Genomic DNA, 56363 nt, shown 5'->3' with positions numbered 1-56363 from the left:
ACGCCAAGGATCATCGGCCGCTACGGGCAGAAAGCCCTCGTCGTCACCGCCCTCATCTTCCAAGGCGCTGGCACTCTGCTCATCGCGGTCGCCGGCGCCCACGGCCTCTCGTGGGCGATCGCACTGGCGGGGATCGTGATCGGTGCCCTCGGGCACATCGGCACCATCGTGGGCTACACCGTCACCGCGACCTCGGGCCTGCCCGATAGCGAGCAGGGCCTCGCGACCGGGCTGACGACCACGAGCCAGCAGGTCGGCCTCGCTCTGGGCACCCCACTGATCGCGTCCGTCCTCGCGGCGGGTCTCGCCGGTTCCGGCCAGGCCGGGACATCGGGGCTGCTCGGGGGCCTGACCGTCGCGATCGTCGTGAACGGGCTCCTGGTCCTCGCTGCCGCCGTCGCGGTGGCGGTCTTCCTCCCCGGACAGCGTCGCACCGCTACCCCTGCGGAACCTGCCGAAACGGTCGAGGCCCACGCATAGCCATCAACGAAAGGAACGTGTGATCATGACTGATCTGGGAATCATCGGCGCCGGGAAGATCGGTGCCGCCATCGCCCGCCTCGCCACAGGCGTCGGATACACCGTCACCCTCGGGAGCCGACGCGGACCCGACGGTCTGCGCCGCCTGGCCTCCGAGCTCGGTGCGAACGCCACCCCCGGAACGGCGGCAGATGCAGCCGCGGCAGGAGACATGGTGGTCGTGGCGGTGCCATTCAGCGCGATCGGTGATCTGCCGCGCGAGGAACTGGCCGGCAAGATCCTCATCGACGCGATGAACTAGGTGCTGTTGCAAACTTCAGGCGGAGAGCCGTGACGACCCAGTCTTCATCCTCTGATGCTCGCTGCGGGTCGGCGTTCTCAGGCAGCCTCGAACACCCGGCTGACGATCACCGCATCCGGGTTCGGTTGCCCGTAGGCAAACATCGCGCCCTGGCCTTTCCGTAATGAGTGCATCGCTTCCATCCCTTTCAACGTCCGGTACGCCGAGGTCCGGTTTTTGAACGCCCCCTTCGGTCCGAGGATCCGTTTCAGCCGCCCATGATCTCCTTCAATGACGTTATTGAGGTATTTCACCTGCCGGTGTTCCACGGTCTGCGGGCAGATTCCCTCTGACTTCAACTCGGCGATTGCCCTGGCCAGGGAGGGTGCTTTATCGGTGTTGATCACCCGCGGGGACCCGGTTATCGTGTTCGACCTCAGGGTCTTGGCCAGGAAACGCTTCGCTGCGGCGACGTTACGCTTTGGGGACAGGTAAAAATCCAGGGTATGCCCGCCCGCGGTGATGGCCCGATAGAGGTAGCACCACTTTCCCCCGACCCGGATATAGGTCTCGTCCACCCGCCAGGACCGGGCCGGCCAATCCGGGACTTGTCGGTACCACCGGGTCTGCTTGTCCAGCTCAGGAGCATATTTCTGGACCCAGCGGTAGATGGTGCTGTGATCGACCGGTACGCCGCGTTCGGTCATCATTTCTTCCAGATCGCGGTAGCTGAGCCCGTAGCGGCAGTACCACCGGACCGCTCACAGGATGATGTCACGGGGGAAATGACGACCGGAGAAGATGCCCATGGCTGTGATTATTTCACGCAGGTCTTCCTGTCGCCCGAACTTTGCAACAGCACCTTTTGCAGCGTCCCACCCGCTAGAAGGAACTTTTCACCTACAGTTGTCCCGTAAGCCGGTCTTCCGGGAAACGTACGTAAGAGGAACCTCCTACGGGACATTCGCAGAGGTTCCCTGCATTGTGACCTGAAAGAATCTCCTGCATCGCGTGGAGGCGCGACGCCGACGAGCAGCTCGGACTTGGCTCCAATCGGCTAGCCGTCAATGCCCGCGGATGTGGCCCTGCCAACGCAATGATCTCCACAACATCGTTCACAAATGCCGTACGCGAGGGGGCGGTTAGGACGGTTGCGTGAACTGCGCTTCGAACTCTACGCTCGGCGCGATTGGGGTGATGACATCAACCAGTACGCCGTTGGGGTCTGCGGTAATGAAATGTCTCTGGCCAAAGTCCTCATCGCGTAGTGGCGTGATTATCGGTAGGCCTGCGGCAATGAATTTGGCGTATGTGGCGTCGACGTCATCAACTTCAAAGTTGAGCAGTAGGCCGGAAGCAGTTCCTCGGTGCGACTCGGGCACGGTCTCGTGCTGGCCATCCAAGACGGCCAAGGCATGTTCCTCACGTTGCAGGTGGATATACCAGTCGCTTGAAAACAGCTGTTCAAAGCCGAAATGTTGCTGGTAGAAGGCAGCGGTGCCAGCCACATTTTCGGTCATGATTACGGGATAGGAGCTCGAGATGATTTGCATGTAAGAAAACTAACATACAGACTGTATGTATGCAAAAAGTTCAAGTCCAGACAAACGCTCAGCGCAGCGCTCAGACCAGACGGGCGCTGCTTGTCGCAGCACGGTCGCTTTTCATTGAGAAAGGGTTCACCTCCACATCCACGCCAGAGCTGGTTGAGCGAGCGGGGCTGACCCGTGGCGCGCTATACCACCACTTCAGGGATAAGAGCGAAGTCCTGCAAGCAGTGCTCGAGGAGGAGGCCCGCCAGGTCGCAGAGGAGATAGAAAATGCTGCGCCGGCCAACGCCAGCCCTGTCGATGACTTACGAGAGGGCAGCGTCGCCTACCTCAAGGCAATGGCAGTTCCGGGGCGTACTCGCCTCCTACTTATCGAAGGCCCGGCGGCTCTCGGTACGGTCACGATGGAAACAATAGACGAGGGCCATGCCGCCGCATCACTACGGGAAGGCCTCGAAGACGCAATGCCCGGACACGATGTCTCTGCCCTAACGAACCTGCTGTCGGCATCATTTGATCGGGCAGCACTGGATATTGATGGCGGTGGCGACAAAGATACGATCCAGGCAGCGATGCTTTTCCTCATTGACCGGGTTGTGACTCCCAATGGGTCTCGGCACGAAGGGTCTCAGTGAATAGACATTCTGGAATGCCCTGCTAAAGGCTGTGTGCCAATTATCGACGGCGAATTCACCGTCCGAAGTCCTCAGCGCAGGGCTTGAGCGCCCGCAAGGTGAACGTCTACCGGACAATCGCGCAAATTGCTGCGTGGGGCCGGTTGCCGGGATCTTGGCGCTTTTCGACTTCGATCACTTCGAACCCGGCGTCATGCAGCAGGCCACTCATCTGATCAACGGACCAGCAGTAAGCCGTGGTAACCGCGTGGTCAAGCGGTTCTGCGGATTCACCCTCGAAAAAGCCGACGAGCAGGCGCCCTTGTGGCGAGAGAACTCGCGCGAGCTCGATGAGAACTGGCGGTAGTTCTGCCGGGGGCAGATGAATCAGTGAATACCAAGCGAGCACTCCATTCAGGCTTCCATCGGCTGCGTCGAGGCCGCGGAGCGTGGAGACCTGGAACGATACATCGGGAAAGCGAAGTCGGGCACTCTCAATGAATTCGGGCACGAGGTCAATGCCTGAGATGTCGGCACCCCGTCTGTGAAGAAAATCCGTCCAATGTCCCGGGCCGCATCCGGCATCGATGATACGGCCACTAATCTGTTCAGCCCATCGTTCCATGTGGCTCCGATCAAGCTCATGCATGTCATCGATTGCCCCAAGAATAGCCGTGTACTCGGCTGCTCGCGCGGCGTAGGCCTGTTGAACCTGAGAATCAGTCATGCAATAAGTCTAGGGACTTGCAACCACGACCTATCGCGCGGTTTCCCGCTTCGTCGGCCTGAAAGCGGCGTTCCCCATGGAGACTGTCGAGCTGTCCCGTAAGACGGTCCTCCACCGGACACGCCAACCGCTGACCTGCTGCTTTGCTGTGAATCGCGGCGATGAATGTCGTGTTTCCCGCGCCGCTTATCGTCCGATGAGGAGTGCTTCTTGGGCGGCGTCGACGGCCTCTGGGATGAGGCGCGTCTGCTTGTTGATGTCGAGTATGCGGTTGACCTGGGTGACGAGTCTATCGGCGAGACGGAAGTTCCCGTTGGTGGCGCGGACGATTGCGGCGAGAGCTGCGGTGTGTGCGAGTTCGGAGTCGTCTGGGTCAGGGTCCGGGAGGCGCTGCGCGACGACGGCGGTGAGTTCGTCGTTGCGTAGAGCCCGGTATTCGTGGGCGAAGCCGATGCGGCTGTAGAGCTGGGGGTAGCGGGCGAGGCGTTTTTCGATGCCGGGCATGCCGATGAGGATGACGCCCATCCGGTGGCGGTCGTAGAAGTCGCGGACTTGTTCGAGGCCGGCGGTTTTGAGTCGATCGGCTTCGTCGATGATGAGCAGTTCGGTGTTCCCGCTGTGTTGGGACTCGGCGTGAACGAAAGGATCAACGTGCCCGTGCTGCGCGTAGTCGATGGCCCAGGAGATTTGCTGGCACGCACGGGGCAGGCCTTGATCGATCTGCTTGATGGTCGCGGCGACGGTGGGTGTGAAATATGCCGTGCGGCTTCGTTGGACCGCTTCGGGCACGGGCGGCAGTGGGCCCTTGCCGCGGGAGAGCGGGTACCACTGTTCCCATTCGTCGGTGCCGGCGTAGTTGCGTGCGGAGCGTGTCTTGCCGACGCCGGGTGGTCCGTAGCAGAGGCCGATGTAGCGGTGGGATCGGACGGTATCTGCGAACTCGGTGAATCGTCGGTGCTCACGTGTGGTCACGAATGCGGGCAAGGTGTCCGCGTGGGGCGGAGGCGCATCGGTGAATTCGTCGAAATGGCCGTTGAGGAATCGACGTCCATCATCGTCGGGCGTGAAGAGAAGAGACTGGGGTTTGCTGTCTGGGTCAGTCACTGGCGTAGGTCCTCAATCCGTGTCGTGCGGGAGGTATCGCGGCCTGGTCAGGTGGGTTGTCGAAGACCGTTGCAATCTCAGGTTGGTGGCGAGTGTCTTCGGGAAGGGAGCCTGCGTGAGTCGTGAGCTCCCGGAGTTGCTGTTTCAGAGCGCGACGTCGCGTGTTCCTCGCGGCGTGTAGGTCCGCGAAGGAGACAGTCTCGGAGGAGCGTTCGGGGGCGATTGCGCGGCAGAGGAATGTGTTGTCGTGGAAGATTCGTATCTCCCCGAGGTCGCGGGGGTCGTACCGCACCGTGACGTCTTCCCCGACGTACGCGGCGAGGACTGGGGAGATGTATCGGGTCGATGCGAACCGGATCCCATCGCGTTGCACACGACGGGTCGTCGCTGCGGTGAGTAGAAGCAGATCGATGTCTTCAAGGCGGGCGGGTGTTCGAGGGATGAAACTGTCGCTGCGCCATCGCTCGTGCGGGGCAGCACCCGTCGACGAGTGAATGCGTTCGTTGTATTCGTCGACGATGAATCGCTCGAGAACGTCATCGAGCTGGTGCAAGGTCAACGCGGGTTCGGTGATGGGCGATCCACCGGTGCCGTGCGGGATGAAGCCGGGCAGGTGCGGCAGCAGCTCGGTCGTGATCGTTCGGTAGAACCGTTCGATCTTGCCGCGCCCCTGCGGGACGCCGATCCGTGAGTGAATCAAGCGGACGTGCACGTCGAGGCACACGTGCTCGATCCTGGTCGAGGTGAAGTCGGACCCGTGATCGCTGTAGAGGATGTCCGGGAGACCCGACACCACCCACTTCGGGTTTCGTTTCCGAGCAATGGCCTGGTGGAACGCCAGCGCGGAATGCTCGGCTGTGGGTGCTGGGACGCTGACCGCGTAGCCTGTGATCGCTCGCGAGTAGTCGTCGAGCACGATCGTGAGCCACGGACGGACGGGCTGCTGCCGGTCATCGAGGATCATCACATCCAGCAGAGTGTGATCCATCTGCCACTGCTCATTCGGCGCGGAGGCAGTGCGGCGGTAGACCAGCTCGAACTTGTCTCGATAGGCCGCGTCCCCGCCGTCCGCGAGAGCGGTCAGGCCCGGGTCGAGCCCGTGCACGATATCGCGGACCGTGGTGTATCCCGGGGCGGATAGTCCTCGGCCCCTGGCGATATCACCGACACGGCGGTGGATATACGCGATGGTCGGCGCGGGACGCCGCACAGCAAGCGCCTCGATCGCCTTCACCAGCTCGGCGTTGATGCGCGTCGAACCCTTATCGCTGCGAGGTGCCCGCGAGAGCTGTCCCATTTCCATCCGGGCTGCCCAGCGTTGCAGGGTCCGTACTGCAACGCCGGAGTGTTCCGCAATGCGCGTCCACGGCACCCCGTCCTGGTGTTGGCGCACAAGCTCGGCTTTCTGCCGGTCGCTGAGGCGCGCCATGATTCCTCGTCAGGCCCGCTCGACGTGCTCGGCCAGGTGCCGGTAGATCGTGGGCCGGGATACCCCGAACGTATCGGCAATCTCTTGGACGGTGTGGCCGCCCTCGTCATACATCGCCCGGGCCTGCCGGATCTTCGTCGGCGTCATCTTGAACTTCGGGCCGCCCTTCCGGCCCCGGGCGCGCGCGGCCGCGAGACCGTCGTGGGTGCGCTCCACAATGAGGTCGTGTTCGAACTCCGCGATCGCGGCGAGCATGTGGAAAAACAGACGGCCTCCCGGCGTCGTCGTGTCGATGCCCTGCGAGAGGGCCTTCAAACCGACCCCACGCTGTTGCAGTTCGTCCGCGACCTGTTTGAGGTTTCTCACCGACCGGCCGAGCCGGTCAAGTTTCGTCACGACGAGCGAGTCCCCCTCGCGCAGATACCCGAGGGCTTCCGTCAGCGCCGGCCGCTTCGCCAGGGTGCCGGATGCGTGCTCGACGAAAATCTTGTCGCAGCCCGCCGCATTGAGCGCATCCGTTTGGCCGTCGGGATTCTGGTCTCGGGTTGAAACTCGGGCGTAACCGATCGTGGCCATGCCTCAGTGTAACGCGAACGCCGCTTGTTTTACATAGATTGCTGACACGGGTCGTGAGACACGACTCGCCGACCTAATCGACGAGGCTGCCGGCTGACTCATGAACGGTCGATTACGGACAGGTCCACGACCGCAGTTGGCTCAGCCTGCCGGTACGGTCACGGTGTCCCATGCCGAGTATGCAGCTGATGGCGCGATGTCGTTCCATCGTGCGAGCCATGTTCGGCGGAGCGTGGTGGGTCGCCAGGGAGAGTGGCGCAGGTCGAGGGGGATGAGGGGGTCATTGCGGAGCGCGGCTTCGAGGGCGTCGGCGAGGAGGATACGTCGGACGTCAGCATGGGCGGTGGGGTCGTCTTGTTTGATGGCTGCGTCCATGACGTCGTATGCGGCGTCGATGGGTCCGGCGGGCCAGAGCTCTTCCGCGATCGCCAGCGGATCTGTGACGCCTCGAATGTTGAGATCCCTCGCGGTTGCCGAGATCACGTACCGCCCCATAGCCGGGTCCAAGAGTGGCCGGAGATCGTGTGGACTCAGAAAGGTGCCGGTGGCAAGCGCGGCGGCGCCGGAGGCGAGGAGGGTTCGGCGTAGTGAGTCACGGGCAGCGCGTTCGCGCTCTGGTGCACTGACCGTGTAGAGACTCCACGAGCTATCCCACTGCAGGCGCCCGGCATCTTGTGTGAAGGCTAGGGCGAGTGCGGATCGATCTCGGTCTATGCGCCCACGTCCGGTATCGGTGAGTTGAAGCGTGCCTGAGCGTCCGCGTCCGCTTTGTGTCAGCTCGCCGGCTGCCTGCATTCGACGGATCGCGAGACGGACGGGCTGATCGCCGGTGCCAAGAAGGTGCGCCGTGTCGTATACGGGCGCAAGAGGCGCCTTCCCGCTCATCGGGAGGAACGCTTCGACGATGGTGCGTCCTGCGATCCGACTGCTCACGCGTTGACTCTCCGCTCCATGGTCGTGTAGCGATCAAAACCGTACACGCTGGACAGTGGGCCCATCGACCCCGTCGCGACCTGCTCGAACCCGCGGCGTCGATACAACGCTTCGGCACGAGGGTTCGTGTCCACGACCGACAGGCGAACAGAGCGCAGGCCTTCACTGCGGGCGAGCTCGACGGCAGCCTCCAGGAGGGCGGTACCTGTTCCCCGGCCCCGGCTCGCGCCGTCCACACAGATCCCATCGAGCACCAACGTGTCATCCATGTCTCCACGGGATAAGGGGCTGAGTACGAGCGTGGCCCGTGCCGCGGCGAGCCAGGGCAGGCTGGCCCGCAGAGAGCGCCAGGTCACAGGTACGGCGCCTGCGCCGTCGCGGTGGAAGCCGCACATTCCTACGAGATTGTTGCCAGACCGGGCAATGAGGGTTCGGTCCGACCGGAGCGACGCCGTCACGACGCTCAGACCCCGTTCCGCTGAGGCGAAGGCGGGGCCGAGTTTGCGGCTGAAGGCCGCCCAGTAGAGAGCGGCGACTCGACCCCGCTCCGTCGCGGTGAAGCCGCGCCCGATGATGATCTCCATCCATCGATACTATCGAATCATGTACGATCGTGCACATGATGAGAGCTTTTCGATGGGTGGCCATCGTGACCGTGACCGTGCTGGTCGTTGCTGTAGGCGCCGTTGGGGTTGGGTTGGCCGGCAACTCGTACGCGTTCGACGAGCGTCAGGTTGAGATTCCGCTGGCCACTGGCAGCCTGTCGGGCGTCTTGACGATGCCCAAGAGCGGCGAGGCTCACGGAGTCGTCGTGATGGTGCATGGGGACGGTCCCGTCGATGCAACGCAGAACGGTCTCTACGACCCATGGTTCGACGGCGCGGCCGCCAGCGGGTACGCCACACTCTCATGGAGCAAGCCCGGCGTCGGCGGGTCGGATGGTGATTGGCTCACGCAGAGTCTTCCCGACCGCGCCGCGGAGGTAAGCACTGCGGTCGACTGGGCCAAGGCGCAGCCGGACGTTCCGACGTCGACGATCGTCCTGTGGGGTGCGAGCCAAGCGGGCTGGGTACTCCCCGTGGTGGTCGCCGACCGCGACGACATTGACGGCGTTGTAGCAGTCGGTACCGCCATCAACTGGCTGAGGCAGGGGCAGTTCAACCTTCAATCGGAACTCGATCACGATCGCGCAGACGCCGAACAGCGCGCCCGCGCAGAAGCCGCAAGCGCCACCACGGATGCGCTCCTAGAGCGTGGGGCAAGCTACGAGGAGTATCTCGGTGAGACGACCGAGGCCGACCCCATGACCCTCGAGCGGTGGGGGTTCGTCCAAGGCAACTTCCGCGCCGACGCCACCAGCGATCTCGCCCGAGCGGCCACACGTCACATACCCTGGCTACTGCTGGCCGGCGAGCATGACCGAAACGTCGACGTCCACGAAACTGCCGAGGTTTACCTTGAAATCTTCGGCGGAGACGTCAAGGTCACATGGGTTGACGCGGTGCACTCTATGGCGCGCCCCATCGTCGACGATTCCGAGTTCATCGGCTTGGTCACGGGGGTGTTCTGGCCGCGCCTTCTCTTGGCTGACGGCGTCATCGACTCATACCGCGGGCTCCTCGATCAGGTGGCAGACTCCCACTGAGGCATGCCACGAAATGCGAACCGATCGCTTGTGCCGTCGCGGGGTGTCGTGGCGCCGCGCGACGGCTATCACCGCCGAAGCCGCGCCATCTAATTCCGCGACTCACATGCTTTGCTAATGGTGACCTATGAAGTGTCCGTATAGGGTGTACGGTGAGCTGTCCGGTGAAGGATCCCTATGTGACACACTGATCTACATGTCTAAGATCATGGTCGGTTACGCACGCGTGTCCACGGAGGAGCAAGACCTCACCGCCCAGCGTGATGCCCTGGCATCCCTCGGCGTTGAACCCGAACGCGTCTATGTTGATCATGGCTTTACCGGCAGGAACAAGAATCGCGCAGGACTTCACGAAGCCCTCGCCGCCTGCCGGGCCGGAGATACCTTCGTCGTTACCAAACTCGACCGCCTGGCCCGGTCCGTCCGAGACGCCCACGAGATAGCCGACGACCTCGCCAGACGCGAAATCAGACTCAGCATCGGTGGTTCCGTCCACGACCCCACCGGGTGCTGTTGCAAAGTTCGAGGCTGCCTGAGAACGCCGACCCGCAGCGAGCATCAGAGGATGAAGACTGGGTCGTCACGGCTCTCCGCCTGAAGTTTGCAACAGCACCTTTTGTACTATCCCTCTAGCTTCCCAACCACCGGCATCTTCTGCAGGATGTCGACGCCGTGGCCGGACTTTAAGAAGTGGGAAGTGCCGTCGGTGCCGGCTTTAATGTTGTGGTGAATGCCGCGGGCCCAAGATGGGAAAACGGACATGTCGTAGACGACACCGTCGACAAGAATCCAGCATTTGTCACCGTCTTTACAGTTTGCGGCGGCGAGTTCGGCGGACGAAATCTGAACCGAGGTCAAAGTATCCTGCTCGGCCGCGTTGAACGTCCGCTCAAATTTGGCGGGATCGTCGATGTTGGCTGGCTTTGGTAGAAGGAAAAATACCGCACAGCCAGCAATAACTACTAATACTGTAATGATGATCCACATTCGGAGCCTCCTTGATACATTATGTCTCATATTTATGATGATACACTGTGTCTCATGGTTGGCAAGAGGATTTCCGAACAAGAGACAAAGCAGCGCATGCTGGACATTGCAAGCGAGCTGCTCGTCGTATCGGGTCCCACTGTTGGGCTCGATGTAATCCGAATGGAAAAAGTCATCACCGCGGCGGAAGTTTCCCGCGCCAGCGCCTATAGGGCCTGGCCTTCCAAGGCTGACTTCCGATCAGACGCGCTGGTCACCGCTCTTGGACAGGTGACGATGCTGCCGGAAGGGCTTGCCGAAATCAAGCAGCTTAAGACGTTGATCGAATCCCACTCGAACCACTGGGACACGGCTGAGGGCCGCCGGTCGTTCGTCGTTAATGCGCTGCGCATCTCCGTGGATGCCGACATACGTCGCATGTTAGCGTCACCCCATTGGCGGCTTTTCGTTGGGATTTCCGCCAACTTCCCCGGTCTCGAGGACGAGCATCTCAAGGCCGATGTGGCCGCCGAGCTCGCGCGAATCCAACAGAGCTTTGTCACTCGTCGCGCCCGGATCTACCAGCAGGTATGCACTCTCATCGGATATCGACAGCGTGCTCCGTGGGTCGGCCCCGCAGGCTTCCGAGCGCTGTCTGAACTGGCCGGGCTTACGATGAATGGCATCCTCAACCGCGGTCTCTCCGATCCCGGCTGGCTCGATCAGCGCATTGAGCTTGCGCTTTTCGACGCGCCGGCCGCACTCTGGTCCCAAGCAGAAATCGCCATGCTGACCGTGTTACTTGGCCACCTCGAACCGGATCCAGCGGTGGAGTGGAATGAGGCCCGATACGCGGAGTCGCTGGCGTGGTTTGAAGAGTTCTCGAAAGAACTAGTTCGGGATTCTGGCGAAGCGCAGTCACACCACGGCATGATGCGGTGATGACTAGCATCTAGCTACTGTCTATGATGTGAAAGGTTTCCGGGCGGTTGACGCCATCGCAGCTGCTGTATTGGTCGCCCTGTCTTTTTTGGGGACGAAGTTCTCCAGTCTGTGGGACTTGGATCTGTGGCTCACTATCACACTGGGCATTGCTCCAGTCACGCGTAAGCGTTGGCCAAAATCGACATTCCTGGTGCTCTTCGCAATTCTCTCAGTATCGGCGCTCAGGGTTGAGATAACTGTCGCATGTATCTTGGTGGCTGGATTAGCGGCCTATATCGTCCGTCGGGACTTCGTCGAACCTACGCGCGCTGTTGCTACTGCGGTGCTGTTTTTGGGTGACATCGTTGGCCTAGCGATTTTCACGCCGGGATTAACTGATACCGATCCGCTCAAACGAGCCTTTTACGTTTTTTGGAGCGTCACCCTCCTTGCTGCATGCGCAATGATGGGTGAATTGCGTCGTCGAACCTTGGAAGCGCAGAAAGAGCTCTTGCAGCGTTCTCTGGAGGCGCAGCGCCAGCATATTGCTCGTGAAATCCATGATCTGGTCACGCATTCTCTGACCGTTATTACTGCGCAGGCCGATGGTGGCCGTTATGCCAATACTGAAGCAGCGAAGGATGAGGCGTTGGTGTCGATCGCACTGGTGGGCCGTGAGTCGCTTCGCCAGATGCGCTCCGTCGTGAGCTACCTGCGTGAAGGTGAAGGACACGCGGTGTCGCCAAGTATCGGGGCAAACGACATTCCTGAACTCATACAACAGATCAAAGGCATGCGTGTGAATTACAACCAGATCGGTGAGGCGCCGGACCAATTAGATGGTGCGGTGTCGTTGACGATCTACCGAATTGTGCAGGAAGCGCTGACGAATGCCCAAAAACATGGTGCCGGTAGCGCTGATCTTGAGCTGGAATGGCAGCCTGATCAAGTGAAAGTCACCGTGCAAAATCCCTTTGAAGTGCGCCCTAGCGGAATCGGACATGGAATTACCGGGATGCGTGAACGAGCCGAGCTAAGCGGTGGTTCTTGCGAATCTCGCCCTATCGACGGCTTATGGCAGGTCCGCGCTACACTTCCGCTGGGAGGCCGAGCATGAAGATTGCGCTTGTCGACGACCAGCCGCTGTTTCTCCATGGCATCAGTCAGATCATTGGTTCCCAGTCGGACATGGAGCTGATGTGGCAGGCGACAAATGGTGCCGACGCTTTGGATAAGGCTCAGCTGCAGCCTGTAGATGTGGTCGTAATGGATGTGCAGATGCCAATTCTCGATGGAATTTCCGCAACAGCTCAGCTTGCCGAGATTGCACCTGAAACAAAGTCGATTATCCTCACTACTTTCGATGATGAAGAGTATGTTCTCGGCGGTTTGGCTGCCGGGGCGAGTGGATTCATTTTGAAGGATGCTGAGCCAGAGGTGTTGTTGGAATCAATCAGAACGGTCTTTCGTGGCGACGCAGTAATTTCTCCACGGGCTACCAATCGGATTATCCACAGGTTGCAAGAACCGCAAATAACCAAAGTTTCGGCCACTGATCAGCAACGATTGTCTGATCTAACAAGCCGTGAACATGAGATTCTGGTGGCTATCGCAAAAGGATGGACGAACGCGGAGATTTGCGAGCGCTTCTTCATCTCTATGCCCACGGTGAAAACGCATGTAGGCCGCGTGATGGCAAAAACCAATTCTCGAGATCGAGTACATATCGCGCTGCTGGCATATCGTGCCGGTTTGGTTTCTAGAGAAGACCTGCTTGAGTCCTAGCGACATCATGCCTGGGTATGACGAAAAGATCCTCCTGGGAGTCGATGTTTTAGCAGCTCAGAAATGACAAGATGGTCTTCATGACCACAATCATTGAGACAAGAAATCTCACCAAGAAGTATGGTTCGACTAGTGTCGTCGACAAGCTAAATTTGGCAGTATTCGAAGGCAGCGTTCATGGCTTGTTGGGGCCAAATGGATCTGGCAAATCCACCACCATGAAAATGATGCTCGGGCTGCTCAAGCCAACCGATGGCGAAATTTACATGTTGGGGCAGCCAATGAACCGCGAGACTCGTAGCCGTGTGCTAGCGCATGTTGGTTCTCTAATCGAGCAACCGTCGGCATATTTGCATCTTACCGGTGCTGAAAACTTAGGGATAGCAGCGCGTCTGCTGCGTGCTGAGCCGGCAAATGTGCAGCGTGCGATCCACCTTGTGCGCTTGGAAAAGCACATGGACAAGCTGGTCAAAGACTATTCGCTAGGCATGAAGCAGCGACTCGGTATCGCGTTGGCGTTGCTCCGCGACCCTAAGATTCTCATCTTGGATGAGCCAACGAATGGTCTGGATCCGGCGGGCATCGAGGAAATCCGAGAGCTCATCGTCAGCCTTGCTCGCGACGAAGGCCGCACGGTACTGGTGTCGAGTCATCTACTCTCCGAGATCGAAAAGATGGCGACAGAATTAAGCATCATCCACCAAGGTCAGCTCCTATTCCAAGGGACGCAGCGGGAGCTATTCGAAACCAAGCTGCCTTATGTCTTTGTGGAGACCCCTTCTCCGGCACGGGCAGCTGAAGCGTTGCGGGCTCTAGACCCCGCAACAGTTTCGGGTGGGCTGCTGCTCGGAAACCTGAGTGAGCAGGACGTTTCGGAAATGTGCGTGCGTCTCGTTGAGCAAGGAATTCCGATCACTCAGGTAGTCCGACAGCATCGTAGCTTGGAAGAAGTCTTCATCGGGCTCACTGGTCGAGGAGGCTTGCAATGATAGAAAACCTTGCCATCGAAGTCGCTAAACTTCGACGCTCTCACGTGGGGATTTTTGGAATCGGGTTGACGGTGGGCATTGTGTTGTTCACCAGCATGGGGCTTTTCAAAACAGGGAAAATCGATTCTTTTGTCGTGAACCCAGATGAACAATGGGCGACGTACTTGATCGGCTATTTGTTGGTGCTGTCGCTGCTTGCTCCTATTCAACTCGCGCTGCTTGCTAGCCGTGCTGTAGATCCCGAGCACTTGGCTGGCGGCTGGCGTCTCAATGCCGTTGCAGGTACCTGGCCCGGCATGTTGCTCCGTCGAAAGTTTGTGATCTTCTTGTTCATTTTGGTCTTACTGCGCGTCGTGGAATTGGGCGTGATTTTGGGTGCGCCATTCACATTGGGGGCTCCCGGGCCTTCAGCTGAAGTTTGGGGAGTTTGGGTAGGTACCGCGGCTGGTGCCTTGGGCACAAGTGCAGCGATGTTGGCAATTTTCATGTGGATTGCTGCCCGATTCGAATCTCAATTGGTAGTGCTTGGTGTGGGCGTTCTCGGTGGGCTGTTAGGTATCTGGGGAATGCTCTCGCCGAAGTGGTTAAGCATGATCAATCCGTTTGGCTATTTCGCAGTGATTACCCCGTACACCTTCACGGACGCTGGTGTCATCCCAGTTCAACAAGCATGGGTTCCATGGGGATTATTCGTGGTGATTGCTGCGGCCAGTTTTGTCTTTTTGACCCATCGACTTAATTCAAGGGAGTACTAGCAATGCTGCTTCGAAATGAACTCCTTAAGTTCCGACGCTCCCACATTTGGACGGTGTTAGTACTCATCCCGTTAATTTCAGTCGGTTATGGAGCTGGAAACTACTCGGCAAATAAGGAAATGCTCACTGCGGGCTGGTCTAGCTATCTTTCTCAGGTCGTGCTGTTTTATGGATTGTTTTTCATGACTATCGGTATCGCGATCCTTGGTTCTGCTGCGTGGCGTCTCGAACACCGCGGATTCAACTGGAATCAGTTGATGACAATGCCACGGGGAGTTGGGGGAACAATCGCCGCAAAGATCGGCGCTTTGGTGGTGTTGGTTTCGCTCATGCAACTCATGCTCCTGCTATTTGGCATCATTGCCGGCATGGTACTTCGCGTACCTGGGCCTTTGCCATGGGTAAATATTGCGGGAATCGTATTGGCGATACTACCGGGAGCTGCAGTGGCATCCTGGCAATCTTTCTTCTCGATGATTATCCGCAATTTCGCGGCACCAGTTGCCATAGCACTAGGCGGCACAATCCTTTCTTATGGAGTGGTGAGCGCCGGTTTTGAAAAGCTTATGTGGGTTCTTCCGTCTGCACTCATAACCAATACGATTTCCCTTGGTAGCACTGCAGTTTCTACGGCGGGAGATCTAAACCTTTCTACTTTGACTGCACTCGTGGTCTCGTCAGTGGTTCTTACTGTCTTGGGCTGGGGACTGTCGGTGATGTGGTTGCAGAGGGTTGATATTCGGTCGTAGTTATTCAACACCGGAACATCTACCCTGGAGTCCATGTCTAAGATTTGGTCTCCGACCGAGAAGTGGCGACACCGCCACAAGCAAAATCGCCTCTACCGTGAGCGGCTCATGAACCGCAAGGACCGGAGATCACAAACTCGAAAGAGGATGAAGACTGGGTCGTCACGGCTCTCCGCCTGAAGTTTGCAACAGCACCGGTGTGGGCCTCCTTTACCGCTGGGGAACACTGAGCAAGGCTTCGCGAAGCGGAGTCGCGGTAGCCCCTCACTACAGCCCGACCGCTCAGGTTGCCGGCTCTTCGCGTTTCGGAGTGCGTAGGTGAGCCCAGGGTGGAGTTCGGGGTGGCACAACATGTAGGGGTCCTGGCCGGTACAAGATGAGAGTTACGACGCTTCCATCCAACCGAACCAGGACCCTACTGTGCAGCCTACTACTGGCAACCTCGTGGCCGACACCATCTGCCGTACCGCCGAGATCGGCCTGACGATCACCGGTGCCGCCGACGCCGGCAGTATCACCATCATCGACGCCACCCCGGTGGCCGTGGCTGGCCTCTGCCCCGAGTGCGGAAATCCCGGAAAGCTACGGGACCACATCGTCCGGACCCTGGTCGACCTTCCCGTCGTGGGGTTCCCCACCCGTCTGCACGTGCGCGTCCCCCGTTTCACCTGCACGGACACCACCTGCGACAGGAAGATCTTCCAGACCTCCCTGACCTGCGCCGATGATGGTGCGAAGCTGACCCACCGGGTCACCCGCTGGGTCCTCCAGCGCCTGGCAGTCGACCGCATGAGTGTGTCCGCCACGGCGAAAGCACTCGGGGTGGGCTGGGAGCTGGTCAACCAGGTCGCTGTCCACGCCTGCCGCAAGCTTGTCTACGACAACCCCTCCCACCTGGACGGCGTACGCATCCTCGGGGTCGACGAGCATGTGTGGAAGCACACCCGCCGCCCCGGCCAGCCCTCCTCGTTCGTGACGGTCCTGGTGGACCTCACACCCCTGGTCACCGGGGCAGGTCCTGCCCGGTTGCTGGACATGCGCCCGGGACGCAGTGCCGAGGTCCTGCGAACCTGGTTGCAGGAACGCACCCCCGACTTCCGGGAGCACGTCCAGGTGGTGACGATGGATGGCTTTGCCGGCTACGCCACCGCGGTGGACCAGGCGCTCCCTCAGGCGAGAAAGGTCATGGATCCCTTCCATGTCGTGCACCCGGCCGCCGGCCTGGATCGCTCACAGGTCACCGGAGCGGACGAGTGCGTAGGGCTGGGAGCGGCCAATGGACATGATGGTCTGCACGCCCTCCAGCGTCATGAAGAGGGGCGTGGCGGTCACCGGCTCTCTGGAGGGCCTGATTACTCGGGGACCTCGCTGAGTTGGGCCTCAATCCGATCCAGCCGCTCGGTGATGTTGCGTAGGTGCTCCACGATGAGTTGGTTCGAACCATCGATCGCCGTCGCCGTTTCGCGTCGTGCGCTGGTGACGGTGCGTACCACCCAGACGATAAGAACAACTAAGATCGCGAGTGGTAGTGCGGCGGCGAGGATGATAACAAATACGGTAGCGGTAAGTGTCACGAAGATTCCCTTTCCTGTTCTTGATTAATCAGGTGCACAATGTGGTCTGGAGTTATTTCAAGCTGAAACGGAGCGACCCAGTAGTGCCTCCTCACTCGGCTCTCTCCGAGCTGTTCCAGGCCACTCTCGATGAGTCGAGCAGCTTCCAAGCGGTTGAGGTGCTGGTAGAGCAGTGGCCGAGACATCCCGAGTCGGCGGGCCAGCTCACTGACATGGGTCGGCTCCGTCTCTAGGGAGGCGATAATTCGCAACCGAGGCTCACTTCCGAGAGCACTGAGCATCTGAGCGAGCCGTGCTGCGTCCATCACCCCTCCGGATCGTAATCGAACGATGTCAGGTGTAAGTATATGCTTACAGTCAGCGGTGCGCAAGTTCTGCCGGGTCTGGCGGAGACGCTGGCTGCTCACCCGGGGTAGCCGGTCGGACTGCGGGCCGGCCTGCACCGCCGGCGAGTACGGGAGGGGTCGACCTCATGGGGTCGCCTCCTCCTTGCGCGCGACGAGCTGCGCAGTCTCCTCGCCGCAGCGCTGGATGGACGCCTCGAGCTCGGGGTGCTCGGCGCGCAACTGCCCACGGCCGCCGACTTGGATCGAGCGCAGCTCCCCGGAACGGACGAGTGCGTAGGTCTGGGAGCGATATCCCGAAACCTCGTCAAACGAGGGGTGCTGTTGCAAAGTTCGGGCGACAGGAAGACCTGCGTGAAATAATCACAGCCATGGGCATCTTCTCCGGTCGTCATTTCCCCCGTGAAATCATCCTGTGGGCGGTCCGGTGGTACTGCCGCTACGGGCTCAGCTACCGCGATCTGGAAGAAATGATGACCGAACGCGGCGTACCGGTCGATCACAGCACCATCTACCGCTGGGTCCAGAAATATGCTCCTGAGCTGGACAAGCAGACCCGGTGGTACCGACAAGTCCCGGATTGGCAGGCCCGGTCCTGGCGGGTGGACGAGACCTATATCCGGGTCGGGGGAAAGTGGTGCTACCTCTATCGGGCCATCACCGCGGGCGGGCATACCCTGGATTTTTACCTGTCCCCAAAGCGTAACGTCGCCGCAGCGAAGCGTTTCCTGGCCAAGACCCTGAGGTCGAACACGATAACCGGGTCCCCGCGGGTGATCAACACCGATAAAGCACCCTCCCTGGCCAGGGCAATCGCCGAGTTGAAGTCAGAGGGAATCTGCCCGCAGACCGTGGAACACCGGCAGGTGAAATACCTCAATAACGTCATTGAAGGAGATCATGGGCGGCTGAAACGGATCCTCGGACCGAAGGGGGCGTTCAAAAACCGGACCTCGGCGTACCGGACGTTGAAAGGGATGGAAGCGATGCACTCATTACGGAAAGGCCAGGGCGCGATGTTTGCCTACGGGCAACCGAATCCGGATGCGGTGATCGTCAGCCGGGGGTTCGAGGCTGCCTGAGAACGCCGACCCGCAGCGAGCATCAGAGGATGAAGACTGGGTCGTCACGGCTCTCCGCCTGAAGTTTGCAACAGCACCGGCCAGGGCGCGATGTTTGCCTACGGGCAACCGAATCCGGATGCGGTGATCGTCAGCCGGGTGTTCGAGGCTGCCTGAGAACGCCGACCCGCAGCGAGCATCAGAGGATGAAGACTGGGTCGTCACGGCTCTCCGCCTGAAGTTTGCAACAGCACCAGTGGGTGGTCATGGGAGCGCACCTTTCTTGCGATGTTCTGGAAATCAGGGTCAGAGTTCTGCATCATTGAGCGCAAGCCGCAAGTTATATGGATTCCTCGTCCCTTCGATGCCAGGCAAACCAGGCGACCACACAGAAGGCTGCGAGCATGACGAGGTCAGCGATGAACGCAACTGGGACAGATCGAGATATCCGCGCAACCGGGAACGCAGCCGCCGCAAATACCAACGACACAGCGCTCCAGCGGGGCGTGAGCCCGGTCCACCAATGCATTGCGCCCAAGGACAAAAGCGCGACCGGAAAGAGCGGTCCGGCCAGAATCAGCACAATAGCCACCGGGAGTGGGTAGATGTCGAAAGTAGCTAGCGAGCGAAACTCGGTGATACCGAACACACTCTCAAACACGCCTTGCAGCCCGAACGCGACGGTGCCGAACATGCCGATCAGCACCAGAAGCATCCATAGCCCCGACAGAAGGGGAAACCGGGGGCGGAGGGCGTTGTATTCCCCAATGAGTCCGTACACCCAGGGCACGGCGGCTATGGCAATGAGAAGCCCGCCGGTCACTCCATAGTGTCCGTCGATCCAGAAGAGCGGTGACAGGGCGAACAGCAAGGGTCCGATAATCAGACCAAGGCTTTCCAAACGGCGTACCACCATGCCCAAAGAGTAACACTGCCAAAGCTCTGGCGCTTAGCCCGGATCTTTCACGGGTCTTGTCGTCCAGTTCTCGGCGTGGGGATGCCCGACCGTAGGGTCGGCTGAGTCCCGGCGGGTGCTGGGCCGGGGAACCGAGGGGTCCAAGTTCATCTCGTGGGCGGGGCGTGAAGGACTGCAGTGACACAAGCGCGGGGCCGGACAGGTCCAGGATCAGACTGACTGTCTGATCCGGGACAAACCGTGCTCCAACAACTCACGGTGCGGTGCAGCGGCATCACACCGCAGGATGACCTGCCGGGCGTGACGGACCACAACAGCAGCGATCGACAACATCCGCGCCCGTAGAGTCTTCGGCTCCCATACCCACCACCGCGACCGCTGGCGGGCAGCATCACCATCGGCAGCGGTGATCAACCCGGCCCAGGTGATCAGGCTCAGACTCAGCACCGCCACGTGACACCACACCTGATTCATCCGGAAGCCTTCGTGCGGGAGTGTCCCCAACCCACAGTCCTTGAGATCCCGGATCCGTTGCTCACACCGACCTCGTGCCCGGTGGAGGACATCCAACCTGTTGGCATGCCCGGGCTGGTTGGTGACAAAGGCCTGCACACGGCGGCCGTCCACGTCGGTGATGCGCAGCTGCGCACCAGAGGCAGGATGCTCCACGCGGATGATGATCCGCATATCGTCGGGATATTTGTCCAGGTCGGTGCCAAGCGGTTCCCCGGCCCAGGACCGCATCCGGGAGGTGATATCGGCAACGTAGCCGTCACCCGGGTCGGTGACGGTGCCGTCGGGGCGGATGATGCCCTGCTTGACGGCCTCGCCAAGGCTGGAGGCTATGTCCCCGATCTGCCAGGTCACGGGAAATCCGATGGAATACGCCAGGCCCAGGGCGTCGAGGTGGCCCAGGAAGGCCTGGGACCCACCGGCAGCATCAGTCCGGATGAGCAGACGCGTGCCCCACTGGTGTCCGTCGGCGTGATCCGGAAGAGCGCGCAGTGCCTGGTCGAGGACTTCTGTGTGATCAGCTGCAGTGTTGGAGCCGGCGTTGCCGGGGCGTAGGAGCACGGCGAGTGGTTCCCCGGTCAGTCCCTCACCGTGGTCGACGATCGCGGCCAGGGGGTGAAATCCGAAGTGTTTCTTCCACGTCGGGGTCGCATGCTCCTTATCCGAGTGGGAGAGGACTTCCGTGGCGTCCAGGTCCACCACCAGAGGATTGGTGGTGGTCGCGCGGGCTGCGGGATTCGCCGCACCGCAGGAGGCCCATGCTGTGGTGCGTGCTGTGTTCATCCCGGCCAGGACCGCCATGGTGCCGACGCCATCGGCTTTCTCGTCATGGTGGGCGAGTTCTTTGTGCCGGCGGTGCACCGTGGAATCCGACGGGATCTGGTCGATCAGACCGGTGGCCACCTGCGGAGAAAGAAGTTCCACATCGCCTGCATCGTCGCCGCCGAGAGCGAGTGCCAGGGCGAGGGTGGTCATGGTGTGGCCGGTGGTGTGGACCAGGTTCGGGTTCTGCCGGTGACCCAGTTCGGTGTCGATCGCGTCCGCGACGGAAACCTGATCGGCGGTGGTGACCAGGAGCATGAGTCCGGCGTTGGAACACAACTGGGACGTGGTGGGGGTACCGATGTGGAAACTGGTAGTCTTCACCCTGAAGGTGATCCTTTCGACCTGGTGTTATGGAGCTTAAGCAACTACCAAAGTACCTGGTCAAGGGTCACTTTCTTTATCTCTTCGGTGGGTGTCCGGCTACTTCCCGTGAAAAACCCGGGCTAGGTCTTCCTGGTGCCCCAGGCAGGCGGCAGCGATCTTAGTCAGCTGCCATATTTCGGGTTCGTCGGCGAGGAGATCGAACAGGGCCCCAAGTAGCTCGGCTCGGGAATCGGCCACCATCCAGGCACCCATGGAATCATCAAGAAGAATCATGACTACTGTTCGAGGCCTGGGTCCTGGCCAGCTTCTTCCATAATCTCGACGAAGGTGACCTCATCGTAGAAATCTCCACCGGAAAGGACGTTGGCGTCAGGAATCATGCCAATCTCGGTGCGTTCGTAGAGCTTTGCGAGCAGTGCGTCGACGCCGTCCTTTCGGTGGGCAAGATCAAAGGCTGTAAGGCTTGCCTGGACCTCTTCGCGGGCCTCTTCTTCCGTTATGGGGAAGTGGTGGATGGGGAAATCGCTGGCGGAGTCGTGGACTCGCTCCTGGAGCTTCTGTCGGGCTTCGTCTGCTGGCGTGAACGGGGTCATGGTGGTGTCTTTCTGTGGGATCTAGGGGTGGGGGTGTCCACTCAAAGGGAGACACCCCCCCTGTAGCCGCGTAGCCCTGTAGCCGCGTAGCCCTGTAGCGGAGCGTTAGGGTGCGCATAAACGGTCCCGCTGGTGCGCATAAACGGTCCCGAGGTGTACTAGGTTTCCACTGTTCAGGAAGGGTTTCCAGAGATTCCCCTATAGGACCTTTAGGTCCTATACCCCTCTACCTCTACCTGTAGCCGACCGGATCTTTCATCGACGAGAGGGGAGAAGAGGAGCTTCGCTCTGCCATCCATCTAGGGTCAGGGACATGGCACCACGCACCCCAGAACCCGACATGGACGGCCACGTCGACTGGATCATCTTCGACCGATCGTGGGGAACCTTCTCCGAACCCTGCGCCACCGAAAAAGAAGCCCGCGACCTCTCTGCCCGCACAGGTGGTGGAAACATCTACAGGCGGCAGTGGGGGAAGATCCAGTAGCTCCAGCGATATGCTGCTAGCAGCAATATTGAAGTTGAAAAAGGAGCACATATGGGTGTGAGTGAGTCACTGTTCAAGCGGCTGGCATCGCCGCTGGAAACTGCCAGGACTGAGGCTGACATCCAGTCGGATATCAAGACGCTTCTTCTAGTAGGTGAGTTTGATCTGGATGCCCCTCGACTCGAGGAGCAGATCGGAGATGGCACCCGACGTCGCATCGACGTCGCCACCGGTGCCACCGTCATCGAGGTCAAGAGACAGCTCACCAACGAGCAGGCTGACGCCGACTTCATCTCTCAGCTCCATGGCTACGTCCGAACTCGCATGTCCCAAGACGGATCACGCTACAACGGTATTCTGACCGACGGCCGTTCCTGGTGGCTTTATGAAGTCGACCCTGCCGCCGCTACTTTCGCACGACGCTCTACGTTCGAGCTCACAACAGCAGATAAAGGGGACGATCTGGTCGAATGGCTGCAAGCTGTCCTAGCCACTCGCCATAATGTCCGCCCAACCCAGAACACCATCGAAACCATGCTCGGCGCGGACTCACCTGCGTACCGGCAGGATGTTGCCTACCTGGAGTCCTTATACAACCAGGTCGCGGATGAACCTATGGTCGGTCTCAAGCGCCAACTCTGGGCAAGACTCCTCCGCAGTGCCCTAGGAACAAACTTCGACAACCAGACCAAACTCTTCATCGACCACACCCTCCTGGTCATCGAAGCCTCAGCCATCGGACACGCAGTCATGGGGCTCTCGCTGGAAGACCTCATCACTCACCCCGAGCAGCTCCTGAGCGGAGAGGAATTCCGACAAGCTGGCATCTACAACGTCATTGAGCCGGGATTCTTTGACTGGGTGCTTCTGGCCGGCGATGAGGGGCGGCGCTTCCTCACCCGTATCGTCCATCGCATCGCCGTCTTCGACTGGGCCTCTATCGACCATGACGTCCTCAAGATCCTCTACGAGTCCATCATCAACCCGGAATCCCGCAAGAGCATGGGCGAGTACTACACCCCCGACTGGCTCGCCGAAGGCATCGTCGACAAAGCACTGACTGACCCGTTGGCTCAATCCGCACTCGACCCCGCGTGCGGCTCAGGCACCTTCGTTTTCCAGGCTATTCGACGGATCGCTCGCGCCGCCGAGGAGGCAGGGTGGTCGTCTGCTCAGACCGTCGAGCACATCCAAAACCACGTCTTTGGCCTCGATATCCATCCCGTTTCAGTCATGCTGGCACGCGTCACCTACCTACTTGCACTCGGAGAACTCCTCCAGGACCGCGACGATATCTGGGTTCCTGTTCATCTGGGTGACTCTATGCAGTGGTTCCAGCCAGGGGACCATGACGAGAACGTCGTCAGGATCAACACTGATGCTGCCGACCTGGCTGTCGAAGAAGAAGATGCTCTCTTCTCTATCGGACGTACCCTCGCCTTCCCTCTCGATTCGATGGAAGATACCGACACCTTCGACCAGCTTGTCACCGCGATGACAGACCGGGCAAAGGAGCACACAGATAGCACCCAGGCACGTCCCCAAGCAGGACCGATTCTCCGCAAGTTCGGTATCGGCAAGAACAACCCTGACTATGTCACCCTCGAGGAGACCTTCAACCTCCTGTGCGATCTCAACGCCGAAGGACGCGACTCCATCTGGGGCTTCTATGTCCGCAACCAGGTCCGCCCACTGTGGCTGTCCATGGACGGGCGGCGCGTAGATGTACTCATCGGTAATCCGCCGTGGGTGGCCTACCGGTTCATGACTCCTGACATGCAGAGCAAGTACAAAGCATTTGCCGAGAAACACGGCATCTGGGAGGGGCGCGAGGTTGCTACGCAGCAGGACCTCGTAGCTCTGTTCATCGTTCGATCTGTTGAGAAATACCTGGTCAAGGGGGGTTCCTTCAACTTTGTCACGCCCCTCGCAGTCCTCAGTCGGAAAGCTTACGATGGTTTCCGCACTGGAAAATGGGGGCGCTACCTGCGTGGAGAAGTGACCGAGCTCTGGGACCTAGAGAAGATTCGCCCAGCCATTTTCCCCGTCCCATCAGCGGTTATCTTTGGTAGAAAGCACATATTCGACCCCCGGGCATATCAAAAGTTGCCGCCTAGCGGGTTTCCCAAAGTCAAGAAGGTCATGGAAGGGCTTCGTGACAAGGAAGGATGGGAGAAGACTGCTGCCAACCTCACTGTCGAGGAGCAGAAGAACACTGTGATTGGTGTAGACCCCGGCATCCGCTCTCCGTACAACGATGTTGTGGTGAACGGTGCGACTATCTTCCCAAGATTCCTCTTCTTTGTGACAGAAGAGCAGGTAGCGACGTCCAAGCTCGGTAAAAAAACCGGGACGACAGCGGTGGCCTCACAGCGGGGGAAGCTTGACAAGGCTCCTTGGAAGGACCTTCCTGGACTGGAAGGGGTTCTTCCGAGCAAGTTCATCTTTGATGTGCATCTTGGCTCGACGACAGCCCCCTTCCGTCTCCTCGCCCCCTGGAGGGCGGTACTCCCCATTACAGGGGACAAGCTGATGACGGAAAGCGAGATAGATACGGGTAACGACCGGCTCCGGGCGTGGTGGAACGAAGCATCGGATCTCTGGGAAGCTAACAAGACCAAGCAGAGCAAGTTGTCCCTCTGGGAGAACCTTAACTACCAGCAGAAGATCGTTCGCCAGCTGGGAGCCACCAAGCATCGAGTTGTTTACTCGAAAGCAGGAAACACCCTTGCCGCTGCTCGAATCGATAACCCCCGGCTCATCATCGATCACAAGCTTTACTGGATGCCGGCCGGTGGACTGAGTGAGGCGCGGTACTTAACGGCTATCCTGAATGCGCCGGAAACCACCGAACGTGTTTCCGTCTATCAGTCCCGGGGTCTGTTCGGTGCGCGTGATTTCGATAAGAACGTATGGCGTCTGCCGATCCCCAAGTACGATCCTCGGAACGATGTTCACGTACTGCTAGCGGAACTGGCGGAGCAGGCAGAGGAGATCGCTGCCCAGGTCGACGTCTCCACGTTCGGTTTCCAACGGATCCGTAAGCTCATCAGGGCAGAACTCGAGAAGGCTGGCGTCCAGGCCAAGCTCGATGAAGCTGTTCGAGAGCTCCTGGGTACTGTGCCCTAAGCCAGCATCTATTGCTGAGGCAGTCGGTTTCTTGCTCGTTGCACTAGGTCAGGAGTAGTGAACCAGTGGGTCAGTGTCACCGCCAGAGAGACCGCTACGACAGCTTCCTCATGGGTTAGTGGTGGGAACGCATCATTTCCGCCGTGGCGATCGTGTTGACACCCCCACAACTTTGCAACAGCACCAGTCAGACCACCCACACTCACTAACCATCATCGGCCAGTTAGCGCAATGAGCGGGCAACCATGTCCGTCAAGAAGGTCAGGCCAACGGCCCCACAACTCCATAGTGAAGGGCCAGAAAACGCCGAAGAATCAATCAACGGGTGGCAATACTCCTCGGTGATCAAGGCGGAGCGCGTTCGAACGAGCCAGGACTTTTCCAACTCCAGTTACTTGTACCGCCTGAGGAATTTGATCCCACCAAGCTTCAATTTTGTTAAGCGTGGGCCGTAATCTCAAACGATCGATAAATGGATCAATCAATTCGGAGTCTATTTCCCCGAAGCCTAGGTGGCTCTCGGCCTGCTTGAGGAGTTCCGATAGAACATTTTCCTCAGCTCTAACCACACGTTTTAATGTTCCCGCAGTTGCGACCGCAAAACGGTAATGACCAGAGCGTAGCTCATGAAGAGTTAGCAGATTGGGGCCAAACACAGGTTTACCATCTATGACAAAGGGTAACCGGGGACTTCCTAAAGGCGCTCCGGATGCAAGATATCCAGGCATTTGGGTAGGGTAGTATTCTCGAAAAGGTTTCAGTGATGATGCGTGGTTGATGCGTATTGCATCTAGTATATCTAAGTGGTCTAGCCATTCATTTCCCGACGGCAATGGTCCGTCTGCTAAATCTGAGAAAAGTTTTTCTAGAGTGTCTAAACCTGATTCTAGATGAGGGGAAAGCGGCTGATAGCCTTGAATTGCTTGGAAGACTGTAAGTCCTCTTAGAGCTTCTTCGTCAATTTGATCAATTACTTCAATTGCCCGCTCGATACCTGCTCTGACATTTCGCAAACCTCCTCGCTCAACACGGTCGATTAGTAACCCTGCTAGAAGATCGTAATCACCGTCCTTATCGGACACGGCAGCGCCCATTTGCGCTTTGGTGTAGGAACGTTGGAATCCTGGGTCTGCAAAAACCTCCAGTCTTCCCTCTCGGATCAAGGCGGCAATAACCCGATCATCCAGTTTCGTTATTCTCTCCTGGACTATGCGGATGCTTTCATCCGTATATTGCGCCACGACTGACCGTGCTGCCACCTCGGCGATCTCGCGAGCGCGAGATTCTGTCACTCCGACCACGACATCCCCAGATGCCTGCACTTGAGTAGAGTAATTACCTGCTGATTGAGATTGGCGGTTCATTTTACGTTTCGCACATCGCCGCCAGCTTGAATCTGGCTTGATTTTTCACCTGCGCGCTGTGATTGTCTATTGTTTTTTGACGTCACCCGCCAAGTAACGAGGCTTCCACCCGTTCCTCCTACAATTAACCCAATAATAAGGGTTCCTAGTCCATCAAAAAACCATTCCATTATTTAACGCCCCAATCTGTTGTCGATTTGATTGCTTTCCGTATGTAGTTTCTTGGGAATGTCTTTCTCTGGCGATCGGAAGATGTTCGAGGTCTGAAAAATCGCGGCGCATTATCTTTTGTAGGAGACTAATGCCGGCAAGGGATCATTATGGACGTTAATTCTACCCTTATTGTAGGGAGCGTCGATTTAGATCGACGCACCGTACCCCACGACCCCGGGCCTTGTGTTCGGGGTCGTTGCTTTCCTGGGTGTAGTGGGCGGTGGAATGGACCTGCCCATCATCTGGGTTGGATGCTGTTGTCCGGGTTTACTGCTCCTCGAGGTGTGCACCGGGAGCGGCCATCAGCACATTCCTGATCTCCTCTGCGTTGAGGTGATGTCGACCGCCTCGGCTCATCGCCTTCCGCCAGACGGGCTTAAACTCCGCCAACATGGAGCGATAAGTGGGCAGCATCTCGCTGTGGGAGTTTCCTCGCGTCTCCTTAAGGAGCTCCCTCTGCTCCTCCCAGCGTCCCGTCCGGACAAGATAGTCCACGTATCCCATAAGCCTCGACTCGAGATCGAGGTTGCCGTCAAACCCGCGGAATGATCCGTAGTGCTCAGCATCGACGACTCCGATCTGATTCCAGCCACCTTGTCCCAAGTCGCGAACACTAAACTTGAGCACCCTGAACATGTCGAGGATGTCCCACGCGAGCCTGCACTCGTCGTAGCTCAATCCTTCGTCGGCCCCAGCAAAAATCTGAGGGTACTCACCCGCGTACCCGCGTTCCAGGACCTCCATGGAGTAGCGGAAGGATTCCGCGTCATACAGTTCGTCGGGCAAGTCACCTCGGGAGGCCAGGAGGAGCTGATATCCCAGTGCCAAAGTCTTGCGTTCCACCACGTTGAGCGACACTTCTTGGATTGACTCCCGCGGGAATTTATCCCCCCTAACCTGCCCCGCATGGGTTTCGATGAGTTGCCGCAGATAGTCACTCTGAGTCTGGCCCTTATTCTGCGCTTCGTCAGAGATGAGAGTTTTGAGTTCGTCGGGGATGCGAATGGTTATAGATTGCATGGCTTCTTCCTTGCAGGTTGAGTTCGAGTCTTACAAAATACAATACCTGCTTACATGAGGCGGGGCAAGAGTGTTTTTGAGGTACACCCATATGACCCTGTTGACAGGCGTGGATCCACCATGGTTCACAGGGTCCCAAACTCGTTTATGCTACACTTGTGCCACATAGTCAATGGCCTTTTGCGACAGAGGTGATGGAAGTGGCCCGTCTCGGCACCCTCATGAAGGACGATCGGCGTACTCCTCAGGAAGATGTCCAGATTGTGCGGATGGGCGCCCGGACGACGACAGTCCACAGACGACGAGAGGGTGGCCGGCGCAGTGGCTGGGAAGTCGACGTCGAGAAAGTCCTTACAGATCGGGTCCTCGATGACGGGGGACAGCGGTGGGCTGACTATTCGGCGGCGCCGTGGTTCGCGACGTGGGTCAACGCTGCATCGGGAACGCCTCAGGGCCGACTCCGAATCACGCGGTCCTACACCCACATCACTAAGGCATCGCTGTACATCGGCAACAACGAATGGTCAGAGGAGCAGGACTTTCCCACACCTGAGGTGCTGCTCGATGGGGGAACCCTCGCCGGATGGATGGTCCCTGACCACCACAAGGACCAGGCCGCCGACCGTGCCCGCCAGATCGAGGAGGAAGCCCGGAAAAGGCAGGAGCTGAACAATGTGATCGAGGAGAAGTGGCGCCGAGAAGCCCGGGAGAAGCAGCGCGGGGTACAAGCTCGCGGGCAAAATGTCGCTTACCTTCGCGTTTCCAGCAAGGACCAGAACCTGGCCCGCCAGCGTGAAGCTATCGGCCAGGTCGATAGGGAGTTCATTGATGAGCTGTCAGCTCGTACGCGAGCACATCGTCCGGGCCTTGAAGACTGCATCGCCTATCTCCGCGACGGAGATGGCCTTCATGTTGCGTCGATTGACCGTCTGGCTCGGTCGTTGGTGGACCTCCGCAATGTTATCGACCAGATCACCGCGAAGGGCGCCACCGTCCATTTTCTCAAAGAGAATCTCACTTTCGCCCCGGATGGAGAAGACCCGCGTGCCACCCTCATGCTCGGTATTCTCGGCAGCTTTGCCGAGTTTGAGAGGGCGATCATCCGCGAGCGACAGGCCGAGGGGATCGCTCTGGCAAAGAAGGCCGGTCGCTACAAAGGTCGACCGAGGGCACTGACGGAAGTGCAGATCAAGCAAGCACACGAACGCGTACAGGCCGGCGAAGCCAGAACCTCCATCGCCAACGATCTTGGCGTGTCGCGTGCTACTCTCTACCGCGCACTCAGAAAGGACAAGAACCCATGAGCCAGCTACAGTTGTGGCAGGTCATCTTCCTAGGGTGCTGTTGCAAAGTTCGGGCGACAGGAAGACCTGCGTGAAATAATCACAGCCATGGGCATCTTCTCCGGTCGTCATTTCCCCCGTGAAATCATCCTGTGGGCGGTCCGGTGGTACTGCCGCTACGGGCTCAGCTACCGCGATCTGGAAGAAATGATGACCGAACGCGGCGTACCGGTCGATCACAGCACCATCTACCGCTGGGTCCAGAAATATGCTCCTGAGCTGGACAAGCAGACCCGGTGGTACCGACAAGTCCCGGATTGGCAGGCCCGGTCCTGGCGGGTGGACGAGACCTATATCCGGGTCGGGGGAAAGTGGTGCTACCTCTACCGGGCCATCACCGCGGGCGGGCATACCCTGGATTTTTACCTGTCCCCAAAGCGTAACGTCGCCGCAGCGAAGCGTTTCCTGGCCAAGACCCTGAGGTCGAACACGATAACCGGGTCCCCGCGGGTGATCAACACCGATAAAGCACCCTCCCTGGCCAGGGCAATCGCCGAGTTGAAGTCAGAGGGAATCTGCCCGCAGACCGTGGAACACCGGCAGGTGAAATACCTCAATAACGTCATTGAAGGAGATCATGGGCGGCTGAAACGGATCCTCGGACCGAAGGGGGCGTTCAAAAACCGGACCTCGGCGTACCGGACGTTGAAAGGGATGGAAGCGATGCACTCATTACGGAAAGGCCAGGGCGCGATGTTTGCCTACGGGCAACCGAACCCGGATGCGGTGATCGTCAGCCGGGTGTTCGAGGCTGCCTGAGAACGCCGACCCGCAGCGAGCATCAGAGGATGAAGACTGGGTCGTCACGGCTCTCCGCCTGAAGTTTGCAACAGCACCTTTTCGATCGTGCTCCGGGCCAGCCGTCCTCCTCCGCTGGCGACCATGTGCAAGAGCTGGGCCGCCCGGGTACTCGATGCTTCCTTGCCGTTGATGCGTAATGTTCCGGTGATCTGCACGAAGTGCCGTCGTAACGGCGCCACGGGCTGACTGGCGCTGTCAATTACCGCGTTCATGTCCTGTCTTTCTGCTTGTCGTAGAGTGTGAAATCAGCCACGGCGTTCTGAGCCGCGGATCTCTCGGGTGGCCCAAACAGTGCTGCCACTGATGAGCAATGCCTGGAGCACTATCGCGATAACGAAGCGGGCAGCAGTATCCGCTGTTTCCGGCCAGGACGGCACCGCCACCAGCCAGAGCACCGTCTCCGCGAGGACGTCTCCGCCTAAAGTGGCCGAGACAACCGTCCACAGCACGGTCGCTGCGATAGCTACCCCCGATCCGAATCGGATCCGTAGGGCGGTCGAGACCATGGTCAACAAGATTCCTGTCAGCGCCCACAGCACCACCATCCGCGCAGTTTGAGTGAGATCACCGCCGGCCAACAGATGGGCACCACCAGTACCTACCGCCAGCAGTAGGAGGAGAATCGCCTGCCAGGCAAGGTAAGCACCCCGGATGCGGTGATTCTCGGTTACGGCAATCGGCCAGGCACCGGAGAGCGCCGACCAGGTCATCACGGGGAGCAGTCCCGCGCCCAAGGGCAGAATCGCGAAGGTATACAACCCGCTGACGTACCCGGGGGGATAGATCAGCGCCACTGCATAAACAAGAACTACTGCGGTGATGGCCAGGGGAGTCGCGGCGGTACGGCTCAGGGGCCTGTGGACTGCTGCTAGGACGTTGAGCAAAGACTGGTTTTCTCGAACATTATGCTCACCGCGTATGTGGACAACCGGGTGGTGAGAAAGACCGGTCACGGAGGGATCAACCGTGGCATGTTTCGGGTCGTCACCGTCATCTGAATCTCGCCTGTGGGGGTTAGGGCGTTTCCCTGCTACTCGTTGGCCCCTCAATGCAACGGCCAAACCCACTGTGACCACGGCGAAAGCAAGATTGAGGGCGAGGCCAGCCACCGGGGATTCCTCCGCGAGTGGGTGCCCGGTCTCCAGAGGAACAGCGTTGGAGTGGATCCCTAGTGTCGGGAGCAAGAGGCGGACTGGCCAGGCGGGTGGAAAGGCCCACCACCAGCTAGCTTCCGCGGTCAAGGTGCCGGCAACCTGATAAACCACCGCAACCAAGAGAGCAGGAATCATGCCGGTAACGCGCGCGACGATGCTAAACAACGCGATGGTCGAGATGCTCCCGATCCAGGAGAGCACACCCGCACTGAGGATTGTTCCGGCCCCCGCACGGTAATCGGCAACCGCATAAAGCCAGGCAACACCGAAATTGAGCAGGTGGAAGACAGCCGAGAGGGCGATGAGAACCATCAACCGGGCCGCCCTCGTCTTGATGGGGGAGACGGGGCGGAGATTGGTTCCACCGTAGCGGGCCTTCTTTTCCCTGGTTTCGGCCAGACCCGCCAACAGGGCAAGAATAGGGGCCGCCATGCCGGTGATGTACATGGCCTGCCAGCTCAAGATGCCTGAGGCATCATGAGCGCCAGACGACCAGAGGGAAAACGTCGAGCTGAGAAGGCCGATGAGCAACCCGATCAGGGGAAACCATTGGAGGGCAGAGGATTTGAGACGGATGAGCTCCGCCCGGATGACACCGGGCCAGGTGCCCGCCCGTGCGAGGCGTCGGGCCCGAGAACGTGCATGAATGGTCGCCCCGGTCATCGCGTTGCCCCTGTTGAGTGGGTCATACGCAAAAACTCATCCTCAAGGCGATCTGGATCAGCGAAATCATGCAGAGGACCGGAATAGGCATCCCGGCCATTGACCAGGACGGTGATATCGTCGGTCAGCCGTGCGACCTCTCCCAGCTGATGGGAGCTGACCAGCACAGTTCCTCCTCCTGTAGTCCAGCTCCGGAGGAAACCCCGAAGATCCACGATTCCCTGTGGATCAAGGCCGTTTTGAGGTTCATCCAGAAGGAGAATGGGCGGTGAGCCCAGCATGGCAATTGCCAGGGCGAGGCGAGCTTTCATACCGGTGGAGAAATCCCGTGCCTTCTTCCGTCCGGTTTCTTGCAGTCCCACCATGCTCAATGTTCGGTCGGCCTCGTCCGTACCGAGCCCAAGCAACTGCGCATGAACGCGGGCGTTATCCCTGGCCGACAGGTGCGGATACAAAGCGGGTCCGTTGATGGAGGCGCCGATGTTGATCAAGCTGTCCCTTGTGCGTTGTGCACCAAGGATTTCCACGGTCCCGGTTCCGCGATCTTCGAGTCCCAAAATGATCCGAAAGCACGTGGACTTGCCGGCCCCATTCCTGCCTAGCAAGGCGTGTACCCGGCCAGTTTTGACCTGCATGGAAAAACCATCCAGTACTTGGTGACCGCCGAATCCTATCCGGAGGTTGTCACACGATAAAGCCACTGTGTTTAAGGCTGTAGAGGTCATAAACCCCATAATCGCTTGCTGAGGCAAGTGAGCGAATCCGTCTCAAGAACGAAATTTTTGTCCGCCCGTTCCCCCGGGCGGGGGAATCCTCTCCTATTTCACGGCTTGTGAACTCTGGGCGCTGACAATGCCGGAGGTGTGAGCCCATACCGCTAGTCCGACGCGGTCACGTACCCCTAATTTGGCGATCAACCGCGATACATAGGTTTTGACGGTGGCTGCCCCGATGTGGAGATGTGCGGCGATTTCAGCATTGGTCTCGGCGAGCGCCACCCGCTCCAGCACTTCCAGCTCACGAGGCGTCAACGGCTCAACAGGAGGGGCTGTCGTGGTGGATTCCGCTACGCAAGAGTCCCGGAAGCCGTTGATGACGAACTCGGTGATCCCCGGGGAGAGGACGGACGCCCCCTGATGGATCCTCCGTATGGCATCGATCAGAGCTTCCGGTCCGGAGTCTTTGAGCATGAAACCCTGTACCCCTATTTCCAGTGCCCGGCGTACGAGATCTTCGGAGTCGAAGGTCGTCAACATCAAGACCTTCGTGGTTTCACGGCGCTGTCGGATGATCTGCGCGGCCTCGATCCCGTTTAGGTGGGGCATGCGGATGTCGAGGACGGCGACGTCAATACGCCACCTTTCTGCAGCTTCAATGGCTTCTCGTCCGTTGCCCGCGGTCGTAACGACTTCGATGTCGTCTTGGGTGTTCAGAATAGTTTTGAGGGCAGTGATCATCATGGGCTGGTCGTCAGCTACCAGCACCCGGATAGGGCGGTCATTCCGCGTTTCGGAACCCTGACTTCCGTGTGCGTGCTCCATTACTTTCTGCAACCCCTCTTGATTCTATTGACCGACTTCTTACACCTAACACGGTGAGGTCGGCAATGACGCCTGCACACGGAAGTATCCCTGCCTGGAATGGTATTGAATCTGACCATTGAGACTGTCCACGCGCTCCTGCATTCCGATGAGACCGCTTTTTGTGCCCGTCAGTGCAGGTGAGACCTCATCCTGTCCTCCCGGTGACCAGCTCTCGATATCCAGCGTGATTTCGTCGTCCTCCCAGTCAACGGAAATATCCACCTCCACCCGGCTGCCGACCCCTTGGTGGCGTACCACATTGGTCAAGGACTCGTTGAGGATGCGGCGAACGCCCAGCTGGACGATAAGCGGGGACGAAGATGATATTTCGGCCAGGTCTCGGTCGGAGGGGAGCGAGGCAGTGATCTCCATTCCGGTTTTCCGGTACTTGTCAATCTGCTCGACGGCACTGGCGAGGTTCGTTATCTCATCTAAGGAGATGGAATCTGTCTCAGAACGCAGTGCTTTGACGATCCCTCTCACCTCTGCCAAGGCAGAAGAACTGGTGTCTTGGATGCTTTCCAGTATCTCTTCGTGCCCGGCATGGTCTTTCGAAGGGCGTTGACGGGCCACCATTATCCCTGCAGAGGCCTGAACATTTATCAAAGTAAGACTATGGGCAAGAACATCATGGATCTCTCTGGCAATTTGGACTCGTTCCCGCTCTCGAATGGCAGATTGTTCCTCCAGGGCGGCATGCTCTCGATTGCGCTGCTGTTCAGCATGGCGATCTTCTTCTCTGCGGCGGTTGATCGCGATCTGCCGGATGACGGTCAGGCCAAGCCACTGAATCAGTAACCAGGAGAGACCTTGGTCGCTGCTGTGATAGAGCATTCCTGATTCAGTCTGGTACCACATGATCGGGGACACAAAGCAGTACACCAGCGCCGCGGCATAAAAGAGGAAGGAGATTATTCGTCGCTCCAAGAATCGTGCTGTTGTATACACGATAATCGGCATGACCAGCACGAAGGGAGTGAACCCCAGGTTCAAGGGAAGTGCGGAAAACCAGTTTGCGGTCCACAAGGCCATGAGCAAGAGCATGGCGACCGATGACGCGGTCGGTCGCGTGCGCCAAAAGAGCAACGCGGGGATGAACAAGATGGCTAATATGGCCTGGACTATTTCTTGCTGAGATCCGTTAGTGGCGATCGCGCCATAAATAAAGGCCAGAAAAGTAGCCAGAACGGCGAAGCCCCAATCTTCAATGTGAGAAGGGATTCCCCGCAGCGATGCACTCATATCCCATGACATTAGAACATGGGCGTTCAGTAGGTCGGATTCGGTATACCTTGTCACCGACCACGAATCGGGTCTGCTGCACGATCAGGTGACAGTGGTTAGTCACGCAGCCTGATCGGCTGGTGTGGTCATGATTGTCTCGAACTCGATCGGGGTCAAGCGGCCTAGGCGGTCCTGTCTGCGGCGTCGGTGGTAGGTCCTCTCGATCCAGGTAACGATGGCGATCCGGAGCTCTTCTCGGCTGGCCCATGCGCGGCGGTCGAGGACGTTCTTCTGCAGGAGTGCGAAGAAGCTCTCCATGGCTGCGTTGTCCCCGCACGCACCGACGCGGCCCATGGATCCGGTCATGTCGTGAATGCCCAGAGCGCGCACGAATTTCCGGCTACGGAACTGAGACCCGCGGTCGGTGTGGACCACGCAGCCGGCCACGTCGCCGCGGCGGGCGACCGCGTTGTTGAGGGCAGCCACGGCTAGGCGGGACTTCATCCGCGAATCGATCGAGTACCCCACGATCCGGTTGGAGTAGACATCCTTGAACGCACAGAGGTAGAGCTTGCCCTCATTGGTCCAGTGCTCGGTGATATCGCCGATCCACAATTCGTTCGCGCCATCGGCCTTGAACTCGTGCCGGGTTCTGCCCTCCTCATCGGTGACGGCGCAGAGGTCATCGTGGACCGGTGGACCGGGCTTCTTACCGTTCTTGCCGCGTTTCTTCCCGAACACCGACCACCAGCGGTTGTCTGAGCAGATCCGCCACGCAGTGCGCGCTGCCATCGGTTGACCGAGATCGCGGGCCTCATCCACCAAATAGCGGTAGCCGAACTCGGGATCATCCCGGTGGGCGTCGAACAAGGCATTGGCACGGTAAGCCTCATTCAGCTCTGCATCGGTGATCGGGTCCGCCAGCCACCGGTAGTAGGGCTGGCGAGCAAGATTGAGCACCCGACACGTCACCGTGACGGGGACACCGTCCACGGCCAACTCACGAACGAGCGGGTACATCATTTTCCCGGCAGATTGGCCTGCGAGAGATACGCCGCGGCACGGCGGAGGACCTCGTTCTCCTGCTCCAAGAGACGGATCCTCTTCTTGGCGTCGCGCAGTTCAGCCGACTGAACCTGAGTCGAGCCCAACACTTCACCGTCCTCGAGGTCAGCCTTCTTCAGCCACGAGTACAGGGTAGTGAAGTGGACCCCGAAGTCCTTGGCGATCTGGGAGAGCTCGACACCGGGCTCACGATTCCGTGCGACACGGACAACGTCATCGCGGAACTCTTTGGGATAGGGCTTGGTCACGGTGTACATCCTTCCAGCCCAACCATCTGATTAGGCTGCTCGGTTGTCACCTGATCGTGCAGCAGACCCGACGATCAATGATCTCAGGGGTAAGACGGTGTGTTTTGTGGAACAGGCGTCCACGTCCGGATATTTGGTTCCGATGAAGGGCCTCAAGGATGAGGGCATTGACCTGGACACGGATCTCACCCCGATGATGGCCGGCGGTCATGATGCGTCGTTGTTGGCGCTGGATTCGGGCAGCTGTGACGCGGCTTTTGCGCATGACGCCATGCTGGCCACGCTCGCTAACTCGGGCCAGGTGGAAGCCGAGGAGCTTAGGGCGGTGTGGGAATCTGACCCGATCACGGAGGATCCGATTGCTATCAATCGCGATACCGTCAGCGATGAGCTGGCCACTAAGATTGTCGAGGTTCTGCGAGACAAGGCGAACAAGAAAGACCTGGTGGCTGCAGGAATCTGTGCATCGGAGGCGGAGTGCGAGCTGCCGGAGGAGACGGAGTATGGCTACGTTCCGGTCACCGATGCGGATTTCACTCCGATCCGGGAGATCTGTGCCGCCACCGATGCCCCTGCCTGCAAGAATGTCGGGTAGCGCCATGAATTCTTTGTCCGCGATACAGCGCGAGGTTGATTCTATCTATGCGGTCCAGATGGATAATGTCACGAAGGATTTCGGCGATGGCGTTAAGGGTTTGGACGATGTAACCCTGGGGTTTCGGACGGGTGCCATCACGGTGTTATTGGGGCTTTCGGGTTCGGGAAAGTCCACGTTATTGCGCCATATCAACCGCCTGCATACTCCGACGTCGGGGCATATCCGTGTGCTTGGCCAGGAGGTTAATAGCCTCAAATCCAATGGACTGAGGGAATTGCGGCGCGATGTTGGCGTCATTTTCCAGCATTTCAATCTGGTGGGTCCGATGTCGGTGTTGGAGAATGTATGCACGGGCCGGTTGGGTTCATTGCGGGGTCCGCGCTTGAGTTTGATGATGTACCCGAAACGGGTGCGTCGAGAAGCTTTGGAAAAGCTGGACCGAGTCGGCCTGGCCGATCGCGCCTACCAGCGGGCGGATACGTTGTCGGGCGGGCAGCAGCAGCGCGTCGCGATTGCGCGTGCGCTGATGCAGCACCCGAAGATTTTGCTTGCCGAAGAGCCCGTTGCCTCCCTCGACCCAGTCTCTTCCCTGGAGGTCATCGGCTTGCTGCAGCAGATTTCGGCTGAGGATAATCTCACGGTCATCGCGTCGCTGCATCAGGTGCAGCTGGCGATTGATTTTGCGGATCGCATCATTGGGTTGCGCAGCGGCCGGGTCGTGCTGGATCAGCCGACCGTGGGGCTGAGCGCGGAGCAGGCGTCGCGCATTTACTCCAGCGTGTCTGGGCTTGACGCGGTGGCGGCGGAGGTGGGGAGTGACTAGCTTGGCCACGCGGGCGCGCCCCGCCCCGTCCGTCAATAATGTAGCGGCTTCGCTGGTGATGTTAGCGCTGGTCGTTGCGGGTGCCTGGTCCGTTCATTCCCTCGGCATCAGCTTTGCGACGATCGCGGATTCCCTCAGCAATGCGATCAGCTTCGGCCGTCGCATGTTCCCCCTCGACTTCCCGCCGCTGGGGGAGACGTTGTCGCTGGTCGCGGAAACCCTCGCCATCGTTTTCCTCGCCACGGCCCTGTCCGTCGCGCTGTCGATCCCGGTGGCACTCGCCGCCGCCAGGCCCACGTCCCGCGGCCGGACCTCTCAGACTCTCGCACGCACGCTCATCGTGCTGGCCCGCGCTATCCCCGACCTCGTGCTGGCCATCATCTTTCTCCGCATGTTTGGGCTCGGCGCCACGGCCGGCATCCTTGCGATGGGTATTCACTCGGTCGGGATGATCGGCAAGCTTTACGCCGATGCCATTGAAGAGCTTGACGACGGCCCCCGCGAGTCACTCGAGTCAGCCGGCGCGACGCGCCAGCAGCAAATACTGTCGGCCATCACGCAGGCGCTCACGCCGCAGATGATCGCCACCGCATTGCACCGCTTTGACATCAACCTGCGCACCTCGGTGTTGCTCGGCTACGTCGGGGTGGGCGGCATCGGCCTGGCGATTTCCGATTCGCTGCGTGTCCTCGACTACCAGCGGGGCATGGCGCTCGCGCTCATAGTGCTGGGACTGTGCATTGTCATCGAATTGCTGTCGGGGGCGATCCGCGCCGCAATCATGAACAAGTCCGGCGGCGCGGTTGTGGGTGGTACCTGGGTGGACCGGATGCTCAACCGAGGCCGAGTGACCGGGGATAACGATGTCACGCTCACCCCGCCGTGGACTCCTGAGCGCCTTCGCCGCTTCGGCGCCATCGCCCTCATCGGCATCCTCGCGGTGTTGTCGCTGGCCCGCGTCGATGTCACATGGTCGACGCTGTGGTCCGGCCTGCTCAACCTGCCGCAGACTCTGGCGCTATTCTTCCCACCGTCGACCGGGGGAGTGCTGGGCACCATCCTCTCGGAGCTGCTGGTGACGGTACAGATCGCGCTCGCGGCCACCCTGCTGGGCGCCATCCTCGCCATCCCGATCGGGGTGCTTGCCGCCCGCAACGTCGTGGCCAACCGTTACGTGCACAACGTTTTCCGAGTCTTCATCGTCATCATCCGCGGTATTCCCGAGCTCATCTTGGCCATCATCTTCGTCGTGATTACGGGCCTGGGCGGGGTGGCGGGCACCCTGGCCTTGGCTGTGGGAGCCGTCGGACTGCTGTCCAAGTTGGTCGCCGATTCCCTGGAAGAGACCGACATCGAGGTGCAGGATGCACTGCGCACCGCCGGTGCCACCGAGGCGCAGATTTTCTTCTCCGCCACGCTGCGCCAGGCCGCCCCCTCGTTCGTGGCGCACACCATGTACTTGCTGGATACGAACATCCGCTCGGCGACGTTGCTCGGCGTGGTCGGCGCCGGAGGCGTGGGCTTCCTGTTGCTCAACGCCTCTCGAATTAACCAGTTCGATGTGGTGACGATGATCTTGCTGCTCATGGTCGGCGTCGTCCTCATCGTTGAAGCGCTGTCCATGTGGCTGCGCACCACTGTCCGCTAACAATCCGCTAGGAGTTCCCATGATCACCACCGCCATTTTCGACATGGCTCACACCACTATCGACGACCGCGATGAGGTGTACCGCGTCCTGCGCGAAGCCACCGAGATGCGCGGCGCCAACTACACCGATGAGCAGTTCCGAGCGCACATGGGAACGGAGAAGAAGTGGGCGATCGCTCAGCTGCTTCAAGTCGGTGGCATCGAGCCCACCGACGAACTCGTCGAGGAGTCCTGGCAGTGGTTCATGGCGGAGCTGCGCCGCACCTACACCGAGAATCCCCCGGTCGCGCTGCCCGGGGTGGAGGACATGTTCGCCACCCTGCGTGATCGTGGCATCCGAATCGGGCTGACCACCGGATTTAGCCGCGAGATTGTCGATCTCATCCTCGGGACCATGAACCTCAACGTCGATGCTACCGCCGCGGGCGACGAGGTGGAGGCCGGCCGCCCGGAGCCTTTCCTCATTGGCAAAGTTATGGCTGACCTGGGCGTTACGGACCCCGCCGAGGTAATCAGCCTTGGTGATACCTCCGCCGATATCATGTCCGCCCAGCGCGCCGGGGTGCGGTCCGTGGGGGTGCTCACCGGGCACCTGGGGCGCGAGGAGTTCGCTGAGCTCAACGCTGATCACGTCCTCAACACCGCCGCGGAGCTGCCCCAACTTCTGGAAGAAATCTAGTGCACGCCCGGGCCCAGGTATGGGAGGGTGGCAAGAAGTTCAGCCTGGTGGACATGCCACTGCCGGAGCCGGGCCCAGGGGACGTGCTCGTGCGGGTGACCACCGCAACGATCTGCGGATCGGACCGACATACGGTGTCGGGGCGTCGACAAGCAGCCTGTCCATCGGTCCTCGGGCATGAAGGCGTCGGCATCGTCGTGGACAGCCGCCGCGACGGCATCGTCCCGGGCGAGCGCGTCGTTTTCGCCGTCACCGCCTCATGCGGCGCATGCCGCAACTGCACGCGCGGGCTTAGCGCTAAATGCATGCACGTGCTGAAAGTCGGCGACGAATCATTCGCCGGGGAATGGCCCCTGTCCGGCACGTACGCCACCCACATCCTCCTGCGCGCCGGGCAAGCCATCGAGCGCGTTCCCGATTCGCTTTCCGACGCCGTCGCTTCCACCGCCGGCTGTGCAGTCGCCACCGTCATGGCCGTCCTCGAGAAAGCTGGCGATCTACAGGGCCGAACGGTGCTGGTTACCGGTGTCGGCATGCTCGGCACCGTCTCCCTGGCAGCAGCGCGCGCCAGAGGAGCGGAGCGGATCATCGCCTCCGACTATCGTCTCGGCGAGCGGGACTACCTGCGCAAGCTTGCCGACGACCTCGTTACCCCCGGCACCCCACACCTCGTCGACGTCGCCCTCGAATTCTCCGGCTCCGCCTCCGCCGCCGAGGAATGTGTCAACTCCCTCGACATCGGCGGCACCGCTGTCCTCGCGGGCACCGTCGCCCCCGTCCCCAGCATCGCCCTCGACCCGGAATGGCTCGTGCGAGGCTGGCGAACCGTCACCGGCGTGCACAACTACGAGCCGCGCCATCTGGCAGAGGCCCTGAACTTCTTGGGCTCCCATGGCGATTCGCTCCCCTGGGAACACATCCTCGGCGCGCCGATCACGCTGGAGGAATTGCCCGCTGCCTTCGCCGATGGTTCCGGTGCGGTGCGGGTGGTTGTGCAGCTCTGAACATGCTGGTTGACCAACGCCCCTAGCCAGCCTTCAATCTCGGGAGCGGTAGCGGGATCTTGACCTTAGCTTCAGGTGGCCGATACCCGGGTCCAGTTCCAGGGTCTGTACCCCGTCTACGGCGGTAAGGAACGGCTGGAGAAGATCCAAGCGGCATGGCTTTAACGAAAGCGTGTTCCCGGCGACTAACGTCACTTTCTAGGACTCACCTACGGCCTAGTGGCTAAGGCCTCTCGCCGGACTCACGCTCAACGGACTCAACGGCGAGGTCAAGTTTGAGCTCGATGCTGCTGGCCGATTCATTGGCACGGAGTTTGTCGGTGCCCCGGAGCTGATCCGGTCCGACGTGTACGAGAAGTATGAGAGGGCTTATTGGCGCCGACGTGTTCGAATCAGCGCAACATATGTCGCCGCCCGCCTTATACTTTTTACGATATCAATCGATGATTTTGAAAGGGCAGGCCGAAGTGCGAGGAGAAGTCAAGAGCGCAACGAAGATCTTCGACAGTGTCGAGAAGCGGCTCGTTGTTCCTGTGTACCAACGCAACTACGACTGGTCTCGGAAGCAATGTGAGCGGCTCTTTGATGACCTCGAGGATTTGATCACCCAAGGACGGCCGAAGCACTTCTTCGGTTCCATAGTGGGGAATCCCGAAACGTCGTTCCTGTGGGTGGTCATTGACGGGCAGCAGCGACTGACGACGTTGAGCCTGCTCATGCTAGCACTGACCCGCGCGCTGGATGCCGGAGTCTTGGAGACGAAGGACAAGGACCTCGCCAATCGAATCCGACGCAGTTTCTTGCTGATTAATGAAAAGTCTGGCGAAACGAAGTTCAAGCTCAAGCCGGTGAAAAATGATGCGGACGCGTATCGTCGCCTCTTTTCGGATGAGAAGTACTTCGTCGAGGATTCAAACCTCACCTCTAACTACCGCTACTTCATTGAGCGGCTGGCGCGTACGTCACTGACCGGTGACGAGGTCTGGAATGCGATTGAGAGTCTGGATCTTATGATCCTTGACCTTGAAGCTCACGACGATCCTCAGCGCATTTTCGAATCACTCAACTCTACGGGGTTGGCGCTGAGCGAAGCCGACAAGATTCGTAACCTCGTGCTGATGGGGCAAGACTCAGACACACAGGAGTACTTGTATGAGAACTACTGGAACGTAATGGAGCGCAATGTAAACTACCGCACCGACTGGTTCATTCGCTGGTACCTGACAATCCGTCTGTCCCGTACCCCGAATCAAAACGCGGTCTATGACGAGTTCAAATCGCTTCTAAGTAAGAGGAAGGAACCAGTCGCGGAAATTCTCCGCGAACTTCACGATTACTCCGAGCTCTTCCGTGAGATCGACCATCCATCGACCGGAAACCAGAAGCTCGACCGCGTGCTGGGCCGCTTCAATCTTATACGCGGCGACGTATTGATCCCTCTCATCCTTCCCCTGTACAGGGAAATGAGACAGGGCAAACTCTCTGTAGGTGAGTTCTCCCGCATTATTAGAGTTCTCGAGACCCATGTTTTCCGCCGGACGATCGCCTCTGTGGGCGCCAATTCCCTGAACAAGATCTACGCGACGGTGTACAACGAGGTGCGCAAGCTGCGCCGGGAAGGTGATAGCACCCTTGACATCGTCATTTACCTCCTCCGCAGGAGGGACCACACGTCTGGGCGGATTCCGGACGACGAGGAATTCAGCGAGGCCTTCGCCTCCAGGAACATGTTCCGGCTGCACAAGGCAACCACGAGGTATCTCTTCGATGTGCTTGAAAACGGCGACTCTAACGACACCAAGGACATCGCCACAGCTCTTGAGAACCAAGCGGTGAGCATCGAGCACATCATGCCCCAGACCCTGAGCCTCCCATGGCGTGAGGACTTGGGAGAGGACGCAGAAGAAGTCCACCGAACTTGGCTCAACCGGATCGGCAACCTGACGGTCACAGGCTATAACTCTAGCTACTCCAACCTGCCATTTCTGCAAAAGCGTGACCGCGAGAACGGCCTGCGGGAGACCGCATATCGTCTCAACAATGACATCCGTGACTGCGAGGTCTGGAATGAAGTAGCGATGCGACACCGTACTGATGTGCTCCTCGCAGACGCGCTCAACTACTGGTGCTTCCCTGAAACGTCGTTTGAGCCGGTGCGTGTGGCGCCGCTCACCGAGCCAATGGGTGACGATACCGATTTCACTGGCAGGGCCGTAGCCGCTTTCGAGTATGAAGGTGTGAAGGTCCCCGTCCGAACCTGGGCGGAACTAATGCCACGTTTCCTGCGTGTGCTTCTCGATGAACACCGAAGCGAGATTATCAATTATGCAAATACCGAGAGCTCGGCGCTCGCTGTGCTCAACCCTGACCAGGCGACACCGCCCGGTGTCGCTGAGGTTGATAGTGCACTTGGCGTTCAGATCTGGAGCAGCACTTGGTCGAAGGTGAAGGAATTAAGGAAGCTGTTCGATTACCTGGGTCTGGACACCGAGGAGCTGGTGTTTACTCTTCGCCGTAACAAGGACGAAGTGGAGACCGAGGAAACGGTGACCGAGGCTTCCCCATATGAGGACCTCATTTCGTTCCAAGAGCTGATCGATGACGAGTTCTCCGCTCCGAACATCACTCCCGTCGACACAGAGTCACTGCGAAATCAATTCGTCGAAGCATTCAAAAGTCATCGACCTGTCGAACCACTGGCGGCGCTCAACGGAGCTAATTTGCAGAGCCTGAAAACTTCGGCAGGAGCGGCGGAAGCGACTCCGGAGCAGATCCTGGCTGCGATCGCTCTGACCATCGATACGCCTGCGATGTATGCCCCTCATGCTCTACACGACTCAATGGCCGCCGGAGAGATCAGTCGATGGTTGGAGTCCCTCGCAGACGCGGGCTTCCAGGATGTTTGAGAAGCAACCCGTCTGTCATTGGATCAATGTCAAGCCCCGGGGTTCTGTAGAGGGCCCGGAAACGTACCCATCGATCAGGCCACCCCTCATCGTTTGTCACGGTCTTTGTTGATCGCACCCCCGCCATGGACGGCTCTGGCCCAGCCCGACTGTTAGACCTGCGGCCTGGTCGAAGCACGGAAGTCGTTAGCTTCTTGCTAGCAGAACTAGACCCCGACTTTCGACAAGGACTTGAAGTCGTGGCCTTGGACGGGTTCAGCGGCTACGCCCCGGCCGTGTACCGGGTGGTGGCGAAGGCGGTGAAGGTGATGGACCCTTTTCATGTTGTTCATCTTGCTGCGGAAAAGCTCACGAGGTGTTGGCAACGAGTTCAGCACGAGTGCACTGGCCGAAGGGGGAAGACGAACGGCCCGCTGTATTAGAGCCGCAAGACGTTGTTGACTCGGGTGGAGTTTCTCAGTGAGAAGCAACAACAGCAGTTTGAGGCATTGTGCGCCCATGAGGAGGACTGCGTCATTGTTGAGGTGACGTGGTTGATGTATAAGGATCCGATCGCAGCGTTAAACCATCCCCGAAAGCAGTAGGGCAAGAAGCTGGTGTGCAAGTTCACTGGTGCTCTGAGCAAGAAATTGCCCCAGGGGTTGGAGGAGTTAGCCCAGTTGGGTCGGACCCTATTGCGTCGGCGTGAGGACATCCTGGCGTACTTCGATGTCAGAGCGTCGAATGGGCCGGTGGAGGCGATCAATGGACGGCTCGAGCAGCTATGCGGCATTGCGTTGGGGCTTCGCAACCTGGACCACTACATCCTGCGGTGCCTCACTCATTCTGGGCAGTCGCAGGGGAAGATCAACGCACTCTAGATCGTGAAGAGCAGTTTACGGAGGTAATTCTGCTTTCCTAACCCCGATCCAACAGCCACCCCACCACCCCTCCGAACACGAGCCCCCAGAACGGGGCGGTAATGCCCAGGAGGGTGAGTTCGGAGACGGTGATGAGGAAGCAGACGAGGGCGCCCGTCGAGAAGCTTCCTTTGAAGCCTGCGAGGAACGCATTCCGCAACGGGATGAGCATGGCGACGCCGGCGAGGGCGGCGATGAAGGAGATCGGCATGGCGAGCATGAAGCCGACGAAGGCGGGGGAGACGAGTCCGACGAAGATGGCGCCGACGGCGGTGACCATGGCTGCGGTGTAGTGGCGTTCTTTGCGGGGCCCGGAGACGATGAGGGCGTTGGTGGGTCCGGTGAGGCAGGTGGAGGTGGTGCCAATGAGGCCGACGGGGATCGACCAGAGTCCGGAGGCGGCGGCGGCGAGATTGACACCGGGGCGGTGGCCGGCTGCGCGGAGGACGGCGATGCCTTGGCCGTTTTGGACGATGACGACGGTGATGGTGAGGGGGATGACGAGTTCGGCCATCGCGGCGAAGGAGAAGGTGGGGGCGGTGATAAGGGGTGAGGCGACGATGCCGTTGTCGAGGGCACCGGGGGAGAGTTCGCCGAGCATGAGGACCATCACCGTGCCTACGACGGCCGCGACTGCGACTGGTGGTGCGACGGCGGCTGCGCGGGGGAGGGCGGTGAGGAGGATGAAGACGAGGAACATGGGGAGGGCGATGAGGGGGGCGTCGATAATCGCGTAGACCAGTTCCAGGCCGAAGCGGAGGAAGATTCCGGCGACCATTGCCATGACGATGGTGGCGGGGAGCCAGGCCATGAGGCGGCCGATGAGTCCGCTCCATCCGAGGAGGAAAACGAGGACGCCGGTGACCATATAGGCGCCGATGACCTCGGAAAACGTGAGGCGGGTGAGGGCGTCGCCGACGATGATGGTGCCGGGGATGGTCCAGAAGTAGGCCTGCGGGCTGCGGTAGAACCAGGTGAGAAAGAGCGTGAGCAGGCCGTTGCCGAGGAATGCGCCGAAGATCCAGGAGCTGGTTTGTTCCGGGGTGAGATTCCCGGAGGCCGCCGCCGCGAGGATGACGGCGATCGGCCCGGAGGCGGAGAATAGTAGCGCCACGAGCCCGTTGCCTATTTCTTGGGGGCCGAGGTCGCGGGCAATGTCCCGCAGAGTCGGTCGGCTCAGCTGTGGGCGTTCGATGGCGCCAATCATTAGCTCAGGAACTCCTTAAGCAAGCGGTTCACCTCGGAGGGGCGTTCCACTGTGGGGACGTGGGCGGCTGGGGACAGGACTTCGACGCGCACAGGGCCGCTGAGGCCATCGGCGATTTCTTGCAGGATGGCCGGTGGGGTGGAGGGGTCGTCGGCGCCGGCGATGGTGAGGGCGGGGACGGTGATCTCTCCGAGGCGGGAGCGGAAGTCCCACTCGGCGAGGGCTTCGCAGGCGGAGATGTAGCCCTCGTCGGAGGTAGAGGTGATCATGCGGAAGAAGAGGTCGGTGGTGGCGGGCATCGTTGCGAGGAACCCGGGGGAGAACCAGCGGTCGACGATGGCTCCGGCGATCGAGGGCAGCCCGTTTTCTCGGACGGCCGCGGCGCGCTCGAGCCAGGATTCGGAGGTGCCGAACTTGGCGGCGGTGCACATGAACACGGCCTTGTCCACGCGGGAACAGGTTGCCGCGAGGTACTGGGCGACGGCCCCGCCGAGCGAGAGGCCTACGACGGAGAACTTCTCGATGCCCCGGGAGTTCAGTGTTTCCAGCACGTCATCGGCCATATCGGCCACGGTGCAGGGACCGACGAGGACGGGGGATTGGCCGTGTCCGCGGTGATCAATGGCGATGACGCGGTGGGTGTTGGAGAGCTCATCGAGCTGGGGGAGCCACATGTCGGTGGTGGATCCGAGCGAGCCGATGAACACGACTGTCTCCGGGCCGGAGCCAAATTCAACAGAGTGCAGGATAGGCATGGTTTTCTCCTTTAGGGCTTTTCGACGACCGCGGCCAGTCCCTGGCCGCCACCAATACACATGGTGACCAGGCCGGTCTGGGCGTCGGGGTTGTGGGACATTGCGTGGGCCATGGTAACCAGCATGCGGGCACCGGTGGCGCCGACCGGGTGGCCGAGGGAGATGCCGGAACCGAGCGGGTTGAGCCGGGGATCGTCGGCCGAGATGCCCCATTCGGTGAGCACGGATAGGGCCTGGGCGGCGAAGGCCTCGTTGAGTTCGATGAGGTCCATATCCTCAAGCGTGAGGCCGAGGCGGGAGAGCACTTTGGCGGTGGCGGGGACCGGGCCGATGCCCATGGTTTCCGGGGCGACACCAGCCACGGCCCAGCCGCGGAGGACGAGCATGGGTACTAAGCCCAGCTCGGCAGCCTTGGCGCGGGTGGTCACGATCATGGCTGCGGCCCCGTCGTTTTGGCCGGAGGCGTTGCCAGCGGTGACAGTGGCATCCTCGTCGGAGTGACCAAGAACCGGGCGCAGCTTCGCCAACTTCTCCAGGGAGGTGTCAGGGCGGGGGTGCTCGTCTGTGCTTATCACCACGGGCTCCCCCTTGCGTTGGGGGACGGCGACGGGGACGATCTCGGCGTCGAAAAGCATGCCCTCCTGGGCAGCAACGGCGCGGGCATGGGAGGCCACCGCCATCTCGTCCTGGGCTTCCCGGCTGATACGAAAGGCGCGGCGAAGGTTCTCGGCGGTCTCGATCATGCCGCCGGGGATGGGGTGGTGCTTGCCACCGGCGGATTCGCGGCCCTCGGCGAGACGATCGCGCAGGACCAAGTCGCCGCCGCGCACGCCCCAGCGGATGTCGGGAGTGACGGAGTATTCGGCGCGCGACATGGATTCGGCGCCACCGGCGATGATGAGGTCAGCGGCGCCCGAGGCGATGTGGGCCGCGGCGGTAGCGACGGCCTGGAGGCCGGAACCGCAGCGGCGGTCAAGCTGCATGCCGGGGACGGAATCGCCCAGCCCGGCGTCGAGGGCGACGACCCGGCCTAAGGCGGGGGCGGAACCCGCGGGGGAGGCCTGACCAAGGATGAGGTCATCGATCTCGGCGGGGTCGAGGCCGGTGCGCTCGACGACAGCTTTCACCACGATGGCGGCTAAGTCTTGGACGGGGATGGTGGAGAAGGCTCCGCCGTAGCCGCCGACGGGCGTGCGCAGCGGGGAGCAGAGGACGATATCGGAGGGGGAGGTGGGGGACACGAGACGTGCCTTTCTAAAAGAGTTCGGTGGCGGCGAGGTCGGCGGTGATGTGCTCGGCGGTATCGATGAGCGCCGGGAGGAAGGTGCGGTGGAGTTCCTCCAGGTCGTGGACCACCGTCTGCGTCGAGATGTTCACGGCGGCGACGACCCGCCCCTGCGGGGAGTAGACCGGGGCGGCGAGGGAACGCAGCCCCGGTTCCAGTTCCTGGTCGACGATGGCCCACCCTTGCTCGCGGACGCGCTGGAGCTCGGCGCGGAGCACCGCGACGTCGATAAGCGTGGATGGAGTCAGTGCCCGCAGGTCGACTGTGGCGAGGTACTCGTCGAGTTCCTCGGGCGTCATTCCGGCGAGGATGACGCGGCCCATGGACGTGGCGTAGGCGGGAAAGCGGGTGCCAATCGTGATGGAGACCGTCATGATTCGGCGCACGGGCACGCGATTGACGTAGACCACGTCCGAGCCATCGAGCACCGAGAGGGAGCTGGATTCGCCGACGTGGCGGGACAGCTCTTCCAGGCGGGGCTGAGCGATGGCGGGAAGGCCGAGGCCCGACATGTAGCTGTAGCCGAGTTCGAGGACGCGGGGGGTGAGCCAGAATTCGTTGCCATCGGTTCCGGCGTAGCCGACGGTGACCAAGGTGTGCAGGAAGCGGCGGGCGGTGGCGCGGGCCAATCCGGTGGCGTCGGCCACCTGGGCGAGGGTTTGGCGGGGCCGGTCGGCGTTGAATGTTCGGATGACTGAGAGGCCGCGGACCAAGGATTGGACGTTTGGTGTTTCCATACCCGTGATTCCTTTCTGGTCGCATAGTGAACGCTTGTGCAGTTTGTGAACACCAGTGTACAGTGTTCCTCATGCTTGACAAGACCCTCCCCTCCATCGACGCCGCCGTCGCCGACATCCCCGACGGCGCCTCCATCGCCGTCGGCGGCTTTGGCCTGGTCGGCATCCCCGCCCGGCTTATCGACGCCCTCCGTGCCCAAGGTGCGAGCGACCTCACGGTCATCTCGAACAACCTCGGCACCGATGGTTTCGGGTTGGGGCTGTTGCTCGCCGACAAGCGGATCTCCACCTCCATCGGCTCCTACCTAGGCTCGAACAAGGAATATGCCCGCCAGTACTTGGCCGGGGAACTCACCGTCGAATTCACCCCGCAGGGCACCCTCGCCGAACGCCTCCGCGCTGGTGGCGCCGGGATTCCCGCCTTCTACACCACCGCGGGCGTCGGCACGCAAGTCGCCGAAGGCGGACTCCCACAGCGCTACAACGCCGACGGCAGCGTGGCAGTCTTCTCCGAACCGAAGGAAACGAGGGTCTTCGGCGGCCAGGTCTACGTGCTGGAGGAATCGATCCGCGCGGACTACGCGCTCGTCCACGCCCATGAGGGCGACCGCTACGGCAACCTCGTCTTCAACAAAACGGCGATGAACTTCAACGCCGACGCCGCGATGAGCGGGCGCATCACCATCGCGCAGGTGGAACACCTCGTCGACGTCATCGACCCCGAACGAGTCGACCTTCCGGGCATCTACGTCGATCGCGTCGTCGACGTCGGACCCCAAGAAACCGGAATTGAGAACAGGACGGTGAGCCAGCCATGACCTGGAGCAAACAGCAGATGGCAGCCCGCGTGGCTAAAGAACTGCGCAACGGCCAATACGTCAACCTCGGCATCGGCATGCCCACCCTCATCCCCGGCTACCTTCCCGCTGGGTTAGAAGTTGTCTTGCACTCCGAGAACGGCATCCTTGGTGTCGGGCCTTACCCCACCGATGCGTCCGTGGACCCCGAGCTAATCAACGCGGGCAAAGAAACCATCACCATCACTGAGGGGGGCTCCTACTTCTCCTCCTCCGACTCCTTCGCCATGATCCGCTCCCGCGCCATCGATGTTGCCGTCCTGGGCGCCATGGAAGTCTCCCAACACGGCGACCTGGCCAACTGGATGATCCCCGGGAAAATGGTCAAGGGCATGGGGGGTGCGATGGACCTCGTGCACGGCGCCAAGCAGATCATCGTCATGATGGACCACACCACCAAAAAGGGTGAATCCAAGATTCTGCCCGCCTGCCTCTTGCCGCTCACCGGAGCCAAGTGCGTCGACTTCATTGTCACCAACTACGCAGTGTTTTCCGTCGACCCGGTCGAGGGGCTCACGCTCGTCGAATGTGCCGAAGGGGAGACGGTGGATTCGGTTCGGGCAGTCACCGAAGCTGATTTTGCCCTGGCTGAGGGCCTTTTGGGCGAGGCACCCGACACGGTTTGACCGGGCTACTAGAGTGGGGGAGAACTTAGCTCACCTGTGACTAACCTCTGCCTAAAGCGAAGCGAGACCAACGACCGATATGGCACACATGCAAGAAAGCGCCGACCTGCTCAAGTGCTCCTTCTGTGGGAAAAGCCAGAAGCAAGTGAAGAAACTCATCGCCGGCGGTGGGGTCTACATTTGCGACGAGTGCATCGAACTGTGCAACGAGATCATCGAAGAAGAGCTCGGTGCGCAGGAAGCTGCGGAACAGAAGGAAGACAAACTTCCCCGACCTTCCGAAATCTCCTCCTTCCTGGATAAGTACGTCATCGGCCAGGACAAGGCCAAGCGCATCCTCGCCGTTGCGGTGTACAACCACTACAAGCGCATCCGCAGTGATGAGAACCGTGGCGCGGGGACCTCGATGGCCAAGCGGAAGTCCAAGAAGGACGACGTGGAGATCGCCAAGTCCAACATCCTCCTCTTAGGACCCACTGGATCGGGCAAAACCTACCTCGCCCAGACCCTGGCCCGCATGCTCGATGTGCCCTTCGCCATCGCTGATGCCACCTCCCTCACGGAGGCCGGATATGTCGGTGAAGACGTGGAGAATATCCTGCTCAAGCTCCTGCAGGCCGCCGACTTCGACGTGCAACGCGCCCAACGCGGCATCATCTACGTCGACGAGGTAGACAAGATCTCCCGGAAGTCCGACAACCCCTCGATCACCCGCGACGTCTCCGGCGAAGGTGTCCAACAAGCGCTGCTGAAGATCCTCGAAGGCACCGTGGCGTCGATCCCGCCGCAGGGTGGACGCAAGCACCCCAACCAGGAGTTCATCCAGCTCGACACCTCGAACATCCTCTTCATCGTGGCTGGCGCCTTCGCCGGCCTAGAAAAGGTCGTGTCCGAGCGAGTGGGGAAGAAGGGCATCGGCTTCGGTTCAGAGATCGAATCCGCCTCCGACCGCGAGAAGATGGACATGTTCTCCAAGGTCCGCCCCGAAGACTTGGTCAAGTTCGGGCTCATCCCCGAGTTCATCGGCCGGCTTCCCGTCGTGGCCACCGTGGACAACCTCGACGCCTCCTCCCTGGTCAAGGTGCTCACCGAGCCGCGCAACTCCCTGGTCAAACAGTATGAGCACCTCTTCGAGATGGATGATGTCCGCCTGGTCTTCGAACCCGGCGCCATGGACGTCATCGCCGAACTCGCCCTCGAGCGGGGCACCGGAGCCCGCGGACTCCGTGCGATCATGGAGGAACTGCTCGTTCCCGTCATGTTCGATATTCCGGACCGCGAGGACATCGACCAGGTTGTCATCACCGGAGACGTCGTCCGTGGTGAAGCCGAGCCGCGCCTCGTTCTGGTGGATAAGCAGGAGACGGCCTAAGGCCTACTCAGAGTCGTAGACGCCCAAGCCCGACGACTGCTCCTCATCGCTGACACGGTCAGAGATGAGGTAGCTGTCGTACCCCCGGTTGGACAAGTTCGACGTGAGGAACGCCAAGATCGCATCCACCGTCAGGCGATGGATGCCGGCGGTGTTTTCTTCGCTGGTGGTGTCCACGTCGAAGATGCTCACCATGAAGTCGCGGTGGCTGACGCGGAAGAACGTCAACGACCACAGCATGTAGAAGATGTCCTCAGCGGAGATCCCGGGGCGGAAGGCGCCCGAATCCTGGCCGATCATGAGCAGCTTGTCCAGGTGCAGTAGGACCTCGGAGTGCTTGGCCATCGTTGATAGCTCGGTGACATTGAGCACATCGTGGAGGCATTCCATCGACAGGACACGTACCGATTCGGGGTTGGTGCGCATTTTCAAGTACACGGCGTCGACGAGCTTGGTTACCCCCTCCACCGGGACGCTGGAATCGACATCGATGTCGTCCGGCGTTGGGTGGATCCGGTCAAAAGCCTCAATCAAGCAGCGGCGATACAGGCCCTTCTTGTCACCGAAGTGATAGTGGATCATCCGCTTGGACATGCCGGACTTCTTGGCGATGGCATCCAGCTTGGTTTCCTGAAAGCCTTCCTGGGCGAAGTCGCGGAGAGCGATGTCGACGACCAGCTCAACAGTCGCGGCGTCGGCAAGCGGGGTGTCTACCTGCGTGTCTGGCGCACCGCCGAGTTCGCCTGGGCTTACGTCCTTTGTTGCGGCGTCGTCGATGTGCATGCCGGTGAGGCCTTTCGCTGGGATGTGTGGTGCTCGCGCTGCTCGATCTGCTGATAACCAGATACTGATCCGATGTCCGTATCCTGGTCCATCGTGCCTGAAATACGCGCCCAGCGTTATGAATTTGCAACCTTCTGGTGCGCCCTCCCCTGAAAAGCGACATGCGGGCAGGTCAGTGAGTAGGTTCACGCAGCGCCCTATCCCTTTTCGGGGGTGGCCGGTGGGCGGCGGTGATGTCGGTAGACTGGTCAGCGCTAGTGCATGTCCCGCACGAAAGGAATCCTCGATGACTGTGTCCCCCAAGAAGATCGTCGTCACCGGTGCCGCCGGTAACATCGCCTACTCGTTGCTGTGGCGCATCGCCGCTGGTGACGTCTACGGAGACGATACCCCGGTTGAGCTCTCCCTCCTCGAGATCCCGCAGGCCGTGGGCAAGGCTGAAGGCGTTGCCATGGAACTCTCGGACTCCGCCTTCCCGCTGCTGCATAACATCCAGATCACCGACAAAGCCGAAGAGGCCTTCGATGGCGCCAATGCCGCCTTCCTCGTCGGTGCGAAGCCGCGCGGCAAGGGCGAGGAGCGGGCTGACCTGCTCGCCAACAATGGCAAGATCTTCGCCCCGCAGGGTGCAGCCATCAATGGCCATGCTGCCGATGACATCCGTGTCCTCGTCGTCGGCAACCCGGCCAACACCAACGCCCTCATCGCGCAGCAGTCCGCCCCGGACGTTCCCGCGGATCGCTTCACCGCCCTCATGCGCCTGGACCACAACCGCGCACTGTCCCAGCTGGCCGCCAAGCTCGGCGTCGCTACCACGGACTTTGACAGCGTCGTGGTGTGGGGCAACCACTCCGCCACACAGTTCCCGGACCTGACCTTTGCCACGGTCAAGGGCGAGAAGGTCATCGACCTGATTGATCAGGAGTGGTACGTCAACGAGTTCATCCCCCGCGTAGCCAACCGCGGCGCCGAGATCATTGAGGTGCGTGGGTCCTCCTCCGCCGCCTCGGCAGCCTCCGCAGCCATCGATCACATGCGTGATTGGATCCAGGGCAGCGAGCGGTGGGTCTCCGCCGCGGTGGTCTCCGATGGTTCCTACGGCATCGACGAGGGTCTCGTCGCAGGCTTGCCGACGGTCGCGCGAGATGGCCGCTGGGAGGTCATCCAAGGTCTTGACCTCAATGATTTCCAGCGTGAGCGCATCGCCGCCAACGTCGCGGAGCTCAAGGCCGAGCGTGAGGCTGTTGCTAGCCTGCTGAAGTAGTTCGCCCCGGAAACCTCACCAGACCGCAGCTCGTCGGTCCAGGTGAGGTTTTCGCAGTGGAGTAGGGTCAGGTTCATGCGATTTGGGATTGATTTTGGCACCACCCGCACCGTCATCGCCGCGGTTGACCGGGGTAACTACCCGCTGGTCAATGTCATCGATGCCAACGGCGACGCCCAGGATCACATTCCTTCCGTTGTCGCCCTCGACGGGGATCGGCTACTGGCGGGCTGGTCGGCCGTGTCCCGGGATTACCCCACGCTGGCCCGGTCGTTCAAAAGGCTGCTGGGGTCGCCGGACGTCACCGCCGATACCCCGGTGGACCTTGGGGATGAGTCGCGGCCGCTGGGGGAGGTGCTGTGCACCTTCGCTACCGGCGTCATCGAGGCGTTGCGGGAGTATCAGGCAGCCCTCGATGACACCTCGGAAATTGAGGTCATGCTCGGCGTCCCCGCCAATTCTCGCTCCGCGCAGCGCCTGCTCACCCTCGACGCCTTCACCCGAGGCGGCGCGAACGTCCTCGGTTTGGTCAACGAGCCCAGCGCCGCCGCCTTCGAGTATTCCCACCGCCACGCCCGGACTCTGACGTCGAAGCGATCGAGCGTCATCGTCTATGACCTGGGCGGCGGCACCTTCGATGCAACCTTGGTGCGCATTGATGGACATCAGCACGACGTCGAAAATTCTTTGGGCATCAGCCATCTGGGCGGCGACGACTTCGACGAGATCCTGGCGGACATGGCGCTGGACGCAGCCGGACGTGACGCCGATGCCTTCGGCCGCCGCGCCCGCCGCCGCCTGCTCGACGAGGCCCGCACCGCCAAGGAGCAACTCAAGCCGCAATCTCGCCGCCTCGTGCTGGAGATCAGCTACGAAGACGTCATCGTCGGCGTGCCCGAGTTTTATGACGCGGTTACCCCACTGGTCGAGCGCACCCTCGACGCGATGCGCCCCCTTATCGGATCCTCGGAATCACTAACGGACACCGAGGTTGCCGGAGTTTATCTGGTGGGCGGCGCCTCCTCGTTGCCGTTGGTCCCGCGCTTGCTGCGAGAGCGGTTTGGGCGCCGTGTGCACCGCTCGCCACTGCCCACCGCCTCCACCGCGGTCGGACTGGCCATCGCCGTAGATCCGAACTCCGGGTACTTGTTGCGCGATCGCCTCTCCCGCGGCGTCGGAGTATTCCGGGAACGCGACGGCGGCCGAGGAGTCAGCTTCGATCCGTTGGTAGCACCAGGCACGCGCCCCGATTCTTCGGGCACCATTCGCATCACGCGCCGCTACCGGGCAGCGCACAATGTCGGCTGGTTCCGGTTCGTGGAGTACTCCGCGTTAGATGCCTCCCGCGACACCCCGGGTGACCTGGCGCTGATCGCTGAGGTCCTCGTCCCCTTCGACGGGGCGCTGAAAGACGTCGCCGACCTCACGCAAGTTCCCGTCGAACACAGCGACCTGTGGCCCGAGGTCGAGGAGACCGTCACCATCGACCCCGACGGCATCGCCTCCATCCGCATTGACGTCCCCTCCCAGGGGATTTCCGTTCTCGCGGACGTCTCTCTGAGCGGGAGAGGTGTGGATTAATCCACTAGTGACTCGTGGATTAATCCACATGCCAACGTACATGGCATTTCTCACTGCCTACGCCGGTCTCATCGATCAACCCGCTACTGACGCAGCCATCCGGCGACGAATGAGTTCGCTTTCTGGCGCGGCTCCGGCCCCGGAGACAGTGAACTCCCTCCATGACTCTGCCTCCCGGCTGTTCCTGATCGAGGACCAACCTGCGTGGGCGGCAAAGCTGCGCTCAAAGACATCACTCATCCAGACCCCGAAGCGTCACCTCGCTGATCCTTCTATGGCAGCAGCCCTTCTGGGTGCCGGACCCACGCGCTTGCTCAGCGACCTGGAAACCCTGGGTATTCTTTTCGAGTCGCAAGTGGTGCATGATCTGCGGGTCATCGCCCAGGCCAACCGCGCCCGCGGAGTGTTTCACCTCAGGGACCAAAAGGGGAGGGATGAACTCGACGCGGTCATTGAGCTGGCCGACGGCGCCTGGATTGGGCTCGAGGCCAAGCTTTCTCATCGCCAGGCAGATACTGCTGCCGCGAACTTGTTGCGGGTCGCGGAGAAGGTTGAAAGACCACCGGCCGCCCTCGTTGTGGTCGTTCCGACGGTTCCGGTCGCCCGCCGACCCGACGGCGTCTGGCTCATTCCACTGGCTTGCCTGAGGCCTTAACTAGCCCCTAACAAACCCCACCAACGTCAGTCGCGATGATCAAATGTCTCCCTGAGGGCGCTGCCCAGCTCATCGACGACGGGGCCTAGGTGTTCGGCTTGGCGTTCCCGGTCACCCGCAGCGGTGGTGGCCATGTAGAGGCTGGCGAAGCCACCGAGTACCCAGCTCACTTTGACCAGCGTGCCGGAGATCGCCAGCGGACCGAGTTTGACTAGGACGGCTGGCGCGCCGGTCCACTGGGCGATGGTGGCCTGCGGGACGGCGGTCAGCCCGAGGACGAGGAATCCGACGAACACGAGCATGCCGAAGAAGCTCGCCTGCGCGAGGTAGACCGTGGCGGCGTTCCATCGGATGTTGAGCTTGATGCGGAAGGGTAGTTTGCGTTCGACTTCTTCCAGGACGAGTTGGGTGTGTCGGTTGACGGTGACCACGCAGACGATTGCCCCGACGGTCCACAGTAGCAGCGCCACGGTCAGGGCTTGGTTGACGTTCCAGGCGGTGCCGAGCTGCCAGAGGTTGGAGTTGAAGAAGAAAAACAGGAAGGCGACGAGCAGCAGCGGAAGGTAGGCCATGCTGTGCCGCATGGAATCGGGGATTTCGCGGAGGGCTCGTAGGGAGGTCCACAGCATGAGGTGCGCCCAGCCGCTGTAGGTAAGCAGGAGCACTACCGCCACCCAGGCCACACTCCCGAGGAGGGGAAATCCCAGGATCGGTGGCATGAGCACTGACCACCC

55 protein-coding genes and 4 pseudogenes (2 of these 59 cut by a window edge) are annotated in these 56363 nt (G+C 60.4%); 30 read left to right on the top strand and 29 right to left on the bottom strand.

What is annotated here, in order from left to right:
- Both CTEST_RS10130 and CTEST_RS13600 read left to right on the top strand, forming a co-directional pair.
- Positions 1 to 480, top strand: partial view of an MFS transporter gene (locus CTEST_RS10130; RefSeq protein ID WP_047253628.1) — the end only. 969 nt of this gene lie to the left of the window's left edge; the window shows 480 of its 1449 coding nt (coding positions 970-1449); its start codon lies beyond the left edge, outside the window; it ends in the stop codon at positions 478 to 480.
- Positions 389 to 781: an NAD(P)-binding domain-containing protein gene (locus CTEST_RS13600; protein ID WP_311775651.1), complete on the top strand. Its 393-nt coding sequence runs from the start codon at positions 389 to 391 to the stop codon at positions 779 to 781. The genes CTEST_RS10130 and CTEST_RS13600 overlap by 92 nt, the downstream gene beginning before the upstream one ends.
- A 77-nt stretch (positions 782 to 858) precedes the next feature.
- On the opposite strand, the pseudogene CTEST_RS10120 reads toward CTEST_RS13600, so the two are convergent.
- Positions 859 to 1569, bottom strand: a pseudogene (locus CTEST_RS10120) (IS6-like element ISCef5 family transposase).
- A 333-nt stretch (positions 1570 to 1902) separates the two neighbouring features.
- Positions 1903 to 2280: a VOC family protein gene (locus CTEST_RS10115; RefSeq protein ID WP_236686083.1), complete on the bottom strand. Its 378-nt coding sequence runs from the start codon at positions 2278 to 2280 to the stop codon at positions 1903 to 1905.
- A gap of 62 nt (positions 2281 to 2342) precedes the next feature.
- Here CTEST_RS10115 and CTEST_RS10110 point away from each other — a divergent pair, with 62 nt between their 5' ends.
- Positions 2343 to 2945: a TetR/AcrR family transcriptional regulator gene (locus CTEST_RS10110; RefSeq protein WP_047253626.1), complete on the top strand. Its 603-nt coding sequence runs from the start codon at positions 2343 to 2345 to the stop codon at positions 2943 to 2945.
- 106 nt (positions 2946 to 3051) lie between these two features.
- Here the strand turns inward: CTEST_RS10110 and CTEST_RS10105 are convergent, their stop codons facing one another.
- The 6 genes from CTEST_RS10105 to CTEST_RS10080 all read right to left on the bottom strand — a co-directional run bounded on the left by CTEST_RS10105 (position 3052) and on the right by CTEST_RS10080 (position 8277).
- Positions 3052 to 3651 (bottom strand): class I SAM-dependent methyltransferase, encoded by a 600-nt coding sequence (locus CTEST_RS10105; RefSeq protein WP_047253625.1) that lies wholly within the window; start codon positions 3649 to 3651, stop codon positions 3052 to 3054.
- A 186-nt stretch (positions 3652 to 3837) separates the two neighbouring features.
- Positions 3838 to 4755: an AAA family ATPase gene (locus CTEST_RS10100; protein ID WP_052844372.1), complete on the bottom strand. Its 918-nt coding sequence runs from the start codon at positions 4753 to 4755 to the stop codon at positions 3838 to 3840.
- Positions 4748 to 6184: a Mu transposase C-terminal domain-containing protein gene (locus tag CTEST_RS10095; protein WP_047253624.1), complete on the bottom strand. Its 1437-nt coding sequence runs from the start codon at positions 6182 to 6184 to the stop codon at positions 4748 to 4750. The genes CTEST_RS10100 and CTEST_RS10095 overlap by 8 nt, the downstream gene beginning before the upstream one ends.
- Before the next feature lie 9 nt (positions 6185 to 6193).
- The gene (locus CTEST_RS10090; protein WP_047253623.1) at positions 6194 to 6760 is read right to left on the bottom strand and encodes a recombinase family protein; all 567 of its coding nucleotides are present in this window, start codon (positions 6758 to 6760) and stop codon (positions 6194 to 6196) included.
- A gap of 141 nt (positions 6761 to 6901) precedes the next feature.
- Positions 6902 to 7693: a hypothetical protein gene (locus tag CTEST_RS10085; RefSeq protein WP_201774807.1), complete on the bottom strand. Its 792-nt coding sequence runs from the start codon at positions 7691 to 7693 to the stop codon at positions 6902 to 6904.
- Positions 7690 to 8277, bottom strand: coding sequence for a GNAT family N-acetyltransferase (locus CTEST_RS10080; RefSeq protein WP_047253622.1), 588 nt, complete (start codon positions 8275 to 8277; stop codon positions 7690 to 7692). The genes CTEST_RS10085 and CTEST_RS10080 overlap by 4 nt, the downstream gene beginning before the upstream one ends.
- Positions 8278 to 8312: 35 nt before the next feature.
- Here CTEST_RS10080 and CTEST_RS10075 point away from each other — a divergent pair, with 35 nt between their 5' ends.
- Entirely contained in the window at positions 8313 to 9338 is a 1026-nt protein-coding gene (locus CTEST_RS10075) for an alpha/beta hydrolase family protein (RefSeq protein ID WP_047253621.1), read from the top strand.
- Between the two features lie 205 nt (positions 9339 to 9543).
- Positions 9544 to 9843 (top strand): annotated as a pseudogene (locus CTEST_RS13430) (recombinase family protein); the annotation flags it as partial.
- Positions 9844 to 9959: 116 nt separating this feature from the next.
- Here the strand turns inward: CTEST_RS13430 and CTEST_RS13125 are convergent.
- On the bottom strand, positions 9960 to 10325 hold the full coding sequence (locus CTEST_RS13125) for a cytochrome b5 domain-containing protein (RefSeq protein ID WP_052844371.1): 366 nt from the start codon (positions 10323 to 10325) through the stop codon (positions 9960 to 9962).
- Between the two features lie 54 nt (positions 10326 to 10379).
- Here CTEST_RS13125 and CTEST_RS10060 point away from each other — a divergent pair, with 54 nt between their 5' ends.
- The 7 genes and pseudogenes from CTEST_RS10060 to CTEST_RS10030 form a co-directional block, all read left to right on the top strand.
- A complete protein-coding gene (locus CTEST_RS10060) occupies positions 10380 to 11246 on the top strand; it encodes a TetR/AcrR family transcriptional regulator (RefSeq protein ID WP_047253619.1) in 867 nt (288 codons plus the stop codon).
- A gap of 28 nt (positions 11247 to 11274) precedes the next feature.
- On the top strand, positions 11275 to 12345 hold the full coding sequence (locus CTEST_RS10055) for a sensor histidine kinase (protein WP_052844370.1): 1071 nt from the start codon (positions 11275 to 11277) through the stop codon (positions 12343 to 12345).
- Complete coding sequence (locus tag CTEST_RS10050) at positions 12342 to 13013, top strand: response regulator (protein ID WP_047253618.1); 672 nt, start codon at positions 12342 to 12344, stop codon at positions 13011 to 13013. Before CTEST_RS10055 ends, CTEST_RS10050 begins: the two co-directional genes overlap by 4 nt.
- A gap of 80 nt (positions 13014 to 13093) precedes the next feature.
- A complete protein-coding gene (locus CTEST_RS10045) occupies positions 13094 to 14002 on the top strand; it encodes an ABC transporter ATP-binding protein (RefSeq protein ID WP_047254395.1) in 909 nt (302 codons plus the stop codon).
- Positions 13999 to 14757, top strand: coding sequence for an ABC-2 family transporter permease (locus CTEST_RS10040; RefSeq protein ID WP_047253617.1), 759 nt, complete (start codon positions 13999 to 14001; stop codon positions 14755 to 14757). Before CTEST_RS10045 ends, CTEST_RS10040 begins: the two co-directional genes overlap by 4 nt.
- 2 nt (positions 14758 to 14759) lie before the next feature.
- Positions 14760 to 15506, top strand: coding sequence for an ABC transporter permease (locus CTEST_RS10035; protein ID WP_047253616.1), 747 nt, complete (start codon positions 14760 to 14762; stop codon positions 15504 to 15506).
- Between the two features lie 420 nt (positions 15507 to 15926).
- A pseudogene (locus tag CTEST_RS10030) lies at positions 15927 to 16724 on the top strand (ISL3 family transposase); the annotation flags it as partial.
- 352 nt (positions 16725 to 17076) lie between these two features.
- On the opposite strand, the gene CTEST_RS13420 reads toward CTEST_RS10030, so the two are convergent.
- Entirely contained in the window at positions 17077 to 17361 is a 285-nt protein-coding gene (locus CTEST_RS13420) for an ArsR/SmtB family transcription factor (protein ID WP_236686175.1), read from the bottom strand.
- Between the two features lie 189 nt (positions 17362 to 17550).
- Positions 17551 to 17754, bottom strand: a complete 204-nt coding sequence (locus CTEST_RS10020; protein ID WP_047253614.1) for a hypothetical protein — start codon at positions 17752 to 17754, stop codon at positions 17551 to 17553.
- A 41-nt stretch (positions 17755 to 17795) separates the two neighbouring features.
- On the opposite strand from CTEST_RS10020, the gene CTEST_RS10015 reads away from it, so the two are divergent.
- A complete protein-coding gene (locus CTEST_RS10015; RefSeq protein ID WP_047253613.1) occupies positions 17796 to 18506 on the top strand; it encodes an IS6-like element ISCef5 family transposase in 711 nt (236 codons plus the stop codon).
- 319 nt (positions 18507 to 18825) lie between these two features.
- Here CTEST_RS10015 and CTEST_RS10010 read toward each other — a convergent pair whose 3' ends face one another.
- The 4 genes from CTEST_RS10010 to CTEST_RS10000 form a co-directional block, all read right to left on the bottom strand.
- Positions 18826 to 19401 carry a hypothetical protein gene (locus CTEST_RS10010; RefSeq protein WP_047253612.1) on the bottom strand — a complete coding sequence of 192 codons (576 nt, stop codon included), beginning with the start codon at positions 19399 to 19401 and terminating at the stop codon, positions 18826 to 18828.
- Between the two features lie 210 nt (positions 19402 to 19611).
- Entirely contained in the window at positions 19612 to 21060 is a 1449-nt protein-coding gene (locus tag CTEST_RS10005) for an IS1380 family transposase (protein WP_052844369.1), read from the bottom strand.
- 99 nt (positions 21061 to 21159) lie between these two features.
- Positions 21160 to 21336: a hypothetical protein gene (locus CTEST_RS13705; RefSeq protein WP_158408166.1), complete on the bottom strand. Its 177-nt coding sequence runs from the start codon at positions 21334 to 21336 to the stop codon at positions 21160 to 21162.
- A 2-nt stretch (positions 21337 to 21338) separates the two neighbouring features.
- Positions 21339 to 21656: a hypothetical protein gene (locus CTEST_RS10000; protein WP_047253611.1), complete on the bottom strand. Its 318-nt coding sequence runs from the start codon at positions 21654 to 21656 to the stop codon at positions 21339 to 21341.
- Positions 21657 to 21969: 313 nt separating this feature from the next.
- On the opposite strand from CTEST_RS10000, the gene CTEST_RS13700 reads away from it, so the two are divergent.
- Positions 21970 to 22143 (top strand): hypothetical protein, encoded by a 174-nt coding sequence (locus CTEST_RS13700; RefSeq protein WP_158408165.1) that lies wholly within the window; start codon positions 21970 to 21972, stop codon positions 22141 to 22143.
- 57 nt (positions 22144 to 22200) lie between these two features.
- Positions 22201 to 25272 carry an N-6 DNA methylase gene (locus tag CTEST_RS09995; RefSeq protein ID WP_158408164.1) on the top strand — a complete coding sequence of 1024 codons (3072 nt, stop codon included), beginning with the start codon at positions 22201 to 22203 and terminating at the stop codon, positions 25270 to 25272.
- A 314-nt stretch (positions 25273 to 25586) separates the two neighbouring features.
- Here CTEST_RS09995 and CTEST_RS13590 read toward each other — a convergent pair whose 3' ends face one another.
- Both CTEST_RS13590 and CTEST_RS09990 read right to left on the bottom strand, forming a co-directional pair.
- Positions 25587 to 26636, bottom strand: coding sequence for an LPO_1073/Vpar_1526 family protein (locus CTEST_RS13590; protein ID WP_144413268.1), 1050 nt, complete (start codon positions 26634 to 26636; stop codon positions 25587 to 25589).
- Between the two features lie 480 nt (positions 26637 to 27116).
- The gene (locus CTEST_RS09990) at positions 27117 to 27869 is read right to left on the bottom strand and encodes a YfbU family protein (RefSeq protein WP_047253609.1); all 753 of its coding nucleotides are present in this window, start codon (positions 27867 to 27869) and stop codon (positions 27117 to 27119) included.
- A gap of 200 nt (positions 27870 to 28069) precedes the next feature.
- Between CTEST_RS09990 and CTEST_RS09985 the strand changes: the two genes are divergently transcribed.
- The gene (locus tag CTEST_RS09985) at positions 28070 to 29173 is read left to right on the top strand and encodes a recombinase family protein (protein WP_047254392.1); all 1104 of its coding nucleotides are present in this window, start codon (positions 28070 to 28072) and stop codon (positions 29171 to 29173) included.
- Positions 29174 to 29260: 87 nt separating this feature from the next.
- Positions 29261 to 29971 carry an IS6-like element ISCef5 family transposase gene (locus tag CTEST_RS09980; RefSeq protein ID WP_040968042.1) on the top strand — a complete coding sequence of 237 codons (711 nt, stop codon included), beginning with the start codon at positions 29261 to 29263 and terminating at the stop codon, positions 29969 to 29971.
- A gap of 44 nt (positions 29972 to 30015) precedes the next feature.
- Here CTEST_RS09980 and CTEST_RS09975 read toward each other — a convergent pair whose 3' ends face one another.
- From CTEST_RS09975 to CTEST_RS09950, 6 genes are all read right to left on the bottom strand, one after another.
- A complete protein-coding gene (locus CTEST_RS09975; RefSeq protein WP_047253608.1) occupies positions 30016 to 30225 on the bottom strand; it encodes a hypothetical protein in 210 nt (69 codons plus the stop codon).
- Between the two features lie 33 nt (positions 30226 to 30258).
- Complete coding sequence (locus CTEST_RS13855; RefSeq protein ID WP_236686080.1) at positions 30259 to 31830, bottom strand: ABC-2 family transporter permease; 1572 nt, start codon at positions 31828 to 31830, stop codon at positions 30259 to 30261.
- A complete protein-coding gene (locus CTEST_RS13410; RefSeq protein ID WP_083985731.1) occupies positions 31827 to 32555 on the bottom strand; it encodes an ATP-binding cassette domain-containing protein in 729 nt (242 codons plus the stop codon). The genes CTEST_RS13855 and CTEST_RS13410 overlap by 4 nt, the downstream gene beginning before the upstream one ends.
- 93 nt (positions 32556 to 32648) lie before the next feature.
- A complete protein-coding gene (locus tag CTEST_RS09960; protein WP_006839097.1) occupies positions 32649 to 33371 on the bottom strand; it encodes a response regulator in 723 nt (240 codons plus the stop codon).
- Between the two features lie 45 nt (positions 33372 to 33416).
- Positions 33417 to 34655 carry a sensor histidine kinase gene (locus tag CTEST_RS09955; protein ID WP_047254391.1) on the bottom strand — a complete coding sequence of 413 codons (1239 nt, stop codon included), beginning with the start codon at positions 34653 to 34655 and terminating at the stop codon, positions 33417 to 33419.
- A gap of 102 nt (positions 34656 to 34757) precedes the next feature.
- Positions 34758 to 35950 (bottom strand): IS3 family transposase gene (locus tag CTEST_RS09950; protein WP_407919233.1). Its coding sequence is split into 2 segments (ribosomal slippage): positions 34758 to 35663 and positions 35666 to 35950, totalling 1191 coding nucleotides; the frame shifts between segments, so codons are not numbered across the junction.
- Between the two features lie 43 nt (positions 35951 to 35993).
- Between CTEST_RS09950 and CTEST_RS09940 the strand changes: the two genes are divergently transcribed.
- The 7 genes and pseudogenes from CTEST_RS09940 to CTEST_RS14000 form a co-directional block, all read left to right on the top strand.
- Entirely contained in the window at positions 35994 to 36545 is a 552-nt protein-coding gene (locus CTEST_RS09940) for a PhnD/SsuA/transferrin family substrate-binding protein (RefSeq protein WP_083985558.1), read from the top strand.
- Positions 36546 to 36549: 4 nt separating this feature from the next.
- Positions 36550 to 37371, top strand: a complete 822-nt coding sequence (phnC, locus tag CTEST_RS09935) for a phosphonate ABC transporter ATP-binding protein (RefSeq protein WP_047253607.1) — start codon at positions 36550 to 36552, stop codon at positions 37369 to 37371.
- 1 nt (position 37372) lies between these two features.
- Positions 37373 to 39019, top strand: coding sequence for a phosphonate ABC transporter, permease protein PhnE (phnE, locus tag CTEST_RS09930; protein ID WP_260452651.1), 1647 nt, complete (start codon positions 37373 to 37375; stop codon positions 39017 to 39019).
- A gap of 19 nt (positions 39020 to 39038) precedes the next feature.
- On the top strand, positions 39039 to 39698 hold the full coding sequence (locus tag CTEST_RS09925) for an HAD-IA family hydrolase (RefSeq protein ID WP_047253605.1): 660 nt from the start codon (positions 39039 to 39041) through the stop codon (positions 39696 to 39698).
- A gap of 53 nt (positions 39699 to 39751) precedes the next feature.
- A complete protein-coding gene (locus CTEST_RS09920) occupies positions 39752 to 40702 on the top strand; it encodes a zinc-binding dehydrogenase (RefSeq protein WP_083985727.1) in 951 nt (316 codons plus the stop codon).
- A gap of 443 nt (positions 40703 to 41145) precedes the next feature.
- On the top strand, positions 41146 to 43608 hold the full coding sequence (locus CTEST_RS09915; protein WP_158408163.1) for a DUF262 domain-containing protein: 2463 nt from the start codon (positions 41146 to 41148) through the stop codon (positions 43606 to 43608).
- Positions 43609 to 43667: 59 nt separating this feature from the next.
- Positions 43668 to 44468 (top strand): annotated as a pseudogene (locus tag CTEST_RS14000) (ISL3 family transposase); the annotation flags it as partial.
- Between the two features lie 37 nt (positions 44469 to 44505).
- On the opposite strand, the gene CTEST_RS09905 reads toward CTEST_RS14000, so the two are convergent.
- Genes CTEST_RS09905 through CTEST_RS09890 form a run of 4 tightly spaced genes read right to left on the bottom strand, consistent with a single transcriptional unit; the run spans position 44506 to position 48491 of the window.
- The gene (locus CTEST_RS09905; protein ID WP_047253603.1) at positions 44506 to 45714 is read right to left on the bottom strand and encodes a benzoate/H(+) symporter BenE family transporter; all 1209 of its coding nucleotides are present in this window, start codon (positions 45712 to 45714) and stop codon (positions 44506 to 44508) included.
- Positions 45714 to 46469: a 3-oxoadipate enol-lactonase gene (pcaD, locus tag CTEST_RS09900; protein ID WP_047253602.1), complete on the bottom strand. Its 756-nt coding sequence runs from the start codon at positions 46467 to 46469 to the stop codon at positions 45714 to 45716. Before pcaD ends, CTEST_RS09905 begins: the two co-directional genes overlap by 1 nt.
- Positions 46470 to 46480: 11 nt before the next feature.
- A complete protein-coding gene (locus CTEST_RS09895; RefSeq protein ID WP_047253601.1) occupies positions 46481 to 47710 on the bottom strand; it encodes an acetyl-CoA C-acetyltransferase in 1230 nt (409 codons plus the stop codon).
- Between the two features lie 13 nt (positions 47711 to 47723).
- Positions 47724 to 48491, bottom strand: coding sequence for an IclR family transcriptional regulator domain-containing protein (locus tag CTEST_RS09890; RefSeq protein ID WP_047253600.1), 768 nt, complete (start codon positions 48489 to 48491; stop codon positions 47724 to 47726).
- A gap of 71 nt (positions 48492 to 48562) precedes the next feature.
- Between CTEST_RS09890 and CTEST_RS09885 the strand changes: the two genes are divergently transcribed.
- The 3 genes from CTEST_RS09885 to clpX all read left to right on the top strand — a co-directional run bounded on the left by CTEST_RS09885 (position 48563) and on the right by clpX (position 51346).
- On the top strand, positions 48563 to 49309 hold the full coding sequence (locus tag CTEST_RS09885) for a CoA transferase subunit A (RefSeq protein WP_047254388.1): 747 nt from the start codon (positions 48563 to 48565) through the stop codon (positions 49307 to 49309).
- On the top strand, positions 49306 to 49974 hold the full coding sequence (locus CTEST_RS09880) for a 3-oxoacid CoA-transferase subunit B (RefSeq protein WP_047253599.1): 669 nt from the start codon (positions 49306 to 49308) through the stop codon (positions 49972 to 49974). Before CTEST_RS09885 ends, CTEST_RS09880 begins: the two co-directional genes overlap by 4 nt.
- 79 nt (positions 49975 to 50053) lie before the next feature.
- The gene (gene clpX / locus CTEST_RS09875) at positions 50054 to 51346 is read left to right on the top strand and encodes an ATP-dependent Clp protease ATP-binding subunit ClpX (RefSeq protein WP_047253598.1); all 1293 of its coding nucleotides are present in this window, start codon (positions 50054 to 50056) and stop codon (positions 51344 to 51346) included.
- Positions 51347 to 51349: 3 nt separating this feature from the next.
- Here the strand turns inward: clpX and CTEST_RS09870 are convergent, their stop codons facing one another.
- A complete protein-coding gene (locus tag CTEST_RS09870; RefSeq protein WP_052844365.1) occupies positions 51350 to 52129 on the bottom strand; it encodes a TetR/AcrR family transcriptional regulator in 780 nt (259 codons plus the stop codon).
- A gap of 286 nt (positions 52130 to 52415) precedes the next feature.
- Here CTEST_RS09870 and CTEST_RS09865 point away from each other — a divergent pair, with 286 nt between their 5' ends.
- From CTEST_RS09865 to CTEST_RS09855, 3 genes are all read left to right on the top strand, one after another.
- A complete protein-coding gene (locus tag CTEST_RS09865; protein ID WP_047253597.1) occupies positions 52416 to 53393 on the top strand; it encodes a malate dehydrogenase in 978 nt (325 codons plus the stop codon).
- Positions 53394 to 53468: 75 nt separating this feature from the next.
- Positions 53469 to 54974 carry an Hsp70 family protein gene (locus CTEST_RS09860; RefSeq protein ID WP_047253596.1) on the top strand — a complete coding sequence of 502 codons (1506 nt, stop codon included), beginning with the start codon at positions 53469 to 53471 and terminating at the stop codon, positions 54972 to 54974.
- A 40-nt stretch (positions 54975 to 55014) separates the two neighbouring features.
- Positions 55015 to 55629 (top strand): DUF4143 domain-containing protein, encoded by a 615-nt coding sequence (locus CTEST_RS09855; protein ID WP_236686078.1) that lies wholly within the window; start codon positions 55015 to 55017, stop codon positions 55627 to 55629.
- Between the two features lie 26 nt (positions 55630 to 55655).
- Here the strand turns inward: CTEST_RS09855 and CTEST_RS09850 are convergent, their stop codons facing one another.
- Positions 55656 to 56363: the 3' portion of a hypothetical protein gene (locus CTEST_RS09850; protein ID WP_144413266.1), read on the bottom strand. Its footprint extends 330 nt past the window's final position; 708 of the gene's 1038 nt are visible here — the last part of the coding sequence; its start codon lies off the right edge, out of view; the stop codon is at positions 55656 to 55658.

The sequence above is a fragment of the Corynebacterium testudinoris genome (genome assembly GCF_001021045.1).
Classification (GTDB): Bacteria; Actinomycetota; Actinomycetes; order Mycobacteriales; family Mycobacteriaceae; genus Corynebacterium; species Corynebacterium testudinoris.
The sequence above is the reverse complement of the archived record's forward strand: the minus strand, read 5'-3'. Positions and strand labels throughout refer to the sequence as shown.

What these genes read in the sequence shown, in the direction of transcription:
- CTEST_RS09960 (WP_006839097.1), bottom strand. Translation starts at nt 33,371, where the DNA reads ATGGAGCACGCACACGGAAGTCAGGGTTCCGAAACGCGGAATGACCGC.
- CTEST_RS09860 (WP_047253596.1), top strand. Translation starts at nt 53,469, where the DNA reads ATGCGATTTGGGATTGATTTTGGCACCACCCGCACCGTCATCGCCGCG.
- pcaD (WP_047253602.1), bottom strand. Translation starts at nt 46,469, where the DNA reads ATGCCTATCCTGCACTCTGTTGAATTTGGCTCCGGCCCGGAGACAGTC.
- CTEST_RS10080 (WP_047253622.1), bottom strand. Translation starts at nt 8,277, where the DNA reads ATGGAGATCATCATCGGGCGCGGCTTCACCGCGACGGAGCGGGGTCGA.
- CTEST_RS13590 (WP_144413268.1), bottom strand. Translation starts at nt 26,636, where the DNA reads ATGAACCGCCAATCTCAATCAGCAGGTAATTACTCTACTCAAGTGCAG.
- CTEST_RS10110 (WP_047253626.1), top strand. Translation starts at nt 2,343, where the DNA reads ATGCAAAAAGTTCAAGTCCAGACAAACGCTCAGCGCAGCGCTCAGACC.
- CTEST_RS10050 (WP_047253618.1), top strand. Translation starts at nt 12,342, where the DNA reads ATGAAGATTGCGCTTGTCGACGACCAGCCGCTGTTTCTCCATGGCATC.
- CTEST_RS09955 (WP_047254391.1), bottom strand. Translation starts at nt 34,655, where the DNA reads ATGAGTGCATCGCTGCGGGGAATCCCTTCTCACATTGAAGATTGGGGC.
- CTEST_RS09865 (WP_047253597.1), top strand. Translation starts at nt 52,416, where the DNA reads ATGACTGTGTCCCCCAAGAAGATCGTCGTCACCGGTGCCGCCGGTAAC.
- CTEST_RS13410 (WP_083985731.1), bottom strand. Translation starts at nt 32,555, where the DNA reads ATGACCTCTACAGCCTTAAACACAGTGGCTTTATCGTGTGACAACCTC.
- CTEST_RS10035 (WP_047253616.1), top strand. Translation starts at nt 14,760, where the DNA reads ATGCTGCTTCGAAATGAACTCCTTAAGTTCCGACGCTCCCACATTTGG.
- CTEST_RS09915 (WP_158408163.1), top strand. Translation starts at nt 41,146, where the DNA reads ATGATTTTGAAAGGGCAGGCCGAAGTGCGAGGAGAAGTCAAGAGCGCA.
- CTEST_RS10015 (WP_047253613.1), top strand. Translation starts at nt 17,796, where the DNA reads ATGGGCATCTTCTCCGGTCGTCATTTCCCCCGTGAAATCATCCTGTGG.
- CTEST_RS13855 (WP_236686080.1), bottom strand. Translation starts at nt 31,830, where the DNA reads ATGACCGGGGCGACCATTCATGCACGTTCTCGGGCCCGACGCCTCGCA.
- CTEST_RS10010 (WP_047253612.1), bottom strand. Translation starts at nt 19,401, where the DNA reads ATGGTGGTACGCCGTTTGGAAAGCCTTGGTCTGATTATCGGACCCTTG.
- CTEST_RS09975 (WP_047253608.1), bottom strand. Translation starts at nt 30,225, where the DNA reads ATGAACGCGGTAATTGACAGCGCCAGTCAGCCCGTGGCGCCGTTACGA.
- CTEST_RS09870 (WP_052844365.1), bottom strand. Translation starts at nt 52,129, where the DNA reads ATGCACATCGACGACGCCGCAACAAAGGACGTAAGCCCAGGCGAACTC.
- CTEST_RS09920 (WP_083985727.1), top strand. Translation starts at nt 39,752, where the DNA reads ATGCCACTGCCGGAGCCGGGCCCAGGGGACGTGCTCGTGCGGGTGACC.
- CTEST_RS09890 (WP_047253600.1), bottom strand. Translation starts at nt 48,491, where the DNA reads ATGGAAACACCAAACGTCCAATCCTTGGTCCGCGGCCTCTCAGTCATC.
- CTEST_RS10095 (WP_047253624.1), bottom strand. Translation starts at nt 6,184, where the DNA reads ATGGCGCGCCTCAGCGACCGGCAGAAAGCCGAGCTTGTGCGCCAACAC.
- CTEST_RS13705 (WP_158408166.1), bottom strand. Translation starts at nt 21,336, where the DNA reads ATGATTCTTCTTGATGATTCCATGGGTGCCTGGATGGTGGCCGATTCC.
- CTEST_RS10045 (WP_047254395.1), top strand. Translation starts at nt 13,094, where the DNA reads ATGACCACAATCATTGAGACAAGAAATCTCACCAAGAAGTATGGTTCG.
- CTEST_RS09905 (WP_047253603.1), bottom strand. Translation starts at nt 45,714, where the DNA reads ATGATTGGCGCCATCGAACGCCCACAGCTGAGCCGACCGACTCTGCGG.
- CTEST_RS13125 (WP_052844371.1), bottom strand. Translation starts at nt 10,325, where the DNA reads ATGTGGATCATCATTACAGTATTAGTAGTTATTGCTGGCTGTGCGGTA.
- CTEST_RS10060 (WP_047253619.1), top strand. Translation starts at nt 10,380, where the DNA reads ATGGTTGGCAAGAGGATTTCCGAACAAGAGACAAAGCAGCGCATGCTG.
- CTEST_RS10090 (WP_047253623.1), bottom strand. Translation starts at nt 6,760, where the DNA reads ATGGCCACGATCGGTTACGCCCGAGTTTCAACCCGAGACCAGAATCCC.
- CTEST_RS10075 (WP_047253621.1), top strand. Translation starts at nt 8,313, where the DNA reads ATGATGAGAGCTTTTCGATGGGTGGCCATCGTGACCGTGACCGTGCTG.
- CTEST_RS09990 (WP_047253609.1), bottom strand. Translation starts at nt 27,869, where the DNA reads ATGCAATCTATAACCATTCGCATCCCCGACGAACTCAAAACTCTCATC.
- CTEST_RS09885 (WP_047254388.1), top strand. Translation starts at nt 48,563, where the DNA reads ATGCTTGACAAGACCCTCCCCTCCATCGACGCCGCCGTCGCCGACATC.
- CTEST_RS09880 (WP_047253599.1), top strand. Translation starts at nt 49,306, where the DNA reads ATGACCTGGAGCAAACAGCAGATGGCAGCCCGCGTGGCTAAAGAACTG.
- CTEST_RS10040 (WP_047253617.1), top strand. Translation starts at nt 13,999, where the DNA reads ATGATAGAAAACCTTGCCATCGAAGTCGCTAAACTTCGACGCTCTCAC.
- CTEST_RS10105 (WP_047253625.1), bottom strand. Translation starts at nt 3,651, where the DNA reads ATGACTGATTCTCAGGTTCAACAGGCCTACGCCGCGCGAGCAGCCGAG.
- CTEST_RS10115 (WP_236686083.1), bottom strand. Translation starts at nt 2,280, where the DNA reads ATGACCGAAAATGTGGCTGGCACCGCTGCCTTCTACCAGCAACATTTC.
- CTEST_RS10000 (WP_047253611.1), bottom strand. Translation starts at nt 21,656, where the DNA reads ATGACCCCGTTCACGCCAGCAGACGAAGCCCGACAGAAGCTCCAGGAG.
- CTEST_RS13700 (WP_158408165.1), top strand. Translation starts at nt 21,970, where the DNA reads ATGGCACCACGCACCCCAGAACCCGACATGGACGGCCACGTCGACTGG.
- phnC (WP_047253607.1), top strand. Translation starts at nt 36,550, where the DNA reads ATGAATTCTTTGTCCGCGATACAGCGCGAGGTTGATTCTATCTATGCG.
- clpX (WP_047253598.1), top strand. Translation starts at nt 50,054, where the DNA reads ATGGCACACATGCAAGAAAGCGCCGACCTGCTCAAGTGCTCCTTCTGT.
- CTEST_RS09855 (WP_236686078.1), top strand. Translation starts at nt 55,015, where the DNA reads ATGGCATTTCTCACTGCCTACGCCGGTCTCATCGATCAACCCGCTACT.
- CTEST_RS09980 (WP_040968042.1), top strand. Translation starts at nt 29,261, where the DNA reads ATGGGCATCTTCTCCGGTCGTCATTTCCCCCGTGAAATCATCCTGTGG.
- CTEST_RS09925 (WP_047253605.1), top strand. Translation starts at nt 39,039, where the DNA reads ATGATCACCACCGCCATTTTCGACATGGCTCACACCACTATCGACGAC.
- CTEST_RS13420 (WP_236686175.1), bottom strand. Translation starts at nt 17,361, where the DNA reads ATGCTCAGTGCTCTCGGAAGTGAGCCTCGGTTGCGAATTATCGCCTCC.